Below are 57,671 nucleotides of genomic sequence, written 5' to 3'. Positions count from 1 at the left end.
ACAAGCGCTCAAGCTTATCCCGCTGATGCGCTTCGGCCATCACACCGGCGTGTAGCGAGAAACCAGCATGGTTGGCTACTCGACTGCTTGAGTCGGCTTTATCCTCACGCCCTGGCAAGGTTTGCAGGGTGAAGACTTTGCGCCCTTGCTGGGGGCCGACGGCAATGCGATACGTAACCGAAGCACCATGTAATTGAGTCAGCGTATCGTCTTCGCCCTCTTCCAGTGTCAACCACGTATTCTCGGCATCACGCTCCAAAATCCCACGCTTTTCCATGCAGCGAGCGATGCGATGGCTGAGGGTGTGAGCGAGCGTATTCAGCTCATCGTAAGTGGGTGCCTTGACACGATGGAAGCGTTGCTTGCCATAGTCATCTTCGGCATAGACACCATCGAGAAACAGCATGTGGTAGTGGACATTGAGATTTAGCGCGGAGCCAAAGCGTTGGATAAGAGTCACTGAGCCAGTTTGTGCAGAGGCTTTGGTGTAACCGGCTTTTTTGATCAGATGAGTTGAGAGTGTACGATAGACGATACTCAAGACCTGGCCCATCAGCTGGGGATGGCGAGCCAGCAAAAAGCGTAGCTGGAAAGGAAAGCTGAGCACCCACTGGCGAATGGGCTCCTTGGGGAAGACTTCGTCTATCAGCAGCGCCGCACTCTCGGCCATCCGGCGGGCACCGCAGCTAGGGCAAAAGCCGCGTCGTTTACAGCTGAAGGCGACCAGACGCTCGTGATGACAATCCTCGCAGCGAACCCGCATGAAACCATACTCCAGACGGCCACATTGGAGGAGGTCGTTGAATTCTTGTTGGATGTAGCGAGGCAGGTGTTGACCTTGGGCTTCGAGTGAGGCTTTGAAGGCTGGGTAGTGCTGCTCAACCAGCTGGTAGAGCAGCGTCTGGTCGGGTTGGTGGCGTTCGTAACCGTTTGTTTGAGTGGGCGATTGACTCGCCGTGGCGTTCCTTGCCAGCGACATGGGTATCCTCCGCTGATACTGTGGTTATGTACAGTATCAGCGGCTTGCGTTCAGACGTCCAGTCTGGCCCTAGACATCGCTAAATGCTTAACCCGCAATAGCCCTCACGAGTTGTTATCAGCCACTACCGGTTGAGCGAGAAGGTTTTGGGTTCAGGGTGCTATTGCTCCACCAATCACAATACTGAAGCCCCAACTGTTATCAGTTGGGGCTTTTTCTTGTCTGTTTGCGGCGGTTGCGTTTTATCGGTAGTCGTCGAGCTCTGCACCATCCCACATAAGAGCTTAACGGTGCGATCTTCAACGCCATCACACAAAACTTTCTTTTTCACGCACAGTCAACTTATTGGATGTTTTATTAACAACCCAAAAGGAGATATTTAGCGGGCGGCCGGAAGGTGAATGCTAGGCATGATCTAACCCTCGGTCTCTGGCGTCGCGACTGCGAAATTTCGCGAGGGTTTCCGAGAAGGTGATTGCGCTTCGCAGATCTCCAGGCGCGTGGGTGCGGACGTAGTCAGCGCCATTGCCGATCGCGTGAAGTTCCGCCGCAAGGCTCGCTGGACCCAGATCCTTTACAGGAAGGCCAACGGTGGCGCCCAAGAAGGATTTCCGCGACACCGAGACCAATAGCGGAAGCCCCAACGCCGACTTCAGCTTTTGAAGGTTCGACAGCACGTGCAGCGATGTTTCCGGTGCGGGGCTCAAGAAAAATCCCATCCCCGGATCGAGGATGAGCCGGTCGGCAGCGACCCCGCTCCGTCGCAAGGCGGAAACCCGCGCCTCGAAGAACCGCACAATCTCGTCGAGCGCGTCTTCGGGTCGAAGGTGACCGGTGCGGGTGGCGATGCCATCCCGCTGCGCTGAGTGCATAACCACCAGCCTGCAGTCCGCCTCAGCAATATCGGGATAGAGCGCAGGGTCAGGAAATCCTTGGATATCGTTCAGGTAGCCCACGCCGCGCTTGAGCGCATAGCGCTGGGTTTCCGGTTGGAAGCTGTCGATTGAAACACGGTGCATCTGATCGGACAGGGCGTCTAAGAGCGGCGCAATACGTCTGATCTCATCGGCCGGCGATACAGGCCTCGCGTCCGGATGGCTGGCGGCCGGTCCGACATCCACGACGTCTGATCCGACTCGCAGCATTTCGATCGCCGCGGTGACAGCGCCGGCGGGGTCTAGCCGCCGGCTCTCATCGAAGAAGGAGTCCTCGGTGAGATTCAGAATGCCGAACACCGTCACCATGGCGTCGGCCTCCGCAGCGACTTCCACGATGGGGATCGGGCGAGCAAAAAGGCAGCAATTATGAGCCCCATACCTACAAAGCCCCACGCATCAAGCTTTTGCCCATGAAGCAACCAGGCAATGGCTGTAATTATGACGACGCCGAGTCCCGACCAGACTGCATAAGCAACACCGACAGGGATGGATTTCAGAACCAGAGAAAGAAAATAAAATGCGATGCCATAACCGATTATGACAACGGCGGAAGGGGCAAGCTTAGTAAAGCCCTCGCTAGATTTTAATGCGGATGTTGCGATTACTTCGCCAACTATTGCGATAACAAGAAAAAGCCAGCCTTTCATGATATATCTCCCAATTTGTGTAGGGCTTATTATGCACGCTTAAAAATAATAAAAGCAGACTTGACCTGATAGTTTGGCTGTGAGCAATTATGTGCTTAGTGCATCTAACGCCGGAGTTAAGCCGCCGCGCGTAGCGCGGTCGGCTTGAACGAATTGTGTACGCCCAGCATGGGCATGAACTAATGAGGTGAAAGTCCTCTGTAGGAAGGTCACCGTTCAATAACATGCTGTTATTAAACGTTAACTACTAGCGAATGGCAAGGGCTTATCCGCGAGGATTGGTCTGAAGGAAGCCGCTAGCAAATTTGCGAGCTGATGAACAAGAACATCATATGAGGCGTAGGCTAGAGGTGAGTTGGCACAAGACGACGAAACCACGTGATCTAATGGCCACCGTAAATGATGCAGCAGTGCAAAGAAAGTTCATGTTCTTATCTGGGGAGATCTGCTTAACACGCGATCGGTCAATAACCAGTAAGGCTCTGGTCTATTAAGTGCCTTGGCTTTTCAATCTCATCGACTGAAAAGAGCGAACCAGATGAAAACCGATAGCGCATGACGGGGTAACTCGGTATGTGATTAAGCAGAAGTCAGCAGACGGCATAGTAGCCCAACGCCCATCGTAATGGTTGGGATATGGTGAAGGCCTGAACATTTAGAAGAAGGAGGAGTCTTGTCAAACTTGTCGATACCCACTACGTCGCCAGACGATTACTATCGGCAGCGTATTGATATGCAACCGGCCTTCAACAGCGATTTATTCCAACAACTACTTCAGCCTGAGAATTTACACCGAGCGTGGCGTCAAGTTAAAGCCAATAAAGGCGCGGCTGGTATCGATGGCATGACCATCGAAGCCTTCCCGCTTTGGGTGCAGCAAGGCGGTTGGCAACAGTGTAAATCTCAACTTGAGTTAGGTGAATATCAACCCTCAGCAGTCAGACGCGTAGAGATCGACAAACCCGATGGCGGTAAACGCAAACTGGGTATCCCTAACGTCATTGATCGTGTGATACAGCAATCAATTGCTCAAATTCTCACGCCGTTGTTTGATCCTTCCTTCTCGGCTAATAGCTTCGGCTTTAGACCGAATAGGAATGCCAAACAAGCAGTCTTGCAAGTCAGGGATATCATCAAACATAAACGCAAATTTGCCGTCGATGTTGATCTGTCCAAGTTCTTTGATCGAGTAAATCATGATCTCTTAATGACTCAGTTAAGGAGCAAGGTACAGGATAAGCGTCTGCTGGCGCTTATTGGTAAATACCTGCGTGCTGGCGTGATGATCAACGACCAATTTGAAGCAAGCTTCGAAGGCGTACCTCAGGGTGGCCCACTCTCACCATTACTATCAAACATCATGTTGGATAGTCTGGATAAAGAGCTGGAAAGCAGAGGGCATCACTTCGCCCGCTACGCGGATGACTTTATCATCTTGGTCAAGTCTCAACGAGCGGGCGAACGTGTCCTCAAGAGTATTACTCGCTATCTTGCCACTAAGCTAAAACTGGTTGTTAACGAACAGAAAAGCCAAGTGGTTAAGGTAGGGCAAAGCAAGTTCCTAGGGTTTACCTTTAACCGCGGAAAGATCCAGTGGCATGTCAAAACACTGCACATCTTCAAACAAAAGATAAGACGACTGACAAACCGCAATTGGGGCGTGAGCATGAGCTATCAATTGTTTAAAGTGCGGCAATACATGCAAGGCTGGATCAACTACTTTGGCATAGCCAACGCTTACCAAGAGTGTGTCGATTTAGACCACTGGATCCGTCGTCGAGTACGTATGTGCTACTGGCGTCAATGGCGAAAGCCACGGACTAAGGTACAAAACTTACTCAAACGTGGCGTCAGGATCCAAGCGGCCGTTGCTTGTGGAATTACAAGCAAAGGGCCGTGGCGAAGCTCGAAAACACCAGGGATACAGCAAGCGCTGAGTAATGAGTATCTCAAGAAAGCAGGTTTATGTTCACTGAGAGATGGATGGATTGCAGTTCATTATCCTAACCAGAAAGTGAGTTAGGCGTTCTAAATGAACCGCCCTGTGCGGAGCCGCATGCAGGGTGGTGTGGGGGCTGGAGGCTAAATACCTCCGGCTACCCGATTAGACATCATTTACCAACTGACTTGATGATCTCGCCTTTCACAAAGCGAATAAATTCTTCCAAGTGATCTGCGCGTGAGGCCAAGTGATCTTCTTTTTGTCCCAGATAAGCTTGCTTAGCTTCAAGTAAGACGGGCTGATACTGGGCAGGTAGGCGTTTTATTGCCCAGTCGGCAGCGACATCCTTCGGCGCGATTTTGCCGGTTATTGCGCTGTACCAAATGCGGGACAACGTAAGCACTACATTTCGCTCATCGCCGGCCCAGTCGGGCTGCGAGTTCCATAGCTTCAAGGTTTCCCTCAGCGCCTCGAATAGATCCTGTTCAGGAACCGGGTCAAAGAATTCCTCCGCTGCCGGACCTACCAAGGCAACGCTATGTTCTCTTGCTTTTGTAAGCAGGATAGCTAGATCAATGTCGATCATGGCTGGCTCGAAGATACCCGCAAGAATGTCATTGCGCTGCCATTCTCCAAATTGCAGCTCGCGCTTAGCCGGATAACGCCACGGGATGATGTCGTCATGCACGACAAGGGTGACTTCTATAGCGCGGAGCGTCTCGCTCTCGCCAGGGAAAGCCGAAGCCTCCATAAGGTCATTGAGCAATGCTCGCCGCGTCGTTTCATCAAGCTTTACGGCCACAGTAACCAACAAATCAATATCGCTGTATGGCTTCAGGCCGCCATCCACTGCGGAGCCGTACAAATGCACGGCCAGCAACGTTGATTCCAGATGGCGCTCAATGACACTAAGCACCTCTAACAGTTGTGTCGAAATTTCGGCGATCACTGCGTCCCTCATGATGTCTAACGCCTTGCTAAACGGCAGGCAAAGCGCAGCTTTGGCTGTCCGGTGGAGGGCCGTAGGCCCGGAACGTATTTGAGCAACTTGTTAGCTGCATGCTTACCGCTGATCTCTTCGTATGTATACAGCATATCTCGCATTTGTGCGCTTTGTTTTTCCTGACTCGGGAGCTACAAGATTGAGCCATATTTCGCCTTTCGAGTTCACTGGCTCTATGGATGAAATTCGCCAAACGCAACCAAAATTCGTATAACTCAAATGGATAAGCATTCCGACACGAAGCTGATTCGAAGGGATACTCTGGCCTACGTTGTGACGCTTTTTATAAAATCCTCTTGCCATAACTACTCCGTTTCTTGGCAGCTAACGCCTGGCACAGCGGATCGCAAACCTGGCGCGGCTTTTGGTACAAAAGGCGTGACAGGTTTGCGAATCCGTTGCTGCCACTTGTTAACCCTTTTGCCAGATTTGGTACCTATAATTTATGTTAGAGGCGAAGTCTTGAGTAAAAACTGGCCTAAAATTGCTGGGGATTTCAGGAAAGTAAACATCACCTTCCGGCTCGATGTCTATTGTAGATATATGTAGTGTATCTACTTGATCGATCAGGCTTTTGTATATCTCCCCACCACCTGAAACAATGACATGATCCGTTATTTTCTTTAGGTTGGTTAAAGCATCTTTAATTGATGGAAAGATCAATACGTTCTCATTGTCAGATGTAAAACTTGAACGTGTTACGACCGCATACTTTCGGTTGGGTAATGCTCCCATTGATTCAAAAGTCTTGCGTCCAACCAACAGCCATTGGTTATAGGTAATAGCTTTAAACAGGAGCTGTTCACCTTTGGCACTCCATGGAATATCAGGGCCATTCCCGATAACTCCATTCTTCGATATAGCTACCATTAGTGATAGTTTCACAATTCTTCCTCAGAGGTTAACGCAAAGCACACGGGCGGAAAAACGCGTTAGCGTTTGACGTCCCAGTGGCCGCAGGCCACGAGTGATGCGCCTTGTTATGTTTTTGAACGCTGCGCATTAGCTTTACTATCTAAAATATTTAATAACTCTTCGTACTTAGGCCCAGAACCAAACTGAGGTAATCCGATAGCCAGAACAACAGCGCCGAATGCTAAATAAACGATAAACTCAGCAACAACCACGCCTGTTGCCATCAAGGTAATACCGCATAGCATGACAACAATGAGCAAAACTCTGAAGAATGTTGCAGCTTTAATCTTTTTCCTAGCACCGGCTATCACTGCCAGTTCTTTGTCACTAAATTCCATAGTTAAACCTTTTTAAAACATAACGCTGCCAGCAAGCGCGACGCTGTTTGGCGTCGCTTGACTGGCCTTGTTAGCAGCCTGCACCTAACTTTCGCGGCTTGCCGCACTGGCAAACCCGAACAACGGCAAGCTGCTTTTAATTTAAAACTAAACCGGTTAACTGCGATACGGCGAGCCGACCGGAACCTGTAAAACTGTTAAGCGAAGCCAAGAAGAACAACGCTACCGCCACAACCGTTTGCAGCAAACCCACAAACTGGCGAACTAAACCTTTTGGCGCTGCCGCTAGGAAAACCAAACGCGAGCAATGCCGAAAAAAGCTACTGACTAAAACCGTTAAAACCCGAAAACCTGCTAACGCCCGGCTTTGGGGCGGACTTGTAGCCGCAAAGCGGCGGAAAGGCCGTCCCAGCCCCGAAGGGGCGACAACAGCCGTTTGTTAGGCACTTGAACGCTGCCAAAAATGGTACAAGCCTGCAATATCAGACGAGCACAAAAGAGGCATTGCTTCTTTAATTTGCTCCAACGGCCAATCCCACCACTTCATATCTAGCAACATTGAAATTTCCTGTTCTGAAAAGCGCTTCTTTATCTCTTTTGCAGGGTTGCCACCAACTATTGTGTATGGCTCTATATCTTTGGTAACCAAAGCCCGGCTGCCAATTACCGCTCCATGGCCAACCTTTACTCCAGGCATAATCATTGCTTCAGAGCCAATCCACACGTCGCTTCCTATGACGGTATCACCTGCCGCCTGGAAAGCATCAACTGATTCCGAAAATGCCGGTTCCTCATTCATATAGAAAAAAGGGAATGATGTAACCCAATCATATCGGTGACCTTGATTTCCAGCCATGATAAAAGATGCACCCGTCCCTATGGAGCAAAAGCTTCCAATTATCAATTTATCAACGTCATCACGATCAGGCAGGAGGTAGCGAGCGCAATCATCAAATGAATGCCCGTGGTAATAGCCTGAATAATAGCTATAACGGCCTACCTTGATATTTGGGTTCTTTACCTGTTCGACGAGAGGTTTTCCCTTAAACGGGCTCTCAAAATAGTTCTTCATATAATTCCGCACCAAAAATCTGCAACAACACCGTTGCCTAACACCTGAATTAAGCCGCGCCGCGAAGCGGCGTCGGCTTGAATGAGTTGTTAGGCAACACCGCGCTTTCTCTCGAAGGCTTGTCGTGTTTGAACCATGTAAACCGCCGGCCCGTCAGGCGTGGTGATGATCTTCTCCCGCACGAATCCTGCCTTCTCATAGCAGCGTATGGCTCGATGGTTGTTCGGAGTCGGGTCGGTCTGAATCTTCGTCACGGTGGGGTCCGAGAACAGTAGTTCAACGAGAGCGCGGACAAGCCTTGTTCCTAGGCCTTTGTTCAACTGTGTCGGGTCAGCCAGAGACTGGTCTATTCCTCGCACTCCTGGATCAGTTTCATCTTCCCACCAGCCATCACCGCTTCCGAGCGCGACGTACGACTGAGCATAGCCGATCGGTTCCTCGCCCAGCATTGCGATGTACGGTGTTACGGACTCTTCCGCCATCGCTCTGGGCAGGTAGTGTTCCAGCACTTCATCAAGAGTCGGTCGCTCTTCGTCACCACCCCACCACTCAACGATGTGCGGCCGGTTGAGCCAATCATGGAGCATCGGCAGGTCGCGCTCGGTCATGAGGCGAAGAGTTATGGGGGGGGTGCTCGCGGACATGAAATGGTCGCTCTGTGCTGCCTAACTTTGTTTTAGGGCGACTGCCCTGCTGCGTAACATCGTTGCTGCTCCATAACATCAAACATCGACCCACGGCGTAACGCGCTTGCTGCTTGGATGCCCGAGGCATAGACTGTACAAAAAAACAGTCATAACAAGCCATGAAAACCGCCACTGCGCCGTTACCACCGCTGCGTTCGGTCAAGGTTCTGGACCAGTTGCGTGAGCGCATACGCTACTTGCATTACAGCTTACCAACCGAACAGGCTTATGTCCACTGGGTTCGTGCCTTCATCCGTTTCCACGGTGTGCGTCACCCGGCAACCTTGGGCAGCAGCGAAGTCGAGGCATTTCTGTCCTGGCTGGCGAACGAGCGCAAGGTTTCGGTCTCCACGCATCGTCAGGCATTGGCGGCCTTGCTGTTCTTCTACGGCAAGGTGCTGTGCACGGATCTGCCCTGGCTTCAGGAGATCGGAAGACCTCGGCCGTCGCGGCGCTTGCCGGTGGTGCTGACCCCGGATGAAGTGGTTCGCATCCTCGGTTTTCTGGAAGGCGAGCATCGTTTGTTCGCCCAGCTTCTGTATGGAACGGGCATGCGGATCAGTGAGGGTTTGCAACTGCGGGTCAAGGATCTGGATTTCGATCACGGCACGATCATCGTGCGGGAGGGCAAGGGCTCCAAGGATCGGGCCTTGATGTTACCCGAGAGCTTGGCACCCAGCCTGCGCGAGCAGCTGTCGCGTGCACGGGCATGGTGGCTGAAGGACCAGGCCGAGGGCCGCAGCGGCGTTGCGCTTCCCGACGCCCTTGAGCGGAAGTATCCGCGCGCCGGGCATTCCTGGCCGTGGTTCTGGGTTTTTGCGCAGCACACGCATTCGACCGATCCACGGAGCGGTGTCGTGCGTCGCCATCACATGTATGACCAGACCTTTCAGCGCGCCTTCAAACGTGCCGTAGAAGGCACTGTTGCAAAGTTAGCGATGAGGCAGCCTTTTGTCTTATTCAAAGGCCTTACATTTCAAAAACTCTGCTTACCAGGCGCATTTCGCCCAGGGGATCACCATAATAAAATGCTGAGGCCTGGCCTTTGCGTAGTGCACGCATCACCTCAATACCTTTGATGGTGGCGTAAGCCGTCTTCATGGATTTAAATCCCAGCGTGGCGCCGATTATCCGTTTCAGTTTGCCATGATCGCATTCAATCACGTTGTTCCGGTACTTAATCTGTCGGTGTTCAACGTCAGACGGGCACCGGCCTTCGCGTTTGAGCAGAGCAAGCGCGCGACCATAGGCGGGCGCTTTATCCGTGTTGATGAATCGCGGGATCTGCCACTTCTTCACGTTGTTGAGGATTTTACCCAGAAACCGGTATGCAGCTTTGCTGTTACGACGGGAGGAGAGATAAAAATCGACAGTGCGGCCCCGGCTGTCGACGGCCCGGTACAGATACGCCCAGCGGCCATTGACCTTCACGTAGGTTTCATCCATGTGCCACGGGCAAAGATCGGAAGGGTTACGCCAGTACCAGCGCAGCCGTTTTTCCATTTCAGGCGCATAACGCTGAACCCAGCGGTAAATCGTGGAGTGATCGACATTCACTCCGCGTTCAGCCAGCATCTCCTGCAGCTCACGGTAACTGATGCCGTATTTGCAGTACCAGCGTACGGCCCACAGAATGATGTCACGCTGAAAATGCCGGCCTTTGAATGGGTTCATGTGCAGCTCCATCAGCAAAAGGGGATGATAAGTTTATCACCACCGACTATTTGCAACAGTGCCTCAGCAATCATATTTTTAAATTATATAACTCCCAACTGAGCTTTTGCTCCAACGATAAGGCTTTCATTTTGAGTTTCTAAGGCAAATAAACCATACATCAAAGGAGAGGCCGCTGCTCTTTCTAAAGTCTGTTCATATAGTTTATTCCAAACTTTACCCCCTAGTTTTTCATACTCGATGATTAGAGTTTTGAGGCTTTCTTCTCCAAACAAAGTTACATGCCCAGCAAAATCAATCGCTGGGTCATCTATATGGGCTGTTGACCAATCAATAACGCCTGAAACAGCTCCATCCTTTGAAGCTAGTACATGCCCAGCATATAAATCGCCATGTATAAATTGGGTGAAATCTGCCCATAGAACATCATTATCCAACCATTTTCTGTAGCGGGTTTCCAATTGCTCACTTATACCAATTTCAGATTTTACTAACTGCAAATTGTTTGCTATTTCAGGTCTTAAATCTGAAGGTTTCATAATTTTCAAATCATTTTCCCGAACTTCTTTTTCAGGAATACTATGGATTTCAAATAAGGTTTTTGCCAAAGATGTTATGTATTTCGGGCTATCTTTGTCCATATTCCAAATTATTTCATAGGTTTCAGCATCCAAATTTAAAACAGGATTATCTTTAAGTATGGGATAAGCCACTAATTCTGTAGATGAAATTCTCCAATCAGGAACCTCTACAGAAAGATGTTTTTTTACCAATTCTAAAATGCGTTTTTCTTTCTTGATTTGTTCCCTCATGCCATCACGACGAGGAATACGCAGCAACCATTGTTGCCCCTTTGTATCAAGAGCAAAAACGACCTTAAAATCAATGCCCATTTCATTGAAATTCATTTTGTCCGTAAGCAACAAGCCGTGTGCTTCAGCAAGTGATTGAATATCTTGAATTGTCATTTTTAATTTCCTTTAAAGAGTTCAATAATTAATGTTCGGATTAGATTGGCTATCATTAACAATCTCTCTCAAAAGTCTTGATGATTTTGTGGTCTTTGATCTCGTAGATAATGTCAGCAATATTATCGACCAATTGCTTGTCATGAGATACGAAGATAATAGTTCCTGCATAGGACTTCATCATTGTTTCTAATGCGGCAATACTTTTTAGGTCAAGATAGTTTCCTGGTTCATCCATAAGCAAAATATTATATTTTCCTAAAAGCATTTTGGATAAAAGCAGTTTGATGATTTCACCTCCCGATAAGTCGGATAAGTTTTTTTGAATATCATTCGCTCCGATCCCCATTGAAGCCAATACTGCACGAATTTCCGCAACTGTGTACTCGCACTCTTCCTGCATAAAGGAGAGCACAGATTTATGCGTGTTAAATTTATATCCTGTTTGTGTAAAGTAGCCAATTTCAGCTTTTGGAGATATGGTTAATCCATCAGCACGTTCTGATATCATTTTTAACAAGGACGTTTTCCCTGTTCCATTCGATCCAGTTATAGCGACTTTAGCGCCAAGCGGTATTATAAAGTTAGCGTCATCAAAGATAGTACGGCTACCAAATTTTAAGCTCAGACCATCTGCCGTAATCGGGAACTTATTGTGCAGTTCTAGGGCTGAACTTTGACGAAAACGAATAGAACGCAAATGCTCTGGTGCTTGAATATCTTCTAATGCAGCCAAACGCTTTTCCATACTCTTAGCTGCCTGATACAGTTTTCTTTGCTTGGTGCCAGTCATTTTTGCATGCCCAAGTCGTCCAGCACTTTCGGTAGAGTTTTTGGATTTTTCTCCTTTTTTCTTATTGTCTAATCGATTAGCTTGCTGGCGTTTTTCTTGCACAGCAGATTCTAATCGCTCCCGTTCCTTCATCATCAGCTCATATTCTACGGCTTGGTGTTGTCGCTCTTCTTCTTTTTGACGCAAGTAATCCGAGTAACCACCCCAATATTCCGTAATTTTACCGTCTTTTAACTCCCATATCTTGTCTACAACCATATCAAGAAAATATCGGTCATGACTGATAACAAGTAATGCTCCATCAAATGCTTTAAGTTGACCAATAAGTAGATCTATTCCATTGAGATCAAGGTGGCTGGTTGGTTCATCCGCTAGAATGCCATGTACTTGTTGGGAAAATGCGGCAGCAATTTTTGCACGAGTTTCCTCTCCGCCACTCATTGTGTCGTTTTGTACATTGGAAACACCAAGGCGAGATAACATTGCCCGGTCTTCGACCGTTTCTATTTCGATTCCGCCCAGTTGGCTGATATGTGCAAAATCACCAAAACGCTGTAATGTCGCTTCGGCTAAAACAATTTCGCCATTAAGTACTTTGAGTAAACTACTCTTTCCTGCTCCGTTATCACCCACAAGACCAATACGGTCATAAGAGTGAATTTCCAATTCATCAATATCCAAAACATCACGCCCAGCATAATCCAAGCGTATGTTTCTCGCTTTAATAATTAAACTCATTTTTATTTACTCCTGTTTAGCTCTTGAAATTTTTTATGCAGCAAACAGGATTTAGGTGAAAACAAAAGCTAGCATCACAGTGTCCTCCCAAAAAAAAAGCTATTCATCCACAGGGTGGACAAATAGCTAGTCAATTAAGTTATAACTGGAAACTATGCACTAAAAGCATACTTATAAATTAAGCATACTTTTACTTTATATATCCGCATATATTCTTAAAGACACAACAAAAGCCCACCATTATAAAATAGTGTCACTATGCAAATAGTTGTGTCTTAACGAATGCGGATAGAATGCATAAACTTACCTAAAAAATAAAATTCAGTTTTATGATAACTTTACTGTTAAAAGAAGTCTAGACAACCTTGTTTTATGCTTGGATATAAGGCTTATTTTAGGCACTGTTGCAAAGTTAGCGATGAGGCAGCCTTTTGTCTTATTCAAAGGCCTTACATTTCAAAAACTCTGCTTACCAGGCGCATTTCGCCCAGGGGATCACCATAATAAAATGCTGAGGCCTGGCCTTTGCGTAGTGCACGCATCACCTCAATACCTTTGATGGTGGCGTAAGCCGTCTTCATGGATTTAAATCCCAGCGTGGCGCCGATTATCCGTTTCAGTTTGCCATGATCGCATTCAATCACGTTGTTCCGGTACTTAATCTGTCGGTGTTCAACGTCAGACGGGCACCGGCCTTCGCGTTTGAGCAGAGCAAGCGCGCGACCATAGGCGGGCGCTTTATCCGTGTTGATGAATCGCGGGATCTGCCACTTCTTCACGTTGTTGAGGATTTTACCCAGAAACCGGTATGCAGCTTTGCTGTTACGACGGAGGAGAGATAAAAATCGACAGTGCGGCCCCGGCTGTCGACGGCCCGGTACAGATACGCCCAGCGGCCATTGACCTTCACGTAGGTTTCATCCATGTGCCACGGGCAAAGATCGGAAGGTTACGCCAGTACCAGCGCAGCCGTTTTTCCATTTCAGGCGCATAACGCTGAACCCAGCGGTAAATCGTGGAGTGATCGACATTCACTCCGCGTTCAGCCAGCATCTCCTGCAGCTCACGGTAACTGATGCCGTATTTGCAGTACCAGCGTACGGCCCACAGAATGATGTCACGCTGAAAATGCCGGCCTTTGAATGGGTTCATGTGCAGCTCCATCAGCAAAAGGGGATGATAAGTTTATCACCACCGACTATTTGCAACAGTGCCCCGTAGAACAAGCAGGCATCACGAAGCCCGCCACACCGCACACCCTCCGCCACTCGTTCGCGACGGCCTTGCTCCGCAGCGGTTACGACATTCGAACCGTGCAGGATCTGCTCGGCCATTCCGACGTCTCTACGACGATGATTTACACGCATGTGCTGAAAGTTGGCGGTGCCGGAGTGCGCTCACCGCTTGATGCGCTGCCGCCCCTCACTAGTGAGAGGTAGGGCAGCGCAAGTCAATCCTGGCGGATTCACTACCCCTGCGCGAAGGCCATCGGTGCCGCATCGAACGGCCGGTTGCGGAAAGTCCTCCCTGCGTCCGCTGATGGCCGGCAGCAGCCCGTCGTTGCCTGATGGATCCAACCCCTCCGCTGCTATAGTGCAGTCGGCTTCTGACGTTCAGTGCAGCCGTCTTCTGAAAACGACAAACGATGTCAGAATAGAGTTAAATTTCCTATTGATTGACATATTCCGTCAAAGGTAATAGATTTCATCCTGACACTTTTGCCTTTGGAGGCATCTTGCAAGGTCAACGCATCGGCTATGTCCGCGTCAGCAGCTTCGACCAGAACCCGGAACGGCAATTGGAGGGTGTTCAGGTGGCGCGGGTGTTCACCGACAAGGCTTCTGGCAAGGACACCCAGCGTCCCGAGCTGGAAAGGCTGCTGGCCTTCGTCCGCGAGGGCGACACCGTGGTGGTGCATAGCATGGACAGGCTGGCACGCAACCTTGATGACCTGCGCCGCATCGTCCAAGGGCTGACACAACGGGGCGTGCGCATGGAGTTCGTCAAAGAAGGGCTGAAGTTCACCGGCGAGGACTCACCGATGGCCAATCTGATGCTGTCGGTCATGGGAGCCTTCGCTGAGTTCGAGCGCGCCCTGATCCGCGAACGTCAGCGCGAGGGAATCGTGCTGGCCAAGCAGCGCGGTGCCTACCGGGGACGAAAGAAATCGCTGAACAGCGAACAAATTGCCGAGTTGAAACGGCGAGTTGCGGCAGGCGACCAAAAAACCTTGGTGGCCCGTGACTTCGGCATCAGCCGCGAAACCTTGTACCAGTACCTGCGGGAAGACTGACCATGCCACGCCGCTCAATCCTGTCCGCCACCGAGCGCGAAAGCCTGCTGGCACTGCCAGATGCCAAAGACGAACTGATACGGCACTACACGTTCAACGAAACCGACCTGTCGGTGATCCGTCAGCGTCGCGGCGCCGCGAATCGATTGGGCTTCGCTGTGCAGCTTTGCTACTTGCGATTCCCTGGCACCTTTTTGGGCGTCGATGAGCCTCCGTTTCCGCCCCTGTTGCGCATGGTGGCCGCGCAACTCAAGATGCCAGTGGAAAGTTGGAGCGAGTACGGCCAGCGCGAACAGACACGGCGGGAGCACTTGGTCGAGCTGCAAACGGTTTTTGGGTTCAAGCCCTTCACCATGAGCCACTATCGGCAAGCCGTGCATACATTGACCGAGCTGGCCTTGCAGACCGACAAAGGCATCGTGCTGGCGAGCGCACTTGTCGAGAATCTGCGGCGGCAGAGCATTATCCTGCCCGCCATGAATGCCATCGAGCGCGCAAGCGCCGAGGCCATCACCCGTGCCAACCGACGCATTTACGCGGCGCTGACCGATTCTTTGTTATCACCCCACCGTCAGCGCCTGGACGAACTTCTCAAGCGCAAGGACGGCAGTAAAGTGACGTGGCTGGCATGGCTGCGCCAGTCGCCTGCCAAACCGAACTCTCGCCACATGCTCGAACATATTGAGCGCCTGAAATCCTGGCAAGCACTTGATCTGCCCGCAGGCATCGAGCGGCAGGTTCACCAGAACCGCCTGCTCAAAATCGCTCGTGAAGGTGGCCAGATGACGCCTGCTGATCTGGCAAAGTTCGAGGTGCAACGACGCTATGCCACGCTGGTAGCGCTGGCCATCGAAGGCATGGCCACCGTCACCGATGAAATCATCGACCTTCACGATCGCATCATCGGCAAGCTGTTCAACGCGGCCAAGAACAAGCATCAGCAGCAGTTCCAGGCTTCCGGCAAGGCGATCAACGACAAGGTGCGGATGTATGGGCGCATCGGTCAAGCGTTGATTGAGGCCAAGCAAAGCGGCAGCGATCCGTTCGCCGCCATCGAGGCCGTTATGCCCTGGGACACCTTCGCCGCCAGCGTCACCGAAGCGCAAACATTGGCGCGGCCTGCCGACTTTGATTTCCTGCACCACATCGGTGAAAGCTATGCCACGCTACGCCGCTACGCGCCGCAGTTCCTGGGCGTGCTCAAATTGCGGGCTGCGCCCGCCGCCAAGGGTGTGCTCGATGCCATCGACATGCTGCGCGGCATGAACAGCGACAGCGCGCGCAAGGTGCCCGCCGATGCGCCAACCGCATTCATCAAGCCGCGCTGGGCAAAGCTGGTTCTGACCGACGACGGCATCGACCGGCGTTACTACGAGTTATGCGCCCTGTCGGAGCTGAAGAACGCGCTGCGCTCCGGTGATGTCTGGGTGCAGGGTTCTCGCCAGTTCAAGGACTTCGACGAATACCTGGTGCCGGTCGAGAAGTTCGCCACTTTGAAGCTGGCCAGCGAATTGCCGCTGGCAGTGGCCACCGACTGCGACCAATACCTGCATGACCGGTTGGAATTGTTGGAGGCGCAACTCGCCACAGTCAACCGCATGGCTGCGGCCAACGACTTACCGGATGCCATCATCACCACCGCGTCAGGCCTGAAGATCACGCCGCTGGACGCGGCAGTACCAGACGCCGCGCAAGCCATGATCGACCAGACAGCTATGCTGCTGCCGCACCTCAAAATCACCGAGTTGCTGATGGAGGTCGATGAATGGACGGGCTTCACCCGCCACTTCACACACCTGAAGACCAGCGACACGGCCAAGGACAAAACCTTGCTGTTGACGACGATCCTGGCCGACGCGATCAACCTGGGTCTGACCAAAATGGCCGAGTCCTGCCCTGGCACCACCTACGCCAAGCTGTCTTGGCTGCAAGCCTGGCACATCCGCGATGAAACCTATTCGACGGCGCTGGCCGAGCTGGTGAATGCGCAGTTTCGGCAACCCTTCGCCGGCAACTGGGGTGACGGCACCACGTCATCGTCGGACGGCCAGAACTTCAGAACCGGCAGCAAAGCAGAAAGCACTGGTCATATCAACCCGAAGTATGGAAGCAGTCCAGGACGGACTTTCTACACCCATATCTCCGACCAGTACGCGCCCTTCAGTGCCAAGGTGGTCAACGTGGGCATTCGTGATTCAACTTACGTGCTTGATGGCCTGCTGTACCACGAGTCGGACTTGCGCATCGAGGAACACTACACCGACACGGCAGGCTTCACCGATCACGTGTTTGGCTTGATGCATTTGCTGGGATTTCGCTTCGCGCCGCGTATCCGTGACTTGGGCGAAACCAAGCTATTCATCCCCAAGGGCGATGCCGCCTATGACGCGCTCAAGCCGATGATTAGCAGCGACAGGCTGAACATCAAGCAAATACGCGCCCATTGGGATGAAATTCTGCGGCTGGCCACCTCCATCAAGCAAGGCACGGTAACGGCTTCGCTGATGCTGCGCAAACTCGGCAGCTACCCGCGCCAGAACGGCTTGGCCGTGGCGTTGCGCGAGCTGGGGCGCATCGAGCGCACGCTGTTCATTTTGGATTGGCTGCAAAGCGTGGAGCTGCGCCGCCGCGTCCATGCGGGGCTGAATAAGGGCGAGGCGCGCAACGCGCTGGCCAGGGCGGTCTTCTTCTACCGATTGGGTGAAATCCGCGACCGCAGTTTTGAGCAGCAGCGCTACCGGGCCAGCGGCCTCAATCTGGTGACGGCGGCCATCGTGTTGTGGAACACGGTATATCTGGAGCGTGCCACCAGTGCTTTGCGTGGCAACGGCACGGCGCTGGACGACACATTGTTGCAATATCTGTCGCCGCTGGGGTGGGAGCACATCAACCTGACCGGCGATTACCTATGGCGCAGCAGCGCCAAGGTCGGTGCGGGGAAGTTTAGGCCATTGCGACCGCTGCCACCGGCTTAGCGTGCTTTATTTAATGAGATGGTCACTCCCTCCTTCCCAGTACTATGCTGAGGACAGGCTTTCATTCGGAGAACCATCATGGAAAACATTGCGCTTATTGGTATCGATCTGGGTAAGAACTCTTTCCATATTCATTGTCAGGATCATCGTGGGAAGGCCGTTTACCGTAAAAAATTCACCCGACCAAAGCTAATCGAATTTCTGGCGACATGCCCGGCAACAACCATCGCGATGGAAGCCTGTGGCGGTTCTCACTTTATGGCACGCAAGCTGGCAGAGTTAGGGCATTTTCCAAAGCTGATATCACCGCAATTTGTCCGCCCATTCGTTAAAAGCAACAAAAATGACTTCGTTGATGCTGAAGCTATCTGTGAAGCAGCATCACGTCCATCTATGCGTTTCGTGCAGCCCAGAACCGAATCTCAGCAGGCAATGCGAGCTCTGCATCGTGTCCGTGAATCCCTGGTTCAGGATAAGGTGAAAACAACTAATCAGATGCATGCTTTTCTGCTGGAATTTGGTATCAGCGTTCCGCGAGGTGCTGCCGTTATTAGTCGACTGAGTACCCTTCTTGAGGACAGTAGTTTGCCTCTTTATCTCAGCCAGTTACTGCTGAAATTACAACAGCATTATCACTATCTTGTTGAGCAGATTAAAGATCTGGAATCTCAGTTGAAACGAAAGTTGGACGAAGATGAGGTTGGACAGCGCTTGCTGAGTATTCCCTGCGTTGGAACGCTGACTGCCAGTACTATTTCAACTGAGATTGGCGACGGGAAGCAGTACGCCAGCAGCCGTGACTTTGCGGCGGCAACAGGGCTGGTACCCCGACAGTACAGCACGGGAGGTCGGACGACATTGTTAGGGATTAGCAAGCGGGGCAACAAAAAGATCCGAACTTTGTTGGTTCAGTGTGCCAGGGTATTCATACAAAAACTGGAACACCAGTCTGGCAAGTTGGCCGACTGGGTCAGGGAGTTGTTGTGTCGGAAAAGCAACTTTGTCGTCACCTGTGCTCTGGCAAACAAGCTGGCCAGAATAGCCTGGGCACTGACGGCGCGACAGCAAACTTACGAAGCATAAAGGCAGAAATACACCAGTTTAAACAATCATTCATCTGGTTTTGCGAATACTGATATTGATGATACTAACGGCCCACCGGCCTGTTGAGGAACCTGTAAAACGGAAAGGCTCATTGAAGCCGTATATTTTCTGGAGGTTCATCAGGCGCGGAACTCATCGAGGCGCGGGAATAAAATCCCATTCAGACGCCGGATAGATTCAAGCAAGCCAACTTGTCGTCAAAATCGGTGTTGCAAAAACGGGAGTGACCATAGATTCCGTTTTCTCTATTCGCCCCTTTGTTGAGATATGACCCGCTCCCCGGATCATGGCTTGGCCTTCTTCGCGACCCTGGCTACTGCACGGGCCGCCTTGAGGCACTCATCGAACACTTTCCCCTTTGCGAAGCTGGGTGTTCGGTCGAAAAAGAAGGTGGCTTCTTTCACCCCCAGCGAGACCGCATGAGGGGGAAATTCCTCCTTCTCCAGCGTTGCCTTGATGTGCTTGGCAATGAACTCGCGTGGGTGCATGGATGCCTCCGTTCTTCCAGAAACTGGTCTCATCACACAAACGACAGGCAATAGGAGTCCGTGACCCGCTGTCGGGCCGCTATCGCTTGTGGGATAAAGGCCCCGTTGACGGGGCCAGGAGAGAGCTGTAACCACATGCATTGCACCTGTGGTGGTGGCTTGAGCACTTCACAGTGAGTCAGCCGTTCTTGCTGTCGGTACCGGTGCGCCCTCACGGGCAGACCTACCATTCGAAACGGTCGCCTCTCGGCGAGGGCCTGGGTGGCGCTTCACAGCGGGACCAGGCATCCGCTTAACCCTGCGGTGGGAGATGTGATCACCTCCTTGGGGTGGTCATATCGGTTGGTTGTGGTGGCCGGGTCTGACACCGGCCGAGGTCTAGGGGGCATCCCTACGAATGCCGGTTGGCGCAAAGACCTTCCCATTCACCACAACCGTGGATTGCATTGGTCTCCGGGTCTCTCGTGCGGTACCCCATGGGCCTTGGCTCACCTGCAATGCAATCCCGGTTGTGTCCCGGCCTTTCACCGGGTGGGTGGCTGGGGAGTCAGACCCGCCACTCGCTGTGTTCGCTATCACTTCAACTGTGCTGTCTTTCCAGCTGTCAGCCGGTCACTGCCTTAATTTCCATTCACCTTGGTCGGCATGCATTCCAGCCTTGCCAAGGGAGAGCGGGGAGGTTAGTCAGCCCGGTTGCCGGTGTTATTTCCCCAAGCGGTTTGTTGCCACCGCTGCCAGTGTTGTGCTGGTCCTCCGGCTGGGGTTGTCCATCGTGCGAAATCAATTTGCTAACTATTGGTTAGCATATGCTTGGTTTGCTTTAAGTCAACACCCAAAAGTTAGTTTTTCAATTTTTTAATTCAGGGTCAGTTGGTGCAAGCTGTGGTGACGCAAAGGAAGGGGTAATTTTCGGATCATTGCCCTGCCGCCCGTTGCTCCGAACCACTGGGAGCTGGACCCCAACGATCTCGGGTGTGACGATGGACCTGTACTGAGGGGGCTGTGGGTCGTACCCCGATTCGCATGAGGATTGAATATAACCGACGTGACTGTTATATTTAGGTGGCTAAACCCGTCAAGCCCTCAGGAGTGAATCATGACCGTAGTCACGACCGCCGATACCTTCCAACTGTACGCACTTGCAGCCCGACATGGGCTCAAGCTCCATGGCCCGCTGACTGTCAATGAGCTTGGGCTCGACTATAGGATCGTGATCGCCACCGTCGACGATGGACGTCGGTGGGTGCTGCGCATCCCGCGCCGAGCCGAGGTAAGCGCGAAGGTCGAACCAGAGGCGCGGGTGCTGGCAATGCTCAAGAATCGCCTGCCGTTCGCGGTGCCGGACTGGCGCGTGGCCAACGCCGAGCTCGTTGCCTATCCCATGCTCGAAGACTCGACTGCGATGGTCATCCAGCCTGGTTCGTCCACGCCCGACTGGGTCGTGCCGCAGGACTCGGAGGTCTTCGCGGAGAGCTTCGCGACCGCGCTCGCCGCCCTGCATGCCGTCCCCATTTCCGCCGCCGTGGATGCGGGGATGCTCATCCGTACACCGACGCAGGCCCGTCAGAAGGTGGCCGACGACGTTGACCGCGTCCGACGCGAGTTCGTGGTGAACGACAAGCGCCTCCACCGGTGGCAGCGCTGGCTCGACGACGATTCGTCGTGGCCAGATTTCTCCGTGGTGGTGCATGGCGATCTCTACGTGGGCCATGTGCTCATCGACAACACGGAGCGCGTCAGCGGGATGATCGACTGGAGCGAGGCCCGCGTTGATGACCCTGCCATCGACATGGCCGCGCACCTTATGGTCTTTGGTGAAGAGGGGCTCGCGAAGCTCCTCCTCACGTATGAAGCGGCCGGTGGCCGGGTGTGGCCGCGGCTCGCCCACCACATCGCGGAGCGCCTTGCGTTCGGGGCGGTCACCTACGCACTCTTCGCCCTCGACTCGGGTAACGAAGAGTACCTCGCTGCGGCGAAGGCGCAGCTCGCCGCAGCGGAATGAGCGAACGTCGATATAGCCCGCTCGCGACGCTGTTCGCGGCGACCTTTCTCTTCCGGATCGGCAACGCGGTGGCGGCCCTCGCGCTTCCATGGTTCGTCCTGTCTCATACAAAGAGCGCGGCCTGGGCGGGCGCCACGGCCGCTAGCAGCGTCATCGCGACCATCATCGGCGCGTGGGTTGGTGGTGGCCTCGTCGATCGGTTCGGGCGCGCGCCCGTCGCATTGATCTCGGGTGTGGTGGGCGGCGTGGCCATGGCGAGCATCCCACTGCTCGATGCCGTTGGCGCCCTCTCGAACACTGGGCTGATCGCTTGCGTGGTGCTCGGTGCCGCGTTCGACGCACCCGGTATGGCCGCGCAGGACAGTGAGCTGCCCAAACTCGGCCACGTCGCCGGGCTCTCCGTTGAGCGCGTCTCGTCACTGAAAGCGGTGATCGGGAACGTCGCGATTCTAGGTGGCCCGGCCCTTGGGGGGGCCGCAATCGGCCTGCTTGGCGCTGCGCCAACGCTCGGGCTGACGGCGTTCTGCTCCGTCCTTGCAGGTCTGCTCGGCGCGTGGGTGCTTCCCGCGCGTGCCGCTCGGACGATGACCACGACGGCGACTCTCTCCATGCGCGCCGGCGTCGCTTTTCTCTGGAGCGAACCCCTGCTGCGCCCTCTCTTTGGTATAGTGATGATCTTCGTGGGCATCGTTGGCGCCAACGGCAGCGTCATCATGCCTGCGCTGTTTGTAGATGCAGGACGCCAAGTAGCAGAGCTCGGGCTGTTCTCCTCAATGATGGGGGCTGGTGGTCTCCTTGGCATTGCCATTCATGCGTCGGTCGGCGCCCGGATATCAGCGCAGAACTGGCTGGCGGTGGCATTTTGTGGCTCTGCGGTGGGCTCGCTTCTGCTTTCACAGTTGCCAGGCGTGCCGGTGCTGATGTTGTTGGGCGCGCTCGTGGGACTGCTGACCGGCTCAGTCTCTCCCATTCTCAACGCTGCCATCTACAACCGCACGCCGCCAGAACTTCTCGGCCGGGTACTCGGCACGGTCTCGGCGGTGATGCTGTCAGCCTCGCCCATGGTTATGCTTGCGGCCGGCGCGTTTGTCGACCTTGCTGGTCCGCTCCCTGGCCTCGTTGTATCGGCCGTGTTTGCGGGGCTCGTGGCTCTACTCTCGCTCCGTCTTCAATTTGCTACAATGGCGGCGGCAGCCACAGCCTCCGCCCCAACCCATACAGAAGGTGAACACTGATGCCCCGCCCCAAGCTCAAGTCCGATGACGAGGTACTCGAGGCCGCCACCGTAGTGCTGAAGCGTTGCGGTCCCATAGAGTTCACGCTCAGCGGAGTAGCAAAGGAGGTGGGGCTCTCCCGCGCAGCGTTAATCCAGCGCTTCACCAACCGCGATACGCTGCTGGTGAGGATGATGGAGCGCGGCGTCGAGCAGGTGCGGCATTACCTGAATGCGATACCGATAGGCGCAGGGCCGCAAGGGCTCTGGGAATTTTTGCAGGTGCTCGTTCGGAGCATGAACACTCGCAACGACTTCTCGGTGAACTATCTCATCTCCTGGTACGAGCTCCAGGTGCCGGAGCTACGCACGCTTGCGATCCAGCGGAACCGCGCGGTGGTGGAGGGGATCCGCAAGCGACTGCCCCCAGGTGCTCCTACGGCAGCTGAGTTGCTCCTGCACTCGGTCATCGCTGGCGCGACGATGCAGTGGGCCGTCGATCCGGATGGTGAGCTAGCTGATCATGTGCTGGCTCAGATCGCTGCCATCCTGTGTTTAATGTTTCCCGAACACGACGATTTCCAACTCCTCCAGGCACATGCGTAAACGGAGGTGTGCAGAGTCCCTGCGGCAGGCGACGAACACGACCGTCGTCGATTAGTACCGGTACGGTCGGTGGTATCGAAGTCTTGATCACCACTCAGGTCTACGGCTTACAAATGGTGACCATCCCGATACTTGCGTCAGAGCACCGGGCCGATTCTTTGACAGTGAATCACTCCCGTAAGGTTGTGCCGGTGTGGGTGTCCCGGGTCGAGACGATACTCCGCCAATGCGCCCAGCAAACAACCTGGCCATCGCAGGTGGTGGGGAGCGGTGTGGCGGATGAGTTGGACAAGTTGGTGTAGCAGCACGAGCACGGCGAGATAACATCGCAGGAGTTCGACATGCTCAAGAGACAGCTGATTGCGAATCGCGATGCAGATTCATAACCCGATTGCGGGTTGGCTTCACTCCACCATCACCGAGCAGACTAGCACGGCGGGCTCTGTTGCAAAGATTGGCGGCAGTCAGAGGTAGGCTGTCGCTCTGCGCCGATCAGGCGGCTGCTGCGAAATGGTGGTTGAGCATGCCCATGGCCTCCGTCAGCGCCGAGGGCCCAATGCCAAAAGCTCTCTCCACAAGGCGCACCTCGCCCCTGATGCCGGGCTGCAGGCACCAGGGGCGAGCCTGTCCTTTGCGCAGGGCTCGCATGACTTCGAATCCCTTGATCGTGGCATAGGCCGTGGGGATCGATTTGAAACCGCGCACCGGCTTGATCAGTATCTTGAGCTTTCCGTGATCGGCCTCGATCACGTTATTGAGATACTTCACCTGCCGGTGGGCCGTCTCCCGGTCCAGCTTTCCTTCGCGCTTCAATTCGGTGATCGCTGCACCATAGCTCGGCGCTTTGTCGGTATTGAGCGTGGCAGGCTTTTCCCAGTGCTTCAGGCCTCGCAGGGCCTTGCCCAGGAACCGCTTCGCTGCCTTGGCGCTGCGGGTCGGCGACAGGTAGAAATCGATCGTGTCGCCCCGCTTGTCGACTGCCCGGTACAGGTAGGTCCACTTGCCCCGCACCTTGACGTAGGTTTCATCCAGGCGCCAGCTCGGATCAAAGCCACGCCGCCAGAACCAGCGCAGCCGCTTCTCCATCTCCGGGGCGTAGCACTGGACCCAGCGATAGATCGTCGTATGGTCGACCGAAATGCCGCGTTCCGCCAGCATTTCCTCAAGGTCGCGATAGCTGATCGGATAGCGACAATACCAGCGCACCGCCCACAGGATCACATCACCCTGGAAATGGCGCCACTTGAAATCCGTCATCGTTCCGTCCGTCCAATCTCCGCCAAGCATGCTCAAGCTTCACGATTTTTGCAACAGAGCCCACACGAGTATTGAGCATAGTCGAGATTGGTGCAGATCACTTCTGATATTGAACTGTCAGGAGCTGGCTGCACAACAGCCATTACGCCCAATCAACTGGTGCAGTCGTCTTCTGAAAATGACATTTGGTATCTCTCATAAACGGATGTTTTTGAGAGAACTATCTTCGGCCTTCACACGCACGAAAGGCGGCGAAGCTCCGCCGTTAATCCGTCCGCCGGAGATCTCGCCCAGGCAGGCTGAAGGCCGAGCAAGCCTGACAGGCCCGAAAAGCCCGGCACGGGCGTTGGCGGCGATGACGGCGGCGGCATTATCCAGGGTTGATGATGGAAGTGGAGGATATCGACAACCTCTCGCGCAACCAAGACATCGCGGTCGGACTGCAAGTGATCTTGAAGCCACGGGCCCGTCCCACCCCGACATGGACCTCGATGCCCGAACGGACGTTAGATTTCGAGTTCTAGGCGTTCTGCGATGAAGGTTGGATCCCAGCCGGGATTGAAAGTGTCGACGTGGGTGAATCCGAGCCGCTCGTATAGGCCACGCAGGTTCGGGTGGCAGTCGAGCCGCAGCTTGGCGCACCCCTGCGTTCGCGCGGCATGGCGGCAAGCCTCGATCAGCGCGGAGCTGACACCCCGGCCCGCATGTGTCCGTCGCACCGCGAGCTTGTGCAGATATGCGGCCTCCCCCTTGAGGGCGTCGGGCCAGAACTCGGGATCCTCGGCCGACAAGGTGCAACAGCCGACGATGCCGTCGCTGCAACTCGCGACTAGGAGCTCGGATCTCAGGACGAAGGTCTCCGCGAATGTCCGGTCGATCCGCGCGACGTCCCAGGCGGGCGTTCCCTTGGCGGACATCCACGCCGCAGCGTCGTGCATCAGCCGCACAACCTCGTCGATATCACCCGAGCAGGCGACCCGAACGTTCGGAGGCTCCTCGCTGTCCATTCGCTCCCCTGGCGCGGTATGAACCGCCGCCTCATAGTGCAGTTTGATCCTGACGAGCCCAGCATGTCTGCGCCCACCTTCGCGGAACCTGACCAGGGTCCGCTAGCGGGCGGCCGGAAGGTGAATGCTAGGCATGATCTAACCCTCGGTCTCTGGCGTCGCGACTGCGAAATTTCGCGAGGGTTTCCGAGAAGGTGATTGCGCTTCGCAGATCTCCAGGCGCGTGGGTGCGGACGTAGTCAGCGCCATTGCCGATCGCGTGAAGTTCCGCCGCAAGGCTCGCTGGACCAGATCCTTTACAGGAAGGCCAACGGTGGCGCCCAAGAAGGATTTCCGCGACACCGAGACCAATAGCGGAAGCCCCAACGCCGACTTCAGCTTTTGAAGGTTCGACAGCACGTGCAGCGATGTTTCCGGTGCGGGGCTCAAGAAAAATCCCATCCCCGGATCGAGGATGAGCCGGTCGGCAGCGACCCCGCTCCGTCGCAAGGCGGAAACCCGCGCCTCGAAGAACCGCACAATCTCGTCGAGCGCGTCTTCGGGTCGAAGGTGACCGGTGCGGGTGGCGATGCCATCCCGCTGCGCTGAGTGCATAACCACCAGCCTGCAGTCCGCCTCAGCAATATCGGGATAGAGCGCAGGGTCAGGAAATCCTTGGATATCGTTCAGGTAGCCCACGCCGCGCTTGAGCGCATAGCGCTGGGTTTCCGGTTGGAAGCTGTCGATTGAAACACGGTGCATCTGATCGGACAGGGCGTCTAAGAGCGGCGCAATACGTCTGATCTCATCGGCCGGCGATACAGGCCTCGCGTCCGGATGGCTGGCGGCCGGTCCGACATCCACGACGTCTGATCCGACTCGCAGCATTTCGATCGCCGCGGTGACAGCGCCGGCGGGGTCTAGCCGCCGGCTCTCATCGAAGAAGGAGTCCTCGGTGAGATTCAGAATGCCGAACACCGTCACCATGGCGTCGGCCTCCGCAGCGACTTCCACGATGGGGATCGGGCGAGCAAAAAGGCAGCAATTATGAGCCCCATACCTACAAAGCCCCACGCATCAAGCTTTTGCCCATGAAGCAACCAGGCAATGGCTGTAATTATGACGACGCCGAGTCCCGACCAGACTGCATAAGCAACACCGACAGGGATGGATTTCAGAACCAGAGAAAGAAAATAAAATGCGATGCCATAACCGATTATGACAACGGCGGAAGGGGCAAGCTTAGTAAAGCCCTCGCTAGATTTTAATGCGGATGTTGCGATTACTTCGCCAACTATTGCGATAACAAGAAAAAGCCAGCCTTTCATGATATATCTCCCAATTTGTGTAGGGCTTATTATGCACGCTTAAAAATAATAAAAGCAGACTTGACCTGATAGTTTGGCTGTGAGCAATTATGTGCTTAGTGCATCTAACGCCTGAATTAAGCTGCGCCGCGAAGCGGCGTCGGCTTGAATGAACTGTTAGACATCATTGGCGTGGAGCCGAGCAGACTGGCGGCTTCGTGCTTCACAAAGTAAATGAACGCAGTCAACTGATCAGCGCGTGAGGCCAAGCAATCCATCCCTTGTCCAAGGTAAGCCTGCTGGGCTTCAAGCAGCACGGGCTGATGTTGGACGGGCAGGCGTTCCATTACCCAGTTGGCAGCTACATCCTTCGGCGCGATCTTGCCGGTTGCTGCGCTGTACCAAATGCGAGACAAAGTAAGCACTACATTCCGCTCGTCGCCTGCCCAATCCGGTTGTGAGTTCCATAGTTTCAAGGTGTCGGCCAGTGCTTTGAATAGATCGCTTTCCGGGACTGAGTTGAAGAAATCTTCCGCGGCCGAACCTGCCAAGGCAAGGCTGTGTTGCCTTGCTTTAGTTAGCAGAATAGCCAGATCAACATCGGTTGTCGCGGGCTCGAAGATGCCCGCAAGAATGTCCTTGCGCTGCCACTCCCCGAATTGCAGTTCCCGTCTGGCTGGATAACGCCAAGGAACAACATCGCCGTACACGACGATGGTAACTTCCAAGGCACGGAGAGCTTCACTTTGGCCGGGAGAAGCGGAAACTTCCAGGAAATCTACGAACAGAGCCTGCCGCACAGTCTCATCGAGCTGTGCAGTCACAGTAACCAGCAAATCAATATCACTGCATGGCTTCAGGCCACCGTCGAGTGCAGAGCCGTACAAATGCACGGCCAGCAACGTCGATCCCAGATGATGCTCGATGACGTTGAGTGCCTGTGATAGCTGTACCGAAATCTCGGCGGGCACTGCGTTGCTCATGATGTCTAACTCCCAATTTGTGTAGGGCTTATTATGCACGCTTAAAAATAATAAAAGCAGACTTGACCTGATAGTTTGGCTGTGAGCAATTATGTGCTTAGTGCATCTAACGCCGCTAAGCAGCGGCACATTTTGCGTTTTGAGCGCAGCGAAGCAAAATGTGTCCGATGGCTTGGATGGTTAACCCCTTTGCCAGATTTGATAGCGATAATTTATATTTGAATGAAATTCCTGCTCGAACACCACATTGAACTCTTTGGGGATTTCCGGAAAGAAAACATTGCCCTCTGGCTCGGAATCTATTGTCGAGATATGTAGCGTGTCGGCATGGGCGATCAGACTCTTGTAGATCTCTCCACCACCAGAAACAACAACATGGTTCGTAAGAGTCTTTAGCTCCCTCATTGCTGCTTCTATAGATGGAAACACAACCACATCATCGTTAGTAGCTACCGATCCTGAGCGGCTGACAACTGCATACTTTCTATTTGGGAGAGCCCCCATTGCCTCAAATGTTTTACGGCCGACTAAGAGCCATTGATTGTAAGTTATTGCTTTAAAAAGCAGCTGCTCACCTTTAGCGTTCCACGGGATATCCGAGCCGCAGCCAATAACCCCATTTCTTGCTTTTGCAGCCATTAGTGATATTTTCACGATACTCCTTTGGGTTAACGCCGCCATAAACGGCGACAGGGTGGCGCGCCTATTGCGCATAAAATGGCGAAGCCATGCGCAACAGGCGCGGAATCTCTGGCGTCCGGTTTGATGGCTTTGTTATGCAAAGGACTAGTCTTCAATGACGTGTAAACCACGGCGCTTTAAGTCCTCCAACGAATCCAACATTCCCCTTATTAATTCAACAGGATGCCCCTCCCAGTCTTCAACAACGCCAACAATTCTCAAGGGTTCGCAGGTTCTATAGGACTGTGTTGGATTACCGGGAAATCTTTTGTTCGTAAGATTCGGATCGTCTTCGAACGGTCCTGTTGGCTCAACTATGTATATGTAGCCGCGACCCTCGAGGCCAGACAGTGACATAGCAAGTTCAGCTCCCCAAACTGCTGGCTCCATCAAGGCTGAAAAGTAGATGTGCTTAAGAATACGACCGTCCTCGAAATGAGAGATGAACCCTGTGGTTAGCAAGTCACCAATCGCCAAATTGGCTTTGGTTCCATGATAGAACGGTCCTTGCACCTGCTTGTAATTATCATGAGAGATGGGAATCCAATCTTTTACCATTTTAAGACCCTTAATTGTTGGGATTTGGCTGCATAACTTTGTTTTAGGGCGACTGCCCTGCTGCGTAACATCGTTGCTGCTCCATAACATCAAACATCGACCCACGGCGTAACGCGCTTGCTGCTTGGATGCCCGAGGCATAGACTGTACAAAAAAACAGTCATAACAAGCCATGAAAACCGCCACTGCGCCGTTACCACCGCTGCGTTCGGTCAAGGTTCTGGACCAGTTGCGTGAGCGCATACGCTACTTGCATTACAGCTTACCAACCGAACAGGCTTATGTCCACTGGGTTCGTGCCTTCATCCGTTTCCACGGTGTGCGTCACCCGGCAACCTTGGGCAGCAGCGAAGTCGAGGCATTTCTGTCCTGGCTGGCGAACGAGCGCAAGGTTTCGGTCTCCACGCATCGTCAGGCATTGGCGGCCTTGCTGTTCTTCTACGGCAAGGTGCTGTGCACGGATCTGCCCTGGCTTCAGGAGATCGGAAGACCTCGGCCGTCGCGGCGCTTGCCGGTGGTGCTGACCCCGGATGAAGTGGTTCGCATCCTCGGTTTTCTGGAAGGCGAGCATCGTTTGTTCGCCCAGCTTCTGTATGGAACGGGCATGCGGATCAGTGAGGGTTTGCAACTGCGGGTCAAGGATCTGGATTTCGATCACGGCACGATCATCGTGCGGGAGGGCAAGGGCTCCAAGGATCGGGCCTTGATGTTACCCGAGCTTGGCACCCAGCCTGCGCGAGCAGCTGTCGCGTGCACGGGCATGGTGGCTGAAGGACCAGGCCGAGGGCCGCAGCGGCGTTGCGCTTCCCGACGCCCTTGAGCGGAAGTATCCGCGCGCCGGGCATTCCTGGCCGTGGTTCTGGGTTTTTGCGCAGCACACGCATTCGACCGATCCACGGAGCGGTGTCGTGCGTCGCCATCACATGTATGACCAGACCTTTCAGCGCGCCTTCAAACGTGCCGTAGAACAAGCAGGCATCACGAAGCCCGCCACACCGCACACCCTCCGCCACTCGTTCGCGACGGCCTTGCTCCGCAGCGGTTACGACATTCGAACCGTGCAGGATCTGCTCGGCCATTCCGACGTCTCTACGACGATGATTTACACGCATGTGCTGAAAGTTGGCGGTGCCGGAGTGCGCTCACCGCTTGATGCGCTGCCGCCCCTCACTAGTGAGAGGTAGGGCAGCGCAAGTCAATCCTGGCGGATTCACTACCCCTGCGCGAAGGCCATCGGTGCCGCATCGAACGGCCGGTTGCGGAAAGTCCTCCCTGCGTCCGCTGATGGCCGGCAGCAGCCCGTCGTTGCCTGATGGATCCAACCCCTCCGCTGCTATAGTGCAGTCGGCTTCTGACGTTCAGTGCAGCCGTCTTCTGAAAACGACACCACCCTGCCCTTTCCCTGGCGTTTTTTGTCGCGTGTTTTAGTTGCATGAAATAGAATACTTGCGACTAGAACCGGAGACATTACGCCATGAAAGACAAGAGCGCCGCCTGTCGTTTTCAGAAGGCGACTGCACGAAATATCAGGAGTCGGCTGCACTGCCAGAACTGGCCGCCTGCAAGGCAGCGTAGAGAGCGGTTTTTCCTACCTTGAGGCGTGCGGCGGCCTCGCGGACATTCAAGCCGTTGGCGACAAGCTCCCGCGCTCGTTGCAACTTGTCGGCAGTGACAACCGGCTTGCGTCCGCCTTTGCGCCCGCGTGCGGCGGCAGCGGTCAACCCGGCCTTGGTGCGCTCGCGGATCAGGTCGCGCTCGAACTGGCCCAGCGCACCGAACACATGGAAGATGAGCCGTCCGCCCGGCGTGGTGGTGTCGATGTTTTCAGTCAACGAGCGGAAGCCGACGCCCCGTGCTTCCAGCTTGCCGACCGTCTCAATCAGGTGCGGCAGGGAGCGGCCAAGCCGATCCAGCCGCCAGACGACCAGCACATCGCCATCGCGCAGATAAGCCAGCGCATCGGCCAAGCCGGGCCGGTCTGCCTTGGCCCCGGATGCCGTGTCCTCGAAAACCCGTTCGCAGCCTGCATTGCGCAGCGCATCCGTCTGCAAGGCGGTGTCCTGTTCCGCCGTCGATACCCGCGCATAGCCGATGAGTGCCATTTCCGCCCATTTGTCCGTTATACCGTCCGCCTATCTTATTGTCCGTCATCCCGTTGCGCAAGATGTTTTCGGACAGGCGTCCGGTTTGGCCGCCTAATGATCGTTTGGCGGACAAGGCGACTGGCATCAGCCGAACAGCTCGCTATGGGGTTCTAGGGATTTTCCCCTCTAAAAAGACATAATCCTCTGTAGACCACACCAATAAATGGCTGCGGAGGTGGGTTACTACTTATAAGTGTGGCAAATTAGGTAAATATCGTACATTTAATACGGAACAGCCCTGATATGGCCATCAAAAACGAAATTACTATTCTCACGAGAGCAGAACAGGCAGATCTTTATTCCCCACCCATTTTTTCAATCGAAGAACAACGTCTGTACTTTTCTCTGAACGATGCGGAATTGGCAGTTTTTCGGTCAATTCGTCTCAGAGCTCATAGATGTTACTTTGTCGCGATTTTGGGATACTTCAAATCAAAGCCCGTCATCCTAGATATCGCTTACTCGCAGGTTTCTAAGGATTTAATGTTGATCAGTAAAGAGCTGCTTGGCGGCAAGGGGCTCAGACCATTCACTCCCTCACAAAAACAAAAAGATCGACTCTACGCAAAAGTATTAGACCTTGCTGGTTATCACAAATGGGACGAAAGTCAGCACTTCAATTCTCTTTTCGACCACCTTGTTCAGGTGGGCAATGCCTGGCTGGAGCCGCGTTACCTCTTTGATACTGCTATTGAATTCCTAACCAGTCACAGCATTGCTATCCCTAGGTACACCGTACTCCAGAGACTGATAAGCAGAGCGATGCAGCAGGTCAGAAAAGACCTGGCGCACCAACTTAATCAACTCACCAGTCCTGAACTTCACGTCTTTCTGGACAGCATAACAGCCATTGATGACGGACTAAGCCTGAACCAGCTCAGAGGCGGTGCAAAAAGTCTGACCGTACCTGAACTTAAAAAAGAGCTTGCCCTTTATCATCAGTTAGCGCCATGGCGCACGCAAATCAATGGCGTTATCGATGGGCTTAATCTGTCTCTTAAAAATCGACAACACTTCGGTGAGCTCATCAACTATTACGGTAGTAAACTCAAACGATTCAAACGCGCACAGCAGCATCTATGGTTGCTATGTCACCTGACAGAGCGGATACAACTGGCACTGGAACGGTTAACTGATGGGTTCATTTACCATATCCGCAAGCAACAAGAAGCTGCCAACACCTTTGCACAACAAGCAGTGTTCCTGTCCTGGCAGTCAGCCGCGGACAATGTCACGAAAGCGGCAGAGTTACTGCATCTGTTTGTGGATGAGAACATTGATGATAATCAACCCTTCTCAGTAGTCAGACAACAGGCATTGAAGGTCATGAATGACAGGGATATCCAGACCCTCTGCCTTTACCTGAAAAAACAGAAACGGACCGTGGAAGAGTACCAGTGGCAACATTACGATGAACAATGCAATCTCCTGGAGCAACTGTTAAGGCAGGTGTTCTTGTGCCTTGAATGTGAGGCCGGTAAAGGCTCAGAAGCCGTCGTCGCCCAACTTCAACAGATGCAGACGGAAATCGCATTCGGTGGACCACTGAAGACGATGGATACGTCGCTCATCCCGAAAAAGCACCTCCCATGGTTGGTTAAACAGGATAACGTTAACCCGCAACGTTACGAATGGCTGCTCTACCGGCAGTTAACCTCACGACTGAATGGACGCATTTATTTGCCAAATGTTACCAAATACCGCGCACTGGAAGACGACCTGATCCCCCAGACATCGCAGGATACCTTGCTGGCCTCATCAACACTGGACAGACTAAAACAGCCCGCAGAGTTATTGTTACAGGAGAAACAACACCGGCTGGAAAGTGCACTCAAAGACGTTGCTCTCCATATTGATGAGGGAGACAATCGAAATGTGATCATGAAAAATCGTACCGGTACCCGCTGGCGTCTGCCGACCAAAAGCGCTACATCTCTGGTCAACAATCCCTTTTTTAAGCGAATGCAACCGGTCGGTATCGCGGATGTACTGCGGTATGTAGAGCGCGAAACCGGGTTCATGAAATGTCTGACTCATGTACTTCCGATACAAAAACAAGGGTTCACTCATCAGGATGATTTACTGGCCATTCTGATTGCCAACGCCACTCACCGTGGTGTGTATGGCATGGCGCAGATCTCCGATCGAAGCTATGAACACCTGAGTACGGTGCAGGCCAACTATATCCGGCCTGAAACGCTGCATGACGCCAGCGACGTGATCAATAATGCGGTTGCAGCGCTACCCATCTTCCGCCACTACCATATTCAGGAGGACCAGCTGCACGCCAGTGCGGATGGTCAGAAATTCGAAACCCATCTGGAAACCTTTAAAACCCGGTACTCCTCTAAGTATTTCGGCACCAACAAAGGGATCACGGCCATGACACTGGTGGCCAACCACAGCGCCCTCAATGCTCGGATCATCGGTTCCAACGAGCACGAATCACACTATATTTATGACCTGTTACAATCCAACAGCAGTGAAATCAAACCTGACGTACTCTCGACAGATACACACGGTGTCAATCATGTTAACTTCGCCTTACTGGATCTATGCGGTTACAGTTTTGCACCGCGATACGCGCAGTTCAGTAGTGTCATCAATGATCTGTTTGCCGTAACTGAAAATGAACACGGCGGCACCAACCTTGCCCTGAAAAAGCCCATCAGGACGAATGTCATCGAAACGGGATGGCAGGATATTAGGCGCATTGTTCTGTCACTTCAGACAAAGCGAACGACACAGGCAATGCTGGTAAGAAAGTTGTCTGGTTATCCTTCGGGGCACCCGACATTACAGGCGCTGACGGAGTATAATCGACTGGTCAAAGCGCAATATTTACTGGATTACATAGACAATGCCAGTTTGCGGCAGTACGTTCAGCGTGCCCTTAACCGGGGAGAAGCGTGGCACTTCCTGAGACGGGCTATTGCGTCGGTGAATGGCGATCAGTTCCGAGGCAAAAACGAGAGTGAAATCGCTATCTGGAATGAATGTGCAAGATTGCTTGCCAACGCGATCATCTACTTCAACTCCGCGATACTGAGTCATCTGCTGGGACACTTTGAAGCGAGAGGAGATGAAGAGAAAGCGGGTATCACTCGTGCTGTTTCGCCCGTTGCGTGGCAAAATATCAACTTAAGCGGAACGTATAACTTCACTAATACTGGGAAATTGCCCAATATTGGCGAAATAACAAGGCCGATAGTGGATGATTAGGCTCCAAGCTGAAAGTAAACCACCTCCGCAGCCATTTATTGGTGTGGTCTACAGAGGATTATGTCTTTTTAGAGGGGAAAATCCCTAGAACCCCGTTATGGCCAGGGCTTCATCACGATCCAGATTCAAGCCGAACCCTCTCTTATAAGCGGCTTCAAGGTGTGGCCAGTTCATAGCCTGGTCAGTGTTTACAACGTGAACCCCGTCGCTATCGCTTGGCTCGTCTTGTTCAACGGCGCGAATATAAATATGGCTTCCCTCTAACTCTGATTCGTATTGACGGGAAACATGGACAGCCACTTTCAGGGCTTCCACTGGTTCATAACGCTTGGCGTCTTCCAGGTCGCCAAATTCTTGCCCGTCCCAAAAACGTCCTTGGTCATCACGCAGAATACCGAGTTTTTGATTGTCTTCTGAATTAGACAGGGCGGTATCAATTTCACGCTCGAATTTATCCGTAATTACCGGCCCGGTGTTTTCTTCTACTTTATCCACGGTCGCCACCTTATTAAGAGTTGCTTCAACTTGTTCCCGTACAACCTCAAGCCCTCTTGACTGGCCAAGGTCATTAAAATCCGAAAAGCCTTTTTCAATCTCTTGATTATTGAAAATAGGGGTTTGAGCAATGCCATTTGTTATGGTGGCTGCTTGCTCGGCTTTTTCCTTACCCTTGTTTGCTGTGTTTTTACGGTGATCACAACCATTTAAGTTGGAAACTGGCAGATCAAAGTATTCAATGAGTTAACGATACCAAATGTGACATTTAAGTTGGAAACTCAAAAGTAATACTACATCTGCTCCGTGAGCAAACAGGACATTTAAGTTGGAAAACAGGCTCTATTTGACGTGATGGGGAGGGTGCGAACAAATCCTTGACACGAGATCATCAGATTTTCTTAGTACCATGGATGAGAACCAACGTGAGCCATCAACTGACCTTCGCTGACTACGAGTTCAATGGCAAACACCGCCAGACCCGCAAAGAAATCCCCCTCTTGTTCGGATCTCCCTAATTTATCAAAGGCTATGCACATACACATTTTCAAGAATATTTGTCGCGTGAAAAATAAAAATCACTGGCGATAGATTTAAAATTACTACCGTTAGTACTGCCCCATAGACAGCATCATTTATTATTACCCTGGATGGACATATATTTTTCATCTAATTGTGCAGAGAATCCAACTATTAATGATTTCAGCCCGAAATGGAAGGCCGTTTCAGCAGTGGTTCTCGTCTGAACATTAAATGCCTCCTGTAATAATGGTGGCACAGCGTCCATCACTGTATTGTATTCTGTCGGGTTTGTGGCTTGCTCTTCCAATACTGCACCCAGCGTAAAATGGCTGATAGATTGCAGAATGAAAAGAGCCTCCTCGACCGAAAACCCTGCATCGCATAGACAGCGTAGTTGCGCCTCTGCTTGTTCAAACTGGGGGGGCGTAGGAGAGGTCCCTATATGCAATCGGGCTCCATCACGATGGACCAATAATGCTTTACGGAAACTCAGAGCATTTTCCTGGAGAAACTGCTGCCAACTCTCAGTCGGTAACGGTACTGAACGGGTGTGATGCTTCACCAGTATTGCCTCTGAAAGCATGTTCATAAGGGTCTGCTTGTTGCGCACGTGCCAATACAGAGTCGGTTGCTCAATTTTGAGGGACTGCGCCAGCTTACGCGTAGTCAGGCCCTCTAGCCCCTCTCTGTCCAGCAGGGTGAGCGCCATTGAAATTACGTCGTCCAAGCTTAGTCGTGCCATCACTATCTCCTTTCGCTGTTGACAATCTATCACTGATAGAGTTACTTTTCAAACCTTATCACCGATAGAGAGCGTTAACTATGAACCGCACTGTGATGATGGCACTGGTCATCATTTTTTTAGATGCCATGGGGATTGGCATAATTATGCCTGTCTTACCGGCGTTATTACGGGAGTTTGTTGGAAAGGCTAATGTTGCGGAGAACTACGGTGTTTTATTGGCGCTGTATGCAATGATGCAAGTGATTTTTGCCCCTCTTCTCGGCCGCTGGTCAGATCGCATAGGTCGTCGCCCTGTATTATTACTTTCACTTTTAGGTGCAACACTGGACTACGCATTAATGGCAACAGCCAGCGTAGTGTGGGTGTTGTATCTGGGACGCTTAATTGCTGGTATTACCGGTGCGACTGGAGCTGTTGCAGCCTCAACAATTGCCGATGTCACACCTGAGGAATCCAGGACACATTGGTTTGGTATGATGGGTGCCTGTTTTGGTGGCGGTATGATTGCTGGACCAGTCATTGGTGGTTTTGCAGGTCAACTTTCGGTACAGGCACCGTTTATGTTCGCTGCTGCTATTAACGGGCTGGCATTTCTGGTCTCCCTATTCATTTTACATGAGACCCATAATGCTAATCAGGTTAGTGACGAGATAAAGAATGAAACAATCAATGAAACCACATCCTCCATACGCGAGATGATCTCCCCATTATCGGGATTGCTAGTTGTCTTTTTCATCATTCAATTGATTGGCCAAATCCCTGCAACATTATGGGTTTTATTCGGAGAAGAGCGCTTCGTATGGGATGGCGTAATGGTCGGTGTTTCATTGGCTGTGTTTGGGCTTACACACGCACTGTTTCAAGGACTTGCTGCTGGTTTTATCGCTAAACATTTGGGAGATCAGAAAGCTATCGTGGTTGGCATCTTGGCTGATGGCTGTGGCCTACTTTTATTGGCAGTCATTACGCAAAGCTGGATGGTTTGGCCAGTTGTGCTGTTACTCGCTTGTGGTGGCATAACTCTTCCCGCTTTGCAGGGAATTATATCTGTTCGTGTCGGTCAGGTAGCACAAGGACAATTGCAAGGGTTGCTGACCAGTTTGACACACCTCACGGGTGTAATCGGTCCACTTATTTTTGCATTTTTGTATAGTGCAACCCACGAATCTTGGAATGGTTGGGTGTGGATAGTTGGATGCGGATTGTATGTAGTTGCACTGACTATACTGAGGTTTTTCTATCCCGGCAGGGCTGCCCACCCGAAAAATCAGAGCAATTCACAGCCATTTCTTTAAATGGTAATGGTAACTGTATGCCCCCAATTCCTAGACGTGAAACCGACCGTTGCACAGCATCAGAAATTGTGAATGTAGCACATTGGACTACTACGAGAACCTACAATGCAAGCCATACTATTTGAGTAGTATTAACGCTACTCCATAACGACTGTCGCCATACTGAAAGTATGGTAAACAGAATAAAGAACTGTCTTCCACAATTGCAAGCCACCATGCCAATCTGTCAGCGCATAATGCTTTTTTATGTTAAATGGCAGTGCGAGAAGTGAGCTATGATGCGGCTTTCAGCTAGGTATCAGATGGCGACAATCTCGCCAATGCTGCGTTTAAAGTCGGCCTAGACACACCAAAGTGTTTTGCAACTTCAGCTTTCGTTATCTCTACATCCGACAGCATGGCCCTTGCCTTCCTGGCGTCTTCATCTGACATGGCCAAGGGTCGCCCACCGCGTCGCCCTCTTGCCCTTGCTGCCTCCAACCCGGCCCGTGTGCGCTCTTGCAGTCGTGCGCGTTCGTATTCAGCCAAGGCCGCAAACACATGGAACACTAGAGCCCCGTTCGCCGTTGTGGTGTCTATGTCTGATTGGGTTAGGGAGCGGAACCCGATCCCCTGGCGCTTCAACGAGCTGACTATCTCGATCAGGTCTTTGATGCTCCTTCCCAGTCGGTCTAAGTGCCACACAATCAACGTATCCCCTTCCCTCAAGGTATCTAGGCACCGTTCAAGCTCTGGGCGTTCTGTGCTGGCCCCTGATAGCTTCTCAACGTAAACGCGCTGACACCCGGCCTTGTCCAGGGCGTCCAGTTGCAGCGCCGTTTCTTGCTTGTCCCTTGATACCCTGGCGTAACCTATCAGCATGTAACCTCCAAAAAACGCGCCTTTTCTTTCCTTGATATTTTGACGGGTTATTTTACGTGAAAAGCGGCAGGATCGGGGAGGTGGCTGTCATTTTCAGAAGACGACTGCACCAGTTGATTGGGCGTAATGGCTGTTGTGCAGCCAGCTCCTGACAGTTCAATATCAGAAGTGATCTGCACCAATCTCGACTATGCTCAATACTCGTGTGCACCAAAGCGAGGTGAGCATGGCGACGGAGGCTCTGTTGCAAAGATTGGCGGCAGTCAGAGGTAGGCTGTCGCTCTGCGCCGATCAGGCGGCTGCTGCGAAATGGTGGTTGAGCATGCCCATGGCCTCCGTCAGCGCCGAGGGCCCAATGCCAAAAGCTCTCTCCACAAGGCGCACCTCGCCCCTGATGCCGGGCTGCAGGCACCAGGGGCGAGCCTGTCCTTTGCGCAGGGCTCGCATGACTTCGAATCCCTTGATCGTGGCATAGGCCGTGGGGATCGATTTGAAACCGCGCACCGGCTTGATCAGTATCTTGAGCTTTCCGTGATCGGCCTCGATCACGTTATTGAGATACTTCACCTGCCGGTGGGCCGTCTCCCGGTCCAGCTTTCCTTCGCGCTTCAATTCGGTGATCGCTGCACCATAGCTCGGCGCTTTGTCGGTATTGAGCGTGGCAGGCTTTTCCCAGTGCTTCAGGCCTCGCAGGGCCTTGCCCAGGAACCGCTTCGCTGCCTTGGCGCTGCGGGTCGGCGACAGGTAGAAATCGATCGTGTCGCCCCGCTTGTCGACTGCCCGGTACAGGTAGGTCCACTTGCCCCGCACCTTGACGTAGGTTTCATCCAGGCGCCAGCTCGGATCAAAGCCACGCCGCCAGAACCAGCGCAGCCGCTTCTCCATCTCCGGGGCGTAGCACTGGACCCAGCGATAGATCGTCGTATGGTCGACCGAAATGCCGCGTTCCGCCAGCATTTCCTCAAGGTCGCGATAGCTGATCGGATAGCGACAATACCAGCGCACCGCCCACAGGATCACATCACCCTGGAAATGGCGCCACTTGAAATCCGTCATCGTTCCGTCCGTCCAATCTCCGCCAAGCATGCTCAAGCTTCACGATTTTTGCAACAGAGCCCACACGAGTATTGAGCATAGTCGAGATTGGTGCAGATCACTTCTGATATTGAACTGTCAGGAGCTGGCTGCACAACAGCCATTACGCCCAATCAACTGGTGCAGTCGTCTTCTGAAAATGACATTTGGTATCTCTCATAAACGGATGTTTTTGAGAGAACTATCTTCGGCCTTCACACGCACGAAAGGCGGCGAAGCTCCGCCGTTAATCCGTCCGCCGGAGATCTCGCCCAGGCAGGCTGAAGGCCGAGCAAGCCTGACAGGCCCGAAAAGCCCGGCACGGGCGTCGGCGGCGATGACGGCGGCGGCATTATCCAGGGTTGATGATGGAAGTGGAGGATATCGACAACCTCTCGCGCAACCAAGACATCGCGGTCGGACTGCAAGTGATCTTGAAGCCACGGGCCCGTCCCACCCCGACATGGACCTCGATGCCCGAACGGACGTTAGATTTCGAGTTCTAGGCGTTCTGCGATGAAGGTTGGATCCCAGCCGGGATTGAAAGTGTCGACGTGGGTGAATCCGAGCCGCTCGTATAGGCCACGCAGGTTCGGGTGGCAGTCGAGCCGCAGCTTGGCGCACCCCTGCGTTCGCGCGGCATGGCGGCAAGCCTCGATCAGCGCGGAGCTGACACCCCGGCCCGCATGTGTCCGTCGCACCGCGAGCTTGTGCAGATATGCGGCCTCCCCTTGAGGGCGTCGGGCCAGAACTCGGGATCCTCGGCCGACAAGGTGCAACAGCCGACGATGCCGTCGCTGCAACTCGCGACTAGGAGCTCGGATCTCAGGACGAAGGTCTCCGCGAATGTCCGGTCGATCCGCGCGACGTCCCAGGCGGGCGTTCCCTTGGCGGACATCCACGCCGCAGCGTCGTGCATCAGCCGCACAACCTCGTCGATATCACCCGAGCAGGCGACCCGAACGTTCGGAGGCTCCTCGCTGTCCATTCGCTCCCCTGGCGCGGTATGAACCGCCGCCTCATAGTGCAGTTTGATCCTGACGAGCCCAGCATGTCTGCGCCCACCTTCGCGGAACCTGACCAGGGTCCGCTAGCGGGCGGCCGGAAGGTGAATGCTAGGCATGATCTAACCCTCGGTCTCTGGCGTCGCGACTGCGAAATTTCGCGAGGGTTTCCGAGAAGGTGATTGCGCTTCGCAGATCTCCAGGCGCGTGGGTGCGGACGTAGTCAGCGCCATTGCCGATCGCGTGAAGTTCCGCCGCAAGGCTCGCTGGACCCAGATCCTTTACAGGAAGGCCAACGGTGGCGCCCAAGAAGGATTTCCGCGACACCGAGACCAATAGCGGAAGCCCCAACGCCGACTTCAGCTTTTGAAGGTTCGACAGCACGTGCAGCGATGTTTCCGGTGCGGGGCTCAAGAAAAATCCCATCCCCGGATCGAGGATGAGCCGGTCGGCAGCGACCCCGCTCCGTCGCAAGGCGGAAACCCGCGCCTCGAAGAACCGCACAATCTCGTCGAGCGCGTCTTCGGGTCGAAGGTGACCGGTGCGGGTGGCGATGCCATCCCGCTGCGCTGAGTGCATAACCACCAGCCTGCAGTCCGCCTCAGCAATATCGGGATAGAGCGCAGGGTCAGGAAATCCTTGGATATCGTTCAGGTAGCCCACGCCGCGCTTGAGCGCATAGCGCTGGGTTTCCGGTTGGAAGCTGTCGATTGAAACACGGTGCATCTGATCGGACAGGGCGTCTAAGAGCGGCGCAATACGTCTGATCTCATCGGCCGGCGATACAGGCCTCGCGTCCGGATGGCTGGCGGCCGGTCCGACATCCACGACGTCTGATCCGACTCGCAGCATTTCGATCGCCGCGGTGACAGCGCCGGCGGGGTCCAGCCGCCGGCTCTCATCGAAGAAGGAGTCCTCGGTGAGATTCAGAATGCCGAACACCGTCACCATGGCGTCGGCCTCCGCAGCGACTTCCACGATGGGGATCGGGCGAGCAAAAAGGCAGCAATTATGAGCCCCATACCTACAAAGCCCCACGCATCAAGCTTTTGCCCATGAAGCAACCAGGCAATGGCTGTAATTATGACGACGCCGAGTCCCGACCAGACTGCATAAGCAACACCGACAGGGATGGATTTCAGAACCAGAGAAAGAAAATAAAATGCGATGCCATAACCGATTATGACAACGGCGGAAGGGGCAAGCTTAGTAAAGCCCTCGCTAGATTTTAATGCGGATGTTGCGATTACTTCGCCAACTATTGCGATAACAAGAAAAAGCCAGCCTTTCATGATATATCTCCCAATTTGTGTAGGGCTTATTATGCACGCTTAAAAATAATAAAAGCAGACTTGACCTGATAGTTTGGCTGTGAGCAATTATGTGCTTAGTGCATCTAACGCTTGAGTTAGACATTATTTGCCGACTACCTTGGTGATCTCGCCTTTCACGTAGTGAACAAATTCTTCCAACTGATCTGCGCGCGAGGCCAAGCGATCTTCTTCTTGTCCAAGATAAGCCTGTCTAGCTTCAAGTATGACGGGCTGATACTGGGCCGGCAGGCGCTCCATTGCCCAGTCGGCAGCGACATCCTTCGGCGCGATTTTGCCGGTTACTGCGCTGTACCAAATGCGGGACAACGTAAGCACTACATTTCGCTCATCGCCAGCCCAGTCGGGCGGCGAGTTCCATAGCGTTAAGGTTTCATTTAGCGCCTCAAATAGATCCTGTTCAGGAACCGGATCAAAGAGTTCCTCCGCCGCTGGACCTACCAAGGCAACGCTATGTTCTCTTGCTTTTGTCAGCAAGATAGCCAGATCAATGTCGATCGTGGCTGGCTCGAAGATACCTGCAAGAATGTCATTGCGCTGCCATTCTCCAAATTGCAGTTCGCGCTTAGCTGGATAACGCCACGGAATGATGTCGTCGTGCACAACAATGGTGACTTCTACAGCGCGGAGAATCTCGCTCTCTCCAGGGGAAGCCGAAGTTTCCAAAAGGTCGTTGATCAAAGCTCGCCGCGTTGTTTCATCAAGCCTTACGGTCACCGTAACCAGCAAATCAATATCACTGTGTGGCTTCAGGCCGCCATCCACTGCGGAGCCGTACAAATGTACGGCCAGCAACGTCGGTTCGAGATGGCGCTCGATGACGCCAACTACCTCTGATAGTTGAGTCGATACTTCGGCGATCACCGCTTCCCTCATGATGTTTAACGTTTGACATGAGGGGCGGCCAAGGGCGCCAGCCCTTGGACGTCCCCCTCGATGGAAGGGTTAGGCATCACTGCGTGTTCGCTCGAATGCCTGGCGTGTTTGAACCATGTACACGGCTGGACCATCTGGGGTGGTTACGGTACCTTGCCTCTCAAACCCCGCTTTCTCGTAGCATCGGATCGCTCGCAAGTTGCTCGGCGACGGGTCCGTTTGGATCTTGGTGACCTCGGGATCATTGAACAGCAACTCAACCAGAGCTCGAACCAGCTTGGTTCCCAAGCCTTTGCCCAGTTGTGATGCATTCGCCAGTGACTGGTCTATTCCGCGTACTCCTGGATCGGTTTCTTCTTCCCACCATCCGTCCCCGCTTCCAAGAGCAACGTACGACTGGGCATACCCAATCGGCTCTCCATTCAGCATTGCAATGTATGGAGTGACGGACTCTTGCGCTAAAACGCTTGGCAAGTACTGTTCCTGTACGTCAGCAAGTGTCGGGCGTGCTTCTTCTCCGCCCCACCACTCGACGATATGAGATCGATTTAGCCACTCATAGAGCATCGCAAGGTCATGCTCAGTCATGAGGCGCAGTGTGACGGAATCGTTGCTGTTGGTCACGATGCTGTACTTTGTGATGCCTAACTTTGTTTTAGGGCGACTGCCCTGTCCCGTACTTACCATAGTTGCTGCTCCATAACATCAAACATCGACCCACGGCGTAACGCGCTTGCTGCTTGGATGCCCGAGGCATAGACTGTACAAAAAAACAGTCATAACAAGCCATGAAAACCGCCACTGCGCCGTTACCACCGCTGCGTTCGGTCAAGGTTCTGGACCAGTTGCGTGAGCGCATACGCTACTTGCATTACAGTTTACGAACCGAACAGGCTTATGTCAACTGGGTTCGTGCCTTCATCCGTTTCCACGGTGTGCGTCACCCGGCAACCTTGGGCAGCAGCGAAGTCGAGGCATTTCTGTCCTGGCTGGCGAACGAGCGCAAGGTTTCGGTCTCCACGCATCGTCAGGCATTGGCGGCCTTGCTGTTCTTCTACGGCAAGGTGCTGTGCACGGATCTGCCCTGGCTTCAGGAGATCGGAAGACCTCGGCCGTCGCGGCGCTTGCCGGTGGTGCTGACCCCGGATGAAGTGGTTCGCATCCTCGGTTTTCTGGAAGGCGAGCATCGTTTGTTCGCCCAGCTTCTGTATGGAACGGGCATGCGGATCAGTGAGGGTTTGCAACTGCGGGTCAAGGATCTGGATTTCGATCACGGCACGATCATCGTGCGGGAGGGCAAGGGCTCCAAGGATCGGGCCTTGATGTTACCCGAGAGCTTGGCACCCAGCCTGCGCGAGCAGCTGTCGCGTGCACGGGCATGGTGGCTGAAGGACCAGGCCGAGGCCGCAGCGGCGTTGCGCTTCCCGACGCCCTTGAGCGGAAGTATCCGCGCGCCGGGCATTCCTGGCCGTGGTTCTGGGTTTTTGCGCAGCACACGCATTCGACCGATCCACGGAGCGGTGTCGTGCGTCGCCATCACATGTATGACCAGACCTTTCAGCGCGCCTTCAGACGTGCCGTAGAACAAGCAGGCATCACGAAGCCCGCCACACCGCACACCCTCCGCCACTCGTTCGCGACGGCCTTGCTCCGCAGCGGTTACGACATTCGAACCGTGCAGGATCTGCTCGGCCATTCCGACGTCTCTACGACGATGATTTACACGCATGTGCTGAAAGTTGGCGGTGCCGGAGTGCGCTCACCGCTTGATGCGCTGCCGCCCCTCACTAGTGAGAGGTAGGGCAGCGCAAGTCAATCCTGGCGGATTCACTACCCCTGCGCGAAGGCCATCGGTGCCGCATCGAACGGCCGGTTGCGGAAAGTCCTCCCTGCGTCCGCTGATGGCCGGCAGCAGCCCGTCGTTGCCTGATGGATCCAACCCCTCCGCTGCTATAGTGCAGTCGGCTTCTGACGTTCAGTGCAGCCGTCTTCTGAAAACGACAGCAACCCTGAAAAAAATTCTCAAAAAACCGTTCAGTTAACTGGTTGATGAAATCAGCGTTCAGAACCATACTCTTTCATTCAATTAAATGAACGATTCAGGGTTATCTGATGATTTTTGGGTACTGCCGGATCAGCACCAAAGGGCAAAGTTTTGACCTGCAGGAAGACGCGCTCAAAAACGCCGGTTGTGAACGTGTTTTTAGAGATATCGCTTCCGGCGCAAAAACCAAAAGACCTGGCCTTGATGATTTACTTGGTCAGCTCAGAGCTGGCGACATCATCGTGGTATATAAACTGGACCGGCTCGGACGGTCGTTACAGCATTTGGTGCATTTGATGAACCAATTGACCGAACAGCAGATTGGCCTTCGCAGTCTTAACGACCCAGTGGATACCACCACGCCACAAGGGCGTCTCATCACGAATGTGTTTGCCTCCATCGCTGAATTTGAACGGGATTTGATTAGGGAGCGCACAAAAGCAGGATTGGCTTCGGCTCGGGCACGCGGACGCAACGGAGGGCGACCAGCAGGACTTAGCAAAGACGCCCAAAATGTGGCAATAGCGGCAGAAGCATTATACAAGCAAGGCAGTCTCAGTGCGCAGCAAATTGCCGCACAGCTCAATATCTCCAAGACCACTCTTTATAAATACCTACGACTTCAGGGAGTTGGTATTGGCAGTGTTGGGCTCAGGTGATGCCATGAACTCAGCGAAGCGCGGCATTGCACAGGAAGTTTTGATTGATCTCTACCATCGATTGGAAGGCTTACCGCCGCGCTGTGCTCAGCGACGTGACATCATTGCACAGGCCACAGCCCTCTACGGCATTTCAGAAAGTTCCTTGTACCGACACTTACGCAATTTGTACCAGCCAAAATCCATCCGCCGCAGCGATGCGGGTAAACCCAGAGCCATTCCGCAGGCTGAACTGGAACAGTATTGCGAAATCATTGCGGCGCTGAAGATCCGTACGATGAATAAAAATGGCCGTCATCTTTCAACAGCCAATGCGATTGCACTGCTGGAGCGCACAGGTGTTGGCTCGGATTATGGGTTCATCAAAGTGCCGGTTGGACGATTGAACAAAGCAACCGTCAATCGTTACCTGCAGCAATGGGGTTTTAATCCGAAACAAGTACTCAGAGATACGCCTGCGGTCCGGTTCCAAGCCACATATAGCAATGAATGCTGGCAATTCGATCTAAGCCCATCTGATTTGAAGCATGTGCAGGAACCGCTCTGGTTTGATCCACAAAAAGGCAGGCCGCTGCTGATGCTCTACAGCGTGGTCGATGACCGCAGCGGGGTTTGCTATCAGGAATATCGGAACGTCTATGGCGAGGATACGCCAGCGGCCTTACTGTTTTTGTTCAATGCCATGAGTGCGAAGTCTGACAGCGAGTTTCCATTCCGTGGTATCCCGAAAACCATCTATCTGGATAATGGTCCCATCGCTAAAAGCCGTGTATTTCGCAATGTCATGGTATTTTTGGGCGTTGAGCTGAAAGTCCATGAACCTGCAAGCGCCACTGACAGGCGCAAAACTGCCCGTTCAAAAGGCAAAGTCGAGCGAGCCTTTCGGACAGTCAAAGAATGCCATGAAGTGCTCTATCACCTGCGGGAACCCAAAAATGAGGTCGAAGCCAATGACATGCTGCGGGAATACCTAAAGCAATATAACGACCACTCGCACCGTTTAGAGACTCATTCCCGCATGGAGGACTGGCAACTCAATATTCCGCCTTCTGGTATTCAAAGCATGTGCAGCTGGGAGCGATTTTGTGCATTTGCCAGAGAACCGGAGCAACGTACTGTCGGCATTGATGCCAGGATCAGCGTCGATGGCACCGTTTATGAAATCAGTCCGGAACTTGCCGGTGAACGGGTTGTACTCTGGTGGGGGCTGTTTGACGACGAACTATTTGTTGAACATGAAGGCAAGCGGTACGGAGCATATCTTCCAGTCAGCGGTCCTATTCCTCTCTACCGGTACCGGAAATTTAAAAAGACTCAGGCTGAGAAAAAATTAGATAAATTAGAAACTTTGGCAAAGTCGCTGAGCTTGCGGGATATTGGGGACGAGCAAAATGTGGCCATCCTCAAAACGATGCTTAAAACCGTGAATGTTATTGCGGATAAACCGTTTGCAGACCCTGATCCTTATAACGACCTGAGCTACTCAAGTGTACTCAAAGCAAAGCTCGCCATCGCAGACTATCTCGGTAAGCCACTGGCGCTGTTAAGCCAAACAGATCGGGACTTTATAGAAGCCATTTTGGATGAAACATTGGAAAAATCCGTTGTCATGGCACGACTGAAATCGTACTTCCATCCAAAAGGAGATAGCACTCATGCAACTTGAAGTCATGGAGCACTACGGCATTATTAAGTATTTTCGGGACGCGGACTATTTCGAAACTGAGCACCAGCGGCGGATCTTTAATCAGCTCAAAAAGGTGATCCCTGAGGGGCAGCTGATTGCATTATCCGGTGTAGTCGGCAGCGGTAAAACCACGACATTATCACGACTGCAAGACTTACTGGCGAAAGAGAAAAAAGTCATTGTTGCAAAATCGTTGTCTGTCGAGAAGACAAAGACCAATCTTGGAACGCTGATCACCGCTCTGTTTTATGATGTCAGCGGAGATAAAGACTATCGGGTACCCAAACTCGGCGAGAAGCGGGAACGTGAATTACGCGACTTAATTCAGGATGTCAAAAAGCCAGTGGTGCTGTTAGTGGACGAAGCCCATGATTTGCATCATCGTACGCTGACGGGATTAAAACGGTTGATGGAAGTGATCAGAGACGGTGGTGGCAAACTGTCAATTTTATTAGCCGGTCATCCAAAGCTAAAAAATGACTTAAAAGGCCCAACGATGGAAGAAGTAGGTTATCGGACCATTGTCGTGTCATTAGATGCTATGCAGGGCAACTTGCGCGAGTACGTGTACTGGCTGCTGGACAATTGCACAGATGATAAAACCAAACCCACAGATGTCATCGAGGAACAGGCCATCGACTACCTGGTAGAGCGATTGACGACACCATTGCAAATTGAGCAACACTTATCGCTGGCATTGGAAGAAGGTTTTAATGTGGGTGTGAAACCTATCACGGTTGACGTGTTGGATTTAACCCTGTCCAGACGGATCAATGATATAGAGCCACGTCTTATCCGGCATGGCTACAGCGAAAAAGTACTGGTGGATCAGTTTCATTACAAACCGGCTGAGCTTCGGAAATTTTTTAAAGGTGAGTTGGATGCTAATCGGGTCAAAGAAATTACGCAGGACTTGCGGGAAGCTGGGCTGCCCATTTAAAGGAACTTTATGTCTGAAAAGATACAGTGGCAGCCGATTAGCATGCTGCCTTTACTTGTTCAAATGGTTGAGGAAGTGCACAGCAGTACCCAACAGCAGACCCTCAACCTGGAGAAAGCAAAGGGTAATCCATTTTTGTTTTCGGCCTGTGAGCTAATCAGAACGGAAAGAGCTTACCAGGAACAGCTGGGTTCGCTGAGTTTATTTCAGCAGCAATGTGAGCGGTGGCTTGCAGAAGACATTCAACCTGAAAACGAAGTGATGGTCATGGATACGCTGGAGAGACTGTTAGAAATGGACATTATGACGAAAACCGTACTTACGCAACTCAAGTCATTTGTTGGTACCTAATGTGAGCCTAGCTAGATGAATTCAAGCCCGATGGCACAGCGGCAAATCTCATTGGCACTGATTGTGAGCCGAGCACTTGGCTTATTATCAATTAATCTGAGTCGGGAAAACCGGATGTAATCAAGCTTGCGGGATTATGTTTGCGAGCCACTACAGCTAGCGACAAACTAAAACTAAGTGGCTACCTCGATATTCACTTCATAGGTTAATTGCTTAGATTCGCCACAACCAATATTTGCCTTCTACTAAAGAGCACGCAGCAGCCGTGATAGGTGGAGAAGTAATCATAGATAGGCTGATAGTCTCAGCCTTCTTCTGCTTATCGTAACTGTGAGTGAACAACGAAGAGTTTTCCTGAGAAGGATGATGCTTTCATTTGGGGTGACAATAAGACTTAATAGAGAAGTTATGAGGAGGGCTGGCTAACTCAGTCTTGGCCACGTTAAAGCTTGGATAGAGAAGAAAGGGCAAGCAGCTTTGACGCCACTCACCCTCCCCTTTTCGCCAGGTCAGCTTAGGTTGGAGCCCCCATGCAGACCCAGCCAAAGCATACCACAGAAAAACTCGCGAACATTATTCTAATGTTTAATCTCTACCCTATTCTATTCGGTGCCGTAAAAGGCATGTTCGGCAATACGGCGTTATAGCAATGAGCTTCCAGATCGGTGCCGACCCGCCAAGATTACGGCATTGTTCCTTGCGTGTAAGGTGATCGATATTTCCTTTAATCACATAGGGTTCCCAATGGCGAACATCGTCAATCTTCAATCAAACTAATGAGCTGCATTTCCGCGCACTATTTAATCCAGTTAGACGTATGCAACCTTAAGACATCTCCCTGAATTTGCGCCACCACAAGAGGTCGTGCAGAACCTTAAAGAGGTTGGAAACGACTCATTAAGGTACGGGTGGTGATTAAATCAAAAGTCCCTGACAACCCCTAAGAAGTCGCAGAGAACTGCTTCCTCATTCCTCCCGTAGTCAAGCATCACTCTGGCAACCTTTACCAGTCTCGCAAAACCTTTGAGAGGTCGCCAAAGACTTCTAGGCTTCGTTCTTTCGCCATCACCAGTCTTACCTACGAAGGCAAGCTGAACATGATAATGGAGGCTAGTTCAAGGCAATATTCCCCTTGTAAATAATCTCCATCACTTGCCGGATCCGAGGTATCGCTTACCCTATAAAAATTACAAACAAACTAACAATCTTAAGGGTAACTGTGAGCAATAAAGCTATTCAGGCAATGATAAGAGATCCGCGTAAGCTAATGCGCTTCAAACTAACTGGCCAGCTACCGAGAGAAGTGCCGACCCCTTCGACCCCACTACGCGAACTCATTGAACAAATCCCGCCACGGCTTCGCTATCGCTTTCGTGGTGTAAAGCTAGATAAGGAGCTTGGGTTTAATTCATCTGCTCAATTCAACCATCTTGAGCAGTTATACACATGGCTTGGAGGAGGTGAGACGTTAATCGGCAATCAGACCATGCCTTATATGTCTTGGCAAAATCGCGGTTTTCGGAAACAGCTTAAGGTGTCGGACTTGAGTAAGTTCTGCGCAGTGAAGCCGAGTGATGAAGAGTTAAAGCGTCTACCCCAAAATATACAGTAATGCACCCGTTAGAAGCGAATGCCTTGGTAGAGCATCCTCTACCTTCTTCTGCTTTATTGGGGGCGGTGTTGAGACAAAATATACTGGGCGCAAGCGCCATGCACCCGTTTGAAGTAATTAGGTTGGTGTTGCGTATGTAGGAAAACCTTTGGTTATTGAGTGACTGTGAGTTTTGGTCTGATTGAGTTGGTGCTGAGTTTGAAAAAATTCTGGCAGATATAATTTTATCTGTGTTTAGGGGGTTGTGCGATTTACGACCTGCGAGATACTAAGTCCATATCAAGACAAACACGAACGCTTTTAAACCTAAGGGGTAAAAAATATGGAAGCTGTATTAATCACTTTAATCTTGCTTGCTGGTGGATTCTTCATGTTCGACTTCACACCTAAGAAGAAGTACAAATACTACGATTTTGATAGCGAGCTTACTCCAGAGGAAGAACAAGCTAAGCTAATCGCACGCAGGGTTAACCGTAACATTGAAATGGTAACTTACAGGATTTTCTAACACTCTCCAGTGTGTTGTGTTTAATTATCTGGAGCAAATATAGTGAATGATATTCTCCTTTAAAGGCGGCTAAATCGATTAGTCGCCTTTTTCATATTCGAACCACTCATCTTTCAGCATAGCTTCTATATCGACATCTCCCTTGCACTTCAACAAACCACCCTTCAAACACCAACCACCAGCCAAAACAGCTTTCACGGGCAATAGCTCAATGTGGCTCACTGCATCAGCATGACTCAGTACGCTTATGTTGCAACTTGAAGGGATGGCGAACACACAAAAACCACGCTTCTCAGAGTAGACGCACCACGCAGAAAACTCAGGTGGAATGTCAGGGTAGTCACGGCGAACAACATCCGGATGTTGTATTGCAAGTACAGGAAGTATCTGTACTGCAAGCTCTACTGAGAGTGCTGCATGATCAATGTAATCGCCAAATTCTCCATTAAGTCGTGCTTCTCCCCACGGAAGCCAAAGCGAAACAAGAGGCTGGAGATTTAGCCAAGGTATAAAGTTGGATTCTGAATTTATCTCTTGGCCAAATGCTACTAGTGGTCGAAGCATTCCTCGATTCGCATATCCAGTCATAAGGATGTACGGGGCTACCTCTAAAAACGCAGTAAAGTTTTTTCTATGTTCATTAGGGATGGTGTTAGGGATCAAATTACGAATCTGCTCCATTGTGGATACTAAGGCCTCCAGTTCGCTCTTTCCTGCTGGTATAGGCCTTGGCATTAAACAATCTAAGTAGTTCATCTCGATCCTCTGAAGCTCAAACAATCCTTTATACTTGGCTGGAGGGGTTACATCAATGCATGCAATACCGCATCTCGCACTCCAAGGCCATTCGTGAGAACCCAGTCACCCTTCTTTCCATGTAATTCTTTCTGGGTTTTGATTTTCAAAATATCAACAGCCTCTGCAATGATCTGCTCTCCCAGTAGAAGGTCGAACATCAACATAACAAGCTCCGCATCAACTGCTTTCAACTCGCGCTTGTTCTTGAAGGCGAATTGGATCAGGACTTTACCATTACTATCATTCAGTTTAACAGCGCAGGTAGCATCTGCAAGACAGTCACCTACCTGGGTGGCGATACTTTGCATTCCATACTGGCGGCACATGTCATACACCCAGCTTTTAGTTACTTCTGATTCCCAAGGTAATGCCGGCAGTCGGTATGGGGTAACAAGCTCTTTCAGATTTTCTGGACAACCTGCGGCTATAGTCTGGGATAAGATTCTAGCGTCGCCTTTTTGCTTCGCAGTAACAATGATCGCATTGACCTTTGCTTCCATCATATCCACCCCAAATTCGACTTGTAAGGCTGGGTGAATCTCTTTAATGCTCTCATTAATACTATCGTAACGCCCTTTAAATTCTTCGTTGTGGCCTAGCTTCACACTCTGCTCCAAGAAACCAATGTGACTAGGGAATTTAGTCCAGAAGGAATCTATTAGCGTTGCGGTATCACACTTACTCATCGGTTATCTCCGGTAATCCATTTCAACAAACGATGCTTATGAGTGGGCACCGCTGTATTAAAAATCTCTATGCCATGGGAATAAGCGATTCTCACCGCCATGCTCATACTCCCAGAGCAGTCATTAATCATATTCCTGTTATCAAATGTTGGATTGGATGCCCAACACACCATAAACAGACTCTTTTTATTCAAGTCACTACCAAGCAATGCAGGCACGACTGAGTCCAATTCAAAGGAACGGTTCACGCTAATTGTCAACCTTACATCTCGATGTGCAGAAGCTACTTCGTGGTACTGGCCGGTCTTCATGTGGTGCAACCGTTGAATGTCGATATACGTTTCCTGATCTGCGACTCTTTCTCCCGCCATACCAAAAGGAAGGTATATGTGCATCGGAGGGGAAATCGATCGAGGGGCCTCAGGGTCTATACCTATCGGCGCCAACACACCGGCTTCAAATGGCGATGAATACTCCTCCAAGCCTCCCGAGCGAAGGAAGTACCCCTCCCGTGCAAGCTTTTCAGCAACTACGCATAGAAATTGCCTCTCGGCCTTTGGCGCATTTTCGGCGCACAGACCAGTGTATTGTTTAGGTTGATTCAAAATAATGCCCTCGCTTACTTTGGTTCGAATCTACCCGACAACCTGAATCCCACAACCCCTTAATAAAACAAAAAAAATGGGTGCCCTTAGGGACACCCTGTATTGACTAAACTCGATTTCAGTTAATCTTGGTTATGCGGCTAGCATTTCCTCAAGTTCTTCAGCTGTAAAAACTTCATCATCCGCCTGCGATGTGCGTCTACCGATTGACTCCTCTTCAGCAATAACTGCCTGTATTGCTTGTGCGATAGTCATGCCTTCCTTACGGAACCTGTCAATTGCTGAAAGCTCTTTACCGTCTGTGGTAAACATCAATTGTTGATATCGAGGTACAAACAATCGACATACTTCACGTGAGCTACCAGTTCGGATGTAAAGCTCAGAGTACTGCCCTTTAACCGTGTGGATGGACTTAAGCAATGCAAAATCAGTTTCGTTACCATCGAACTGCTTGTTAGCTCTGACCTTCTCAATAACTTCAGGCTCTTGTCGCAGAAACACCTTAAACTGTGAGTTATCGGCCATTGCCCGGCCTACCTCGGTCTCATATGCATCAGCGATACTCTGAGTGATACAGATACCAGCAGCTTGATATTTACGGAATCGGCGCCAACCAGCTTCCAAGAATTCAGCAACTGCCAGTCCCGCCCCTCCTTTGATTTTGATATATTCCCAAGCTTCATCCAAAATAAATAGTTTATTTCGGTCTTTTCCTGACAGAAACATCTCATGCTGGATACAGCTGATACATTGCAGAAGTACGGCAATCTGCAACTGCTTACGGGATTTGAGCTCCTCGAGCTCAATTACAACAAAGTCTCCAGAGAAGTCGACTGGAGGGTTCTCATCATTAAAAAACTCCCCGTAAGGGCCGTCTTTACACCATGGTTCAAGCTGGAATCCAATATCTTTTACCCGATCATCGTGGTCCTTCTTACAAATCTCTGCAAAGTCATCGATTGTTGAGTTTTGCCCCTTCATATCCCACAGCTGATTAAGAAGGACGTTCATACGCGCTGTCTGGAAGTCAGTTAGTGTTCCTGATGGAGATGCCATAAACTTGAGAAGTGACAGTACCATGTCACCCTGGCCATCTTTACCAGCAAACTCATGAATAGACTTAAATGGGTTGAGTGAATACTTGAAGTTCTCACCAAACTCCAAGAATCGGCCGTTATATAACTCACAAAGCTTCTCGTACGAACGACCCACATCAATGATGAAGACCCGGCCCCGGTCTAGTGGCTTATGATCTTCTGGCAGTTCAGTATCCCTGAAAAGATTGCCACCACCGATATTGCCCGATGTCAGTACATTAGAAACCAAGTAGTTAATCCAGAATGACTTACCAGACCCTGAAGCTGCCGCGGTAAACATGTTGTAATTACCGTCAGAGGTAAATGGATCAAAACAGAAGAATTGACCATCTCGAGTAACAAGCGGTACTGTTGGTCGTCCCAAACCATTACCCTTCCATGAAGCGATCATAGGGGTGACAAATTTCAATGCATCCGAAGCCATACGGTTGAAGCGGTGGAAATTCTTTACGCTAGCTTCATCCAGGCCCATCGGTAAAGATGAAAGATACAGCGGTAGACAAATATAGCGGTCTTCCACAAACTTCCATTTGCGCTTTGAGGCAAATGACTGCACATCCATGACAGCTCGTTCTGCTGTTGCGCGGTTTTCAGAAAACACGATCATCTGTAGGTAGCAGTTAGCTATCTGAGCACCCTTGTTCTCCAGTGACATGTAAAATTCATCATAGTCCTTCTTCTGGAAGCGAAGACGGTCTACCCATTTTGCCAGTGGACCAGAGGCTTGGTGTGTTAACCAACTACGGTTCTTTACAAACTCAGCGCTCGCTTTCTCCTGGTTAGGGAAATGGATGTTGAGTGTCATCAAGAATGGCTCTCGCAGCCCTTCCCTCCCCCTACGCCAATCACATACTAGGTCGTACATATCACCAAAAGTTAGTATCTCTGGAAAGCGCTGTACAGAGAGAAGCTTCACGAAAGAACCTTCGCCCCTCTCTGTATCTCCAAATTCAATGCCGTCTTGATGCACTATGGCTCTATTCCCACGCTCCATAACTTGGTAACGAAGTGGCACACCAGCATCATGACCGCAAACACCTTCACGCCAATCTGCATTCTTACTTTGGTTATGCAAGATCTGCATCCGGTGAACATAAAGTTCCGCAGTCATGTCCTCTGGCCATGCACCAATCGATTCAAGAGTAGATTTCAATTGTAGGTACATGCGACGAAACATCTTCAGCTCATCTTTAGATGGTTCTTGCTTCTTGAGAGGCATCTTGAAAGAGACCCAAACTTCATAGTCACGCACTTTTAAGCCCGTCGAGGGGTGTAATGGCTCATCGACGCTCTTTGAGTAATATTTGTGAGTAGACCGACCGATCTCATCATAGAGTTCGCCCATTTCCCCTTCTGCCCGGCCTTCACGAATATTGCCGAAACGGTCCAGAATCCATTTGATGTAAGGAGAGCCGAACAAACTCACTTGCATAAAACTGTCAGCTGGGAACTGCCGCTGATACAAGTCATCAAGAGCATTCATTAAGTCTGTATTTACACCAGTCAGAGGCTGACAGATGAAAGTGAACCCTATGTACCCACCGTCTAAAATGTAGCCGCCCATCTCAGGGATAAACTCCAGCACAGGTAAAACGTCACCGTACTGGTTATGCCCTATCAAGGAGTTATGCCTATCTATAATTCCTGCCACTTAACGAACCTCTTATTGTTGCTGTGTAGGTTGACGTTGAATAATTCCCATACCGTTATCGGCAGTCGGATTATGCTTACGCTCTTCTGTTAGTGACTGCTTGCGGATGCTTAACGGAGTGATTCTAGCTGGATTAGTTGTTGCACCACGGCCGACAACCCATTTACGTTTCTCTATCTCTACGTATGTGTATCCGGGCATATGCAGACGGCCGAAGTCATCTTCCCAAGAGTTCATCAGAACACGCAGAATTTTTGCCGGTTGACGAACGGCAATAGGCTCTGGTGCAGCCATGGCGTCTCGGCTTTGCATGTAGTCAGAGTAAATAGCCTGTCTTTCTTCTGGTGTTCCGCCAGGATATGGCGCTCTGGGCTGCACCTCTTCATCCGCATCAGAATCCGCATCAGAATCCGCGCCATTTTTCACCATGTCTTGGGTTAACGCTTTCTTGTTGTTCGTCATCTTCCAAATTTCACGAGCACTAGTACAGGTAACACCACCATTAACCGCGTTCGGGCACTCCGTTGGCGCCTCCCCGACTTCCAGCATGCTTGTACAACCCGTTGAGACAAGAATTGCCCCACATACCATTAGCGCCTTACTGAGACTGCTTAGTTTCATCGATTGTTACCTTTCCTAAGTTTTCTGTTTCGCGTCCCATAAACTCTGTAAGGCTGTTGGGCGCGCCTTGATTTTGAAGACCATCAGCTCGAATTAGATGAGGCAAACCCTTAATATTGAGTAAGCCAGCCAAGCCAAGGCCTTTGATTAGCGGGTCTTTGTCGCAGGTAGGGATAATTGTGCCGGTTGATGTCAAACCATCCATTAGCTCCATAAGGGACTTTTCTTGGTCCTTCGAGCACCACAGCTTTATTGATTCCATGACGGATTCATCGCCTAGCAGTGGGAGTAGCACGATTTCAAATGAGTAGTCGCCGGCCATTTCTCGCATTTGGTCGAACAATTTCTTGTTGTAGTCGCCGCGAGGGTCAACCATGACGGTGATATCAGGTTTGTTTTTGTCTAAGCCATACCGATAGCTGGCTAAGTCGCCTTGATTGATGTTGAACTTATCTAGTGTAACTAGCCATGAAGCCTTTGCATCAGCAAGTGTGTTGATCGGACGCTTGTTCCACATGTCATAGACCTCTACCTTGCCCCGGATAGCAATCCGTGCGGTAGTGTCCATTAGGATTTTCTCTCCATCCTGATTTTCAACCATCACAAGGTTGTTAACTGGCAGTATGTGGGTCCAGTTCAGCTTTTTGAAATTTGCTAATGCAGAGCGTACATCTTCATCGCTCATATCTCCTGTGAGGGTAGTATGCTCTTTGGCTATTGTGCCAGTCTTAGCCAAGCGAGCAGCTTCCTCGAGTAACGGATCTGCATAGGCGTTGGTCATCGCCAGGGATATACCTACAGCCCCGATAATGGCTTTGACTTGTTTTTGCAGTCTCATATTTCACCCTTGGACATTTCTAATTGGGTGATCTTAAGGGGCATTAAAGAGCTTTACGGCGATTATGTGGCCCTATTTAAGGGCAGTTATTGCAACGTTCAAAATTTAGCGTTAAAAAATTATCCTAGAAACTAAATGACGTTATAAAAAAGCCCTGACCATTACAGACAGGGCTTCCTTGAGTGGTTTGTGCTTTACAGTGATATTACTGGGAAAGAAGTTCCTCAGCCAATCTTAATGCTTTTTCTGACTCTTCTAGCTGTTCGGATGATGGCGAGATGTAGCCTGCATCAATCATTGCCTCAAGCTGAATGTGGTAGCAAATTTGCCCCTCCAAATTTGGAGTAGTGCAATCAGCAACCTCTTCAGAAAGAACATTCTCTCTAACAATATGCCCTACTGAAAATTCAGTCTCCTCATCCACGCCGCCGTCTCCGGTGAATTTGGTTTTGATGGAATAATCGCTTTCTGACAGATTGATAGCTTGAGCTCTGGCTTTTTCAAGTGCATGCATCCGTCCAGTAGCTGGCGTATCCAAATCTGAGAACTGGTACTCAACACTGCTGACAATTCGCTGTAGTTCAGTTGCACTAGCTGTTGTTGCAACACTGAGAGTCAAGGAGAAAAGTAACGTTGAAACTAGTTGCGTGTGAGTCACTGATGAAAACCTCTGATAGTCAATTAATGTTAGTTAACCAGTTTTCTATTCTTCCGCAAGCGCTTCTTGCGATATCAATACGGGGAGTTTGAATGTCTTTGCAAAACATCGCTCCCCGCCCCTGTTTACGCAATACAAGAAGCTATTATTGTTTGGCTTGTTCTAACATCTTTTGCATCTTTTCTGGAGTAGGTACATTAC

At 51.9% G+C, this 57,671-nt stretch carries 49 protein-coding genes and 7 pseudogenes (1 of these 56 running past the window's edge); 19 read left to right on the top strand and 37 right to left on the bottom strand.

Translation table 11 applies throughout. The features are described from left to right. From N5E87_RS21475 to N5E87_RS21465, 3 genes are all read right to left on the bottom strand, one after another. On the bottom strand, positions 1 to 979 hold the 5' portion of the coding sequence (locus tag N5E87_RS21475; protein ID WP_000050481.1) for an IS91-like element ISCR1 family transposase. It extends 563 nt beyond the left edge of the window; only the first 979 of its 1,542 coding nucleotides appear in the window; the start codon lies at positions 977 to 979; the stop codon falls past the left edge of the window. A gap of 404 nt (positions 980 to 1,383) precedes the next feature. Further along, on the bottom strand, positions 1,384 to 2,223 hold the full coding sequence (gene sul1, locus N5E87_RS21470; protein ID WP_000259031.1) for a sulfonamide-resistant dihydropteroate synthase Sul1: 840 nt from the start codon (positions 2,221 to 2,223) through the stop codon (positions 1,384 to 1,386). Then, positions 2,217 to 2,564, bottom strand: a complete 348-nt coding sequence (locus N5E87_RS21465; protein WP_000679427.1) for a quaternary ammonium compound efflux SMR transporter QacE delta 1 — start codon at positions 2,562 to 2,564, stop codon at positions 2,217 to 2,219. The genes sul1 (N5E87_RS21470) and N5E87_RS21465 overlap by 7 nt, the downstream gene beginning before the upstream one ends. A 673-nt stretch (positions 2,565 to 3,237) precedes the next feature. On the opposite strand from N5E87_RS21465, the gene ltrA reads away from it, so the two are divergent. Beyond that, a complete protein-coding gene (gene ltrA / locus N5E87_RS21460) occupies positions 3,238 to 4,587 on the top strand; it encodes a group II intron reverse transcriptase/maturase (RefSeq protein WP_279774597.1) in 1,350 nt (449 codons plus the stop codon). Positions 4,588 to 4,675: 88 nt separating this feature from the next. Here the strand turns inward: ltrA and N5E87_RS21455 are convergent, their stop codons facing one another. From N5E87_RS21455 to N5E87_RS21435, 5 genes are all read right to left on the bottom strand, one after another. Then, positions 4,676 to 5,467 carry an AadA family aminoglycoside 3''-O-nucleotidyltransferase gene (locus N5E87_RS21455; protein WP_023622808.1) on the bottom strand — a complete coding sequence of 264 codons (792 nt, stop codon included), beginning with the start codon at positions 5,465 to 5,467 and terminating at the stop codon, positions 4,676 to 4,678. A gap of 453 nt (positions 5,468 to 5,920) precedes the next feature. Next, positions 5,921 to 6,394, bottom strand: a complete 474-nt coding sequence (gene dfrA1 / locus N5E87_RS21450) for a trimethoprim-resistant dihydrofolate reductase DfrA1 (RefSeq protein ID WP_023622807.1) — start codon at positions 6,392 to 6,394, stop codon at positions 5,921 to 5,923. Between the two features lie 95 nt (positions 6,395 to 6,489). Continuing rightward, the gene (locus tag N5E87_RS21445) at positions 6,490 to 6,762 is read right to left on the bottom strand and encodes a hypothetical protein (protein WP_023622806.1); all 273 of its coding nucleotides are present in this window, start codon (positions 6,760 to 6,762) and stop codon (positions 6,490 to 6,492) included. A gap of 439 nt (positions 6,763 to 7,201) precedes the next feature. Next, complete coding sequence (gene catB / locus N5E87_RS21440; RefSeq protein ID WP_023622804.1) at positions 7,202 to 7,834, bottom strand: type B chloramphenicol O-acetyltransferase; 633 nt, start codon at positions 7,832 to 7,834, stop codon at positions 7,202 to 7,204. Positions 7,835 to 7,923: 89 nt separating this feature from the next. After that, entirely contained in the window at positions 7,924 to 8,478 is a 555-nt protein-coding gene (locus N5E87_RS21435; protein WP_023622803.1) for an aminoglycoside N-acetyltransferase AAC(6')-IIa, read from the bottom strand. A gap of 161 nt (positions 8,479 to 8,639) precedes the next feature. On the opposite strand from N5E87_RS21435, the pseudogene intI1 (N5E87_RS21430) reads away from it, so the two are divergent. Then, a pseudogene (gene intI1, locus N5E87_RS21430) lies at positions 8,640 to 9,437 on the top strand (class 1 integron integrase IntI1); the annotation flags it as partial. 52 nt (positions 9,438 to 9,489) lie between these two features. Here the strand turns inward: intI1 (N5E87_RS21430) and N5E87_RS21425 are convergent. The 4 genes and pseudogenes from N5E87_RS21425 to N5E87_RS21410 all read right to left on the bottom strand — a co-directional run bounded on the left by N5E87_RS21425 (position 9,490) and on the right by N5E87_RS21410 (position 13,845). After that, the gene (locus N5E87_RS21425; protein WP_001067855.1) at positions 9,490 to 10,194 is read right to left on the bottom strand and encodes an IS6-like element IS26 family transposase; all 705 of its coding nucleotides are present in this window, start codon (positions 10,192 to 10,194) and stop codon (positions 9,490 to 9,492) included. Positions 10,195 to 10,277: 83 nt separating this feature from the next. After that, positions 10,278 to 11,162, bottom strand: a complete 885-nt coding sequence (locus N5E87_RS21420; protein ID WP_000155092.1) for an Mph(E) family macrolide 2'-phosphotransferase — start codon at positions 11,160 to 11,162, stop codon at positions 10,278 to 10,280. Positions 11,163 to 11,217: 55 nt separating this feature from the next. After that, positions 11,218 to 12,693 carry an ABC-F type ribosomal protection protein Msr(E) gene (msr(E), locus tag N5E87_RS21415; RefSeq protein WP_000052512.1) on the bottom strand — a complete coding sequence of 492 codons (1,476 nt, stop codon included), beginning with the start codon at positions 12,691 to 12,693 and terminating at the stop codon, positions 11,218 to 11,220. Positions 12,694 to 13,142: 449 nt separating this feature from the next. Next, positions 13,143 to 13,845, bottom strand: a pseudogene (locus tag N5E87_RS21410) (IS6-like element IS26 family transposase). 65 nt (positions 13,846 to 13,910) lie between these two features. Here N5E87_RS21410 and N5E87_RS21405 point away from each other — a divergent pair. The 4 genes and pseudogenes from N5E87_RS21405 to N5E87_RS21390 form a co-directional block, all read left to right on the top strand. After that, positions 13,911 to 14,132, top strand: a pseudogene (locus N5E87_RS21405) (tyrosine-type recombinase/integrase); the annotation flags it as partial. A 296-nt stretch (positions 14,133 to 14,428) separates the two neighbouring features. Further along, the gene (locus N5E87_RS21400) at positions 14,429 to 14,986 is read left to right on the top strand and encodes a recombinase family protein (protein WP_001162012.1); all 558 of its coding nucleotides are present in this window, start codon (positions 14,429 to 14,431) and stop codon (positions 14,984 to 14,986) included. A 2-nt stretch (positions 14,987 to 14,988) separates the two neighbouring features. Continuing rightward, positions 14,989 to 17,961, top strand: a complete 2,973-nt coding sequence (locus N5E87_RS21395; protein WP_001138073.1) for a Tn3 family transposase — start codon at positions 14,989 to 14,991, stop codon at positions 17,959 to 17,961. A gap of 78 nt (positions 17,962 to 18,039) precedes the next feature. Further along, a complete protein-coding gene (locus tag N5E87_RS21390; protein WP_000427614.1) occupies positions 18,040 to 19,044 on the top strand; it encodes an IS110-like element IS5075 family transposase in 1,005 nt (334 codons plus the stop codon). Between the two features lie 305 nt (positions 19,045 to 19,349). Here the strand turns inward: N5E87_RS21390 and N5E87_RS21385 are convergent, their stop codons facing one another. Continuing rightward, complete coding sequence (locus N5E87_RS21385; RefSeq protein WP_000553518.1) at positions 19,350 to 19,553, bottom strand: hypothetical protein; 204 nt, start codon at positions 19,551 to 19,553, stop codon at positions 19,350 to 19,352. 1,096 nt (positions 19,554 to 20,649) lie between these two features. Between N5E87_RS21385 and N5E87_RS21380 the strand changes: the two genes are divergently transcribed. From N5E87_RS21380 to mphR(A), 3 genes are read left to right on the top strand one after another with little or no spacing between them, the layout of a single operon-like run. Next, a complete protein-coding gene (locus N5E87_RS21380; RefSeq protein WP_000219387.1) occupies positions 20,650 to 21,555 on the top strand; it encodes an Mph(A) family macrolide 2'-phosphotransferase in 906 nt (301 codons plus the stop codon). Then, a complete protein-coding gene (gene mrx(A) / locus N5E87_RS21375; protein WP_000004159.1) occupies positions 21,552 to 22,790 on the top strand; it encodes a macrolide resistance MFS transporter Mrx(A) in 1,239 nt (412 codons plus the stop codon). Before N5E87_RS21380 ends, mrx(A) begins: the two co-directional genes overlap by 4 nt. Next, entirely contained in the window at positions 22,790 to 23,374 is a 585-nt protein-coding gene (mphR(A), locus tag N5E87_RS21370) for a macrolide-binding transcriptional repressor MphR(A) (protein WP_279775890.1), read from the top strand. The genes mrx(A) and mphR(A) overlap by 1 nt, the downstream gene beginning before the upstream one ends. 492 nt (positions 23,375 to 23,866) lie before the next feature. Here mphR(A) and N5E87_RS21365 read toward each other — a convergent pair whose 3' ends face one another. From N5E87_RS21365 to N5E87_RS21335, 7 genes and pseudogenes are all read right to left on the bottom strand, one after another. Next, positions 23,867 to 24,631, bottom strand: a complete 765-nt coding sequence (locus N5E87_RS21365) for an IS6-like element IS6100 family transposase (protein WP_001389365.1) — start codon at positions 24,629 to 24,631, stop codon at positions 23,867 to 23,869. 506 nt (positions 24,632 to 25,137) lie between these two features. Continuing rightward, positions 25,138 to 25,638, bottom strand: coding sequence for a GNAT family N-acetyltransferase (locus N5E87_RS21360; protein WP_000376623.1), 501 nt, complete (start codon positions 25,636 to 25,638; stop codon positions 25,138 to 25,140). Between the two features lie 127 nt (positions 25,639 to 25,765). Then, positions 25,766 to 26,604, bottom strand: a pseudogene (gene sul1 / locus N5E87_RS21355) (sulfonamide-resistant dihydropteroate synthase Sul1). Then, a complete protein-coding gene (locus N5E87_RS21350) occupies positions 26,598 to 26,945 on the bottom strand; it encodes a quaternary ammonium compound efflux SMR transporter QacE delta 1 (RefSeq protein WP_000679427.1) in 348 nt (115 codons plus the stop codon). Before N5E87_RS21350 ends, sul1 (N5E87_RS21355) begins: the two are co-directional and overlap by 7 nt. 116 nt (positions 26,946 to 27,061) lie before the next feature. Further along, positions 27,062 to 27,907: an ANT(3'')-Ia family aminoglycoside nucleotidyltransferase AadA16 gene (locus N5E87_RS21345; RefSeq protein ID WP_001749984.1), complete on the bottom strand. Its 846-nt coding sequence runs from the start codon at positions 27,905 to 27,907 to the stop codon at positions 27,062 to 27,064. Between the two features lie 180 nt (positions 27,908 to 28,087). Then, positions 28,088 to 28,561 carry a trimethoprim-resistant dihydrofolate reductase DfrA27 gene (dfrA27, locus tag N5E87_RS21340; protein ID WP_001749985.1) on the bottom strand — a complete coding sequence of 158 codons (474 nt, stop codon included), beginning with the start codon at positions 28,559 to 28,561 and terminating at the stop codon, positions 28,088 to 28,090. Positions 28,562 to 28,693: 132 nt separating this feature from the next. Continuing rightward, positions 28,694 to 29,146, bottom strand: coding sequence for an NAD(+)--rifampin ADP-ribosyltransferase Arr-3 (locus N5E87_RS21335; protein WP_001749986.1), 453 nt, complete (start codon positions 29,144 to 29,146; stop codon positions 28,694 to 28,696). 172 nt (positions 29,147 to 29,318) lie between these two features. Between N5E87_RS21335 and intI1 (N5E87_RS21330) the strand changes: the two are divergent. Next, positions 29,319 to 30,330 (top strand): annotated as a pseudogene (intI1, locus tag N5E87_RS21330) (class 1 integron integrase IntI1). A 342-nt stretch (positions 30,331 to 30,672) separates the two neighbouring features. Here intI1 (N5E87_RS21330) and N5E87_RS21325 read toward each other — a convergent pair. Further along, complete coding sequence (locus tag N5E87_RS21325) at positions 30,673 to 31,248, bottom strand: recombinase family protein (RefSeq protein WP_001173919.1); 576 nt, start codon at positions 31,246 to 31,248, stop codon at positions 30,673 to 30,675. Positions 31,249 to 31,533: 285 nt separating this feature from the next. Between N5E87_RS21325 and N5E87_RS21320 the strand changes: the two genes are divergently transcribed. Further along, complete coding sequence (locus N5E87_RS21320) at positions 31,534 to 34,512, top strand: Tn3-like element ISShfr9 family transposase (protein ID WP_279775889.1); 2,979 nt, start codon at positions 31,534 to 31,536, stop codon at positions 34,510 to 34,512. A gap of 84 nt (positions 34,513 to 34,596) precedes the next feature. On the opposite strand, the gene N5E87_RS21315 is transcribed toward N5E87_RS21320, so the two are convergent. Together N5E87_RS21315 and N5E87_RS21310 are read right to left on the bottom strand one after the other, a co-directional pair. Then, positions 34,597 to 35,007 (bottom strand): hypothetical protein, encoded by a 411-nt coding sequence (locus tag N5E87_RS21315; protein ID WP_159408524.1) that lies wholly within the window; start codon positions 35,005 to 35,007, stop codon positions 34,597 to 34,599. A 631-nt stretch (positions 35,008 to 35,638) separates the two neighbouring features. Next, entirely contained in the window at positions 35,639 to 36,271 is a 633-nt protein-coding gene (locus tag N5E87_RS21310) for a tetracycline resistance transcriptional repressor TetR(E) (RefSeq protein WP_017411289.1), read from the bottom strand. 80 nt (positions 36,272 to 36,351) lie between these two features. Between N5E87_RS21310 and tet(E) the strand changes: the two genes are divergently transcribed. Next, a complete protein-coding gene (gene tet(E) / locus N5E87_RS21305; protein ID WP_017411290.1) occupies positions 36,352 to 37,569 on the top strand; it encodes a tetracycline efflux MFS transporter Tet(E) in 1,218 nt (405 codons plus the stop codon). A 291-nt stretch (positions 37,570 to 37,860) separates the two neighbouring features. On the opposite strand, the gene N5E87_RS21300 is transcribed toward tet(E), so the two are convergent. The 7 genes and pseudogenes from N5E87_RS21300 to N5E87_RS21265 form a co-directional block, all read right to left on the bottom strand. Then, a complete protein-coding gene (locus tag N5E87_RS21300; protein ID WP_011191339.1) occupies positions 37,861 to 38,430 on the bottom strand; it encodes a recombinase family protein in 570 nt (189 codons plus the stop codon). Positions 38,431 to 38,721: 291 nt separating this feature from the next. Continuing rightward, positions 38,722 to 39,486 (bottom strand): IS6-like element IS6100 family transposase, encoded by a 765-nt coding sequence (locus N5E87_RS21295; RefSeq protein ID WP_001389365.1) that lies wholly within the window; start codon positions 39,484 to 39,486, stop codon positions 38,722 to 38,724. Between the two features lie 506 nt (positions 39,487 to 39,992). Further along, positions 39,993 to 40,492, bottom strand: a pseudogene (locus tag N5E87_RS21285) (GNAT family N-acetyltransferase). 127 nt (positions 40,493 to 40,619) lie between these two features. Further along, positions 40,620 to 41,459, bottom strand: a complete 840-nt coding sequence (sul1, locus tag N5E87_RS21280; protein ID WP_000259031.1) for a sulfonamide-resistant dihydropteroate synthase Sul1 — start codon at positions 41,457 to 41,459, stop codon at positions 40,620 to 40,622. Beyond that, complete coding sequence (locus tag N5E87_RS21275) at positions 41,453 to 41,800, bottom strand: quaternary ammonium compound efflux SMR transporter QacE delta 1 (protein ID WP_000679427.1); 348 nt, start codon at positions 41,798 to 41,800, stop codon at positions 41,453 to 41,455. Before N5E87_RS21275 ends, sul1 (N5E87_RS21280) begins: the two co-directional genes overlap by 7 nt. A gap of 123 nt (positions 41,801 to 41,923) precedes the next feature. Beyond that, positions 41,924 to 42,715, bottom strand: a complete 792-nt coding sequence (gene aadA1 / locus N5E87_RS21270; protein ID WP_001206316.1) for an ANT(3'')-Ia family aminoglycoside nucleotidyltransferase AadA1 — start codon at positions 42,713 to 42,715, stop codon at positions 41,924 to 41,926. A 69-nt stretch (positions 42,716 to 42,784) separates the two neighbouring features. Beyond that, positions 42,785 to 43,339: an aminoglycoside N-acetyltransferase AAC(6')-Ib4 gene (locus N5E87_RS21265; RefSeq protein ID WP_003159191.1), complete on the bottom strand. Its 555-nt coding sequence runs from the start codon at positions 43,337 to 43,339 to the stop codon at positions 42,785 to 42,787. 164 nt (positions 43,340 to 43,503) lie between these two features. Here N5E87_RS21265 and intI1 (N5E87_RS21260) point away from each other — a divergent pair. The 7 genes and pseudogenes from intI1 (N5E87_RS21260) (at position 43,504) to N5E87_RS21230 (ending at position 50,516) form a co-directional block, all read left to right on the top strand. Continuing rightward, a pseudogene (gene intI1, locus N5E87_RS21260) lies at positions 43,504 to 44,516 on the top strand (class 1 integron integrase IntI1). 311 nt (positions 44,517 to 44,827) lie between these two features. Further along, positions 44,828 to 45,418 carry a recombinase family protein gene (locus tag N5E87_RS21255; protein WP_011790473.1) on the top strand — a complete coding sequence of 197 codons (591 nt, stop codon included), beginning with the start codon at positions 44,828 to 44,830 and terminating at the stop codon, positions 45,416 to 45,418. Positions 45,419 to 45,443: 25 nt separating this feature from the next. Next, complete coding sequence (locus tag N5E87_RS21250) at positions 45,444 to 47,084, top strand: DDE-type integrase/transposase/recombinase (RefSeq protein ID WP_167313644.1); 1,641 nt, start codon at positions 45,444 to 45,446, stop codon at positions 47,082 to 47,084. After that, on the top strand, positions 47,074 to 48,045 hold the full coding sequence (locus tag N5E87_RS21245) for an AAA family ATPase (RefSeq protein WP_011790475.1): 972 nt from the start codon (positions 47,074 to 47,076) through the stop codon (positions 48,043 to 48,045). The genes N5E87_RS21250 and N5E87_RS21245 overlap by 11 nt, the downstream gene beginning before the upstream one ends. A gap of 9 nt (positions 48,046 to 48,054) precedes the next feature. Then, complete coding sequence (locus N5E87_RS21240) at positions 48,055 to 48,396, top strand: hypothetical protein (protein WP_011918360.1); 342 nt, start codon at positions 48,055 to 48,057, stop codon at positions 48,394 to 48,396. Positions 48,397 to 49,615: 1,219 nt separating this feature from the next. Next, complete coding sequence (locus N5E87_RS21235) at positions 49,616 to 50,008, top strand: hypothetical protein (protein WP_279775888.1); 393 nt, start codon at positions 49,616 to 49,618, stop codon at positions 50,006 to 50,008. A 322-nt stretch (positions 50,009 to 50,330) separates the two neighbouring features. Continuing rightward, positions 50,331 to 50,516 carry a hypothetical protein gene (locus tag N5E87_RS21230; RefSeq protein ID WP_279775887.1) on the top strand — a complete coding sequence of 62 codons (186 nt, stop codon included), beginning with the start codon at positions 50,331 to 50,333 and terminating at the stop codon, positions 50,514 to 50,516. 78 nt (positions 50,517 to 50,594) lie between these two features. Here N5E87_RS21230 and N5E87_RS21225 read toward each other — a convergent pair whose 3' ends face one another. The 7 genes from N5E87_RS21225 to N5E87_RS21195 all read right to left on the bottom strand — a co-directional run bounded on the left by N5E87_RS21225 (position 50,595) and on the right by N5E87_RS21195 (position 57,470). Beyond that, positions 50,595 to 51,272: a hypothetical protein gene (locus N5E87_RS21225; RefSeq protein WP_279775886.1), complete on the bottom strand. Its 678-nt coding sequence runs from the start codon at positions 51,270 to 51,272 to the stop codon at positions 50,595 to 50,597. A gap of 47 nt (positions 51,273 to 51,319) precedes the next feature. Next, on the bottom strand, positions 51,320 to 51,919 hold the full coding sequence (locus N5E87_RS21220) for a hypothetical protein (protein WP_279775885.1): 600 nt from the start codon (positions 51,917 to 51,919) through the stop codon (positions 51,320 to 51,322). Between the two features lie 77 nt (positions 51,920 to 51,996). Then, on the bottom strand, positions 51,997 to 52,605 hold the full coding sequence (locus N5E87_RS21215) for a hypothetical protein (protein ID WP_279775884.1): 609 nt from the start codon (positions 52,603 to 52,605) through the stop codon (positions 51,997 to 51,999). 132 nt (positions 52,606 to 52,737) lie between these two features. Then, on the bottom strand, positions 52,738 to 55,353 hold the full coding sequence (locus N5E87_RS21210; protein WP_279775883.1) for a TraC family protein: 2,616 nt from the start codon (positions 55,351 to 55,353) through the stop codon (positions 52,738 to 52,740). A 12-nt stretch (positions 55,354 to 55,365) separates the two neighbouring features. Beyond that, positions 55,366 to 55,974 (bottom strand): TraV family lipoprotein, encoded by a 609-nt coding sequence (locus N5E87_RS21205; protein ID WP_279775881.1) that lies wholly within the window; start codon positions 55,972 to 55,974, stop codon positions 55,366 to 55,368. Next, entirely contained in the window at positions 55,952 to 56,812 is an 861-nt protein-coding gene (locus N5E87_RS21200; protein ID WP_279775880.1) for a hypothetical protein, read from the bottom strand. Before N5E87_RS21200 ends, N5E87_RS21205 begins: the two co-directional genes overlap by 23 nt. Positions 56,813 to 57,017: 205 nt before the next feature. Further along, a complete protein-coding gene (locus tag N5E87_RS21195; protein ID WP_279775879.1) occupies positions 57,018 to 57,470 on the bottom strand; it encodes a hypothetical protein in 453 nt (150 codons plus the stop codon). Between the last annotated feature and the right edge of the window lie 201 nt (positions 57,471 to 57,671).

This window comes from Shewanella sp. GD03713 (assembly GCF_029843705.1).
GTDB lineage: Bacteria > Pseudomonadota > Gammaproteobacteria > Enterobacterales > Shewanellaceae > Shewanella.
The sequence above is the reverse complement of the archived record's forward strand: the minus strand, read 5'-3'. Positions and strand labels throughout refer to the sequence as shown.

Excerpts from the sequence above, each read along its gene's own strand:
- N5E87_RS21320 (WP_279775889.1), top strand. The coding sequence starts at position 31,534 with ATGGCCATCAAAAACGAAATTACTATTCTCACGAGAGCAGAACAGGCA.
- N5E87_RS21360 (WP_000376623.1), bottom strand. The coding sequence starts at position 25,638 with ATGGACAGCGAGGAGCCTCCGAACGTTCGGGTCGCCTGCTCGGGTGAT.
- N5E87_RS21300 (WP_011191339.1), bottom strand. The coding sequence starts at position 38,430 with ATGCTGATAGGTTACGCCAGGGTATCAAGGGACAAGCAAGAAACGGCG.
- N5E87_RS21205 (WP_279775881.1), bottom strand. The coding sequence starts at position 55,974 with ATGAAACTAAGCAGTCTCAGTAAGGCGCTAATGGTATGTGGGGCAATT.
- N5E87_RS21245 (WP_011790475.1), top strand. The coding sequence starts at position 47,074 with ATGCAACTTGAAGTCATGGAGCACTACGGCATTATTAAGTATTTTCGG.
- sul1 (WP_000259031.1), bottom strand. The coding sequence starts at position 41,459 with ATGGTGACGGTGTTCGGCATTCTGAATCTCACCGAGGACTCCTTCTTC.
- N5E87_RS21225 (WP_279775886.1), bottom strand. The coding sequence starts at position 51,272 with ATGAACTACTTAGATTGTTTAATGCCAAGGCCTATACCAGCAGGAAAG.
- N5E87_RS21435 (WP_023622803.1), bottom strand. The coding sequence starts at position 8,478 with ATGTCCGCGAGCACCCCCCCCATAACTCTTCGCCTCATGACCGAGCGC.
- N5E87_RS21295 (WP_001389365.1), bottom strand. The coding sequence starts at position 39,486 with ATGACGGATTTCAAGTGGCGCCATTTCCAGGGTGATGTGATCCTGTGG.
- N5E87_RS21420 (WP_000155092.1), bottom strand. The coding sequence starts at position 11,162 with ATGACAATTCAAGATATTCAATCACTTGCTGAAGCACACGGCTTGTTG.
- N5E87_RS21455 (WP_023622808.1), bottom strand. The coding sequence starts at position 5,467 with ATGAGGGACGCAGTGATCGCCGAAATTTCGACACAACTGTTAGAGGTG.
- N5E87_RS21380 (WP_000219387.1), top strand. The coding sequence starts at position 20,650 with ATGACCGTAGTCACGACCGCCGATACCTTCCAACTGTACGCACTTGCA.
- N5E87_RS21345 (WP_001749984.1), bottom strand. The coding sequence starts at position 27,907 with ATGAGCAACGCAGTGCCCGCCGAGATTTCGGTACAGCTATCACAGGCA.
- N5E87_RS21365 (WP_001389365.1), bottom strand. The coding sequence starts at position 24,631 with ATGACGGATTTCAAGTGGCGCCATTTCCAGGGTGATGTGATCCTGTGG.
- sul1 (WP_000259031.1), bottom strand. The coding sequence starts at position 2,223 with ATGGTGACGGTGTTCGGCATTCTGAATCTCACCGAGGACTCCTTCTTC.
- N5E87_RS21200 (WP_279775880.1), bottom strand. The coding sequence starts at position 56,812 with ATGAGACTGCAAAAACAAGTCAAAGCCATTATCGGGGCTGTAGGTATA.
- N5E87_RS21335 (WP_001749986.1), bottom strand. The coding sequence starts at position 29,146 with ATGGTAAAAGATTGGATTCCCATCTCTCATGATAATTACAAGCAGGTG.
- N5E87_RS21325 (WP_001173919.1), bottom strand. The coding sequence starts at position 31,248 with ATGGCACTCATCGGCTATGCGCGGGTATCGACGGCGGAACAGGACACC.
- N5E87_RS21465 (WP_000679427.1), bottom strand. The coding sequence starts at position 2,564 with ATGAAAGGCTGGCTTTTTCTTGTTATCGCAATAGTTGGCGAAGTAATC.
- N5E87_RS21390 (WP_000427614.1), top strand. The coding sequence starts at position 18,040 with ATGGAAAACATTGCGCTTATTGGTATCGATCTGGGTAAGAACTCTTTC.
- N5E87_RS21445 (WP_023622806.1), bottom strand. The coding sequence starts at position 6,762 with ATGGAATTTAGTGACAAAGAACTGGCAGTGATAGCCGGTGCTAGGAAA.
- N5E87_RS21230 (WP_279775887.1), top strand. The coding sequence starts at position 50,331 with ATGGAAGCTGTATTAATCACTTTAATCTTGCTTGCTGGTGGATTCTTC.
- N5E87_RS21385 (WP_000553518.1), bottom strand. The coding sequence starts at position 19,553 with ATGCACCCACGCGAGTTCATTGCCAAGCACATCAAGGCAACGCTGGAG.
- aadA1 (WP_001206316.1), bottom strand. The coding sequence starts at position 42,715 with ATGAGGGAAGCGGTGATCGCCGAAGTATCGACTCAACTATCAGAGGTA.
- N5E87_RS21255 (WP_011790473.1), top strand. The coding sequence starts at position 44,828 with ATGATTTTTGGGTACTGCCGGATCAGCACCAAAGGGCAAAGTTTTGAC.
- N5E87_RS21425 (WP_001067855.1), bottom strand. The coding sequence starts at position 10,194 with ATGAACCCATTCAAAGGCCGGCATTTTCAGCGTGACATCATTCTGTGG.
- N5E87_RS21240 (WP_011918360.1), top strand. The coding sequence starts at position 48,055 with ATGTCTGAAAAGATACAGTGGCAGCCGATTAGCATGCTGCCTTTACTT.
- N5E87_RS21350 (WP_000679427.1), bottom strand. The coding sequence starts at position 26,945 with ATGAAAGGCTGGCTTTTTCTTGTTATCGCAATAGTTGGCGAAGTAATC.
- catB (WP_023622804.1), bottom strand. The coding sequence starts at position 7,834 with ATGAAGAACTATTTTGAGAGCCCGTTTAAGGGAAAACCTCTCGTCGAA.
- N5E87_RS21310 (WP_017411289.1), bottom strand. The coding sequence starts at position 36,271 with ATGGCACGACTAAGCTTGGACGACGTAATTTCAATGGCGCTCACCCTG.
- N5E87_RS21275 (WP_000679427.1), bottom strand. The coding sequence starts at position 41,800 with ATGAAAGGCTGGCTTTTTCTTGTTATCGCAATAGTTGGCGAAGTAATC.
- N5E87_RS21395 (WP_001138073.1), top strand. The coding sequence starts at position 14,989 with ATGCCACGCCGCTCAATCCTGTCCGCCACCGAGCGCGAAAGCCTGCTG.